General features: G+C 45.0%; 47 protein-coding genes and 3 tRNA genes. 19 read left to right on the forward strand and 31 right to left on the reverse strand.

Annotation, left to right across the window (positions count from 1 at the left end; all coding sequences use genetic code 11):
- Nucleotides 1–507 precede the first annotated feature (507 nt).
- The 14 genes from R7Q41_RS15490 to R7Q41_RS15555 all read right to left on the reverse strand — a co-directional run bounded on the left by R7Q41_RS15490 (nt 508) and on the right by R7Q41_RS15555 (nt 15,129).
- The gene (locus tag R7Q41_RS15490) at nt 508–1,662 is read right to left on the reverse strand and encodes a flagellin (RefSeq protein WP_005382038.1); all 1,155 of its coding nucleotides are present in this window, start codon (nt 1,660–1,662) and stop codon (nt 508–510) included.
- Between the two features lie 427 nt (nt 1,663–2,089).
- Nucleotides 2,090–3,283 carry a flagellar hook-associated protein FlgL gene (gene flgL, locus R7Q41_RS15495; RefSeq protein WP_005382037.1) on the reverse strand — a complete coding sequence of 398 codons (1,194 nt, stop codon included), beginning with the start codon at nt 3,281–3,283 and terminating at the stop codon, nt 2,090–2,092.
- Between the two features lie 13 nt (nt 3,284–3,296).
- On the reverse strand, nt 3,297–5,237 hold the full coding sequence (gene flgK / locus R7Q41_RS15500; protein ID WP_250654269.1) for a flagellar hook-associated protein FlgK: 1,941 nt from the start codon (nt 5,235–5,237) through the stop codon (nt 3,297–3,299).
- Between the two features lie 160 nt (nt 5,238–5,397).
- Nucleotides 5,398–6,324 carry a flagellar assembly peptidoglycan hydrolase FlgJ gene (gene flgJ / locus R7Q41_RS15505; RefSeq protein WP_115385802.1) on the reverse strand — a complete coding sequence of 309 codons (927 nt, stop codon included), beginning with the start codon at nt 6,322–6,324 and terminating at the stop codon, nt 5,398–5,400.
- A 16-nt stretch (nt 6,325–6,340) separates the two neighbouring features.
- Nucleotides 6,341–7,432 (reverse strand): flagellar basal body P-ring protein FlgI, encoded by a 1,092-nt coding sequence (locus R7Q41_RS15510; protein WP_005393118.1) that lies wholly within the window; start codon nt 7,430–7,432, stop codon nt 6,341–6,343.
- Nucleotides 7,433–7,475: 43 nt separating this feature from the next.
- Nucleotides 7,476–8,255 carry a flagellar basal body L-ring protein FlgH gene (gene flgH / locus R7Q41_RS15515; protein ID WP_005382033.1) on the reverse strand — a complete coding sequence of 260 codons (780 nt, stop codon included), beginning with the start codon at nt 8,253–8,255 and terminating at the stop codon, nt 7,476–7,478.
- Nucleotides 8,256–8,285: 30 nt separating this feature from the next.
- Nucleotides 8,286–9,074 carry a flagellar basal-body rod protein FlgG gene (gene flgG / locus R7Q41_RS15520; RefSeq protein ID WP_005382032.1) on the reverse strand — a complete coding sequence of 263 codons (789 nt, stop codon included), beginning with the start codon at nt 9,072–9,074 and terminating at the stop codon, nt 8,286–8,288.
- Nucleotides 9,075–9,092: 18 nt separating this feature from the next.
- Nucleotides 9,093–9,842 carry a flagellar basal-body rod protein FlgF gene (gene flgF / locus R7Q41_RS15525; RefSeq protein ID WP_005382031.1) on the reverse strand — a complete coding sequence of 250 codons (750 nt, stop codon included), beginning with the start codon at nt 9,840–9,842 and terminating at the stop codon, nt 9,093–9,095.
- 331 nt (nt 9,843–10,173) lie between these two features.
- Nucleotides 10,174–11,487, reverse strand: a complete 1,314-nt coding sequence (gene flgE / locus R7Q41_RS15530) for a flagellar hook protein FlgE (RefSeq protein ID WP_005382030.1) — start codon at nt 11,485–11,487, stop codon at nt 10,174–10,176.
- Between the two features lie 30 nt (nt 11,488–11,517).
- Nucleotides 11,518–12,228, reverse strand: a complete 711-nt coding sequence (gene flgD / locus R7Q41_RS15535) for a flagellar hook assembly protein FlgD (protein ID WP_005382029.1) — start codon at nt 12,226–12,228, stop codon at nt 11,518–11,520.
- 17 nt (nt 12,229–12,245) lie between these two features.
- Nucleotides 12,246–12,659: a flagellar basal body rod protein FlgC gene (gene flgC / locus R7Q41_RS15540; RefSeq protein WP_005393132.1), complete on the reverse strand. Its 414-nt coding sequence runs from the start codon at nt 12,657–12,659 to the stop codon at nt 12,246–12,248.
- A gap of 5 nt (nt 12,660–12,664) precedes the next feature.
- A complete protein-coding gene (flgB, locus tag R7Q41_RS15545) occupies nt 12,665–13,060 on the reverse strand; it encodes a flagellar basal body rod protein FlgB (protein ID WP_005382026.1) in 396 nt (131 codons plus the stop codon).
- Nucleotides 13,061–13,363: 303 nt separating this feature from the next.
- On the reverse strand, nt 13,364–14,191 hold the full coding sequence (locus tag R7Q41_RS15550; protein ID WP_005382024.1) for a CheR family methyltransferase: 828 nt from the start codon (nt 14,189–14,191) through the stop codon (nt 13,364–13,366).
- 11 nt (nt 14,192–14,202) lie between these two features.
- A complete protein-coding gene (locus R7Q41_RS15555) occupies nt 14,203–15,129 on the reverse strand; it encodes a chemotaxis protein CheV (RefSeq protein WP_005382022.1) in 927 nt (308 codons plus the stop codon).
- Between the two features lie 76 nt (nt 15,130–15,205).
- Here R7Q41_RS15555 and flgA point away from each other — a divergent pair, with 76 nt between their 5' ends.
- The 3 genes from flgA (at nt 15,206) to R7Q41_RS15570 (ending at nt 16,836) form a co-directional block, all read left to right on the forward strand.
- Nucleotides 15,206–15,952 (forward strand): flagellar basal body P-ring formation chaperone FlgA, encoded by a 747-nt coding sequence (gene flgA / locus R7Q41_RS15560; RefSeq protein ID WP_005382020.1) that lies wholly within the window; start codon nt 15,206–15,208, stop codon nt 15,950–15,952.
- Between the two features lie 116 nt (nt 15,953–16,068).
- Nucleotides 16,069–16,383: a flagellar biosynthesis anti-sigma factor FlgM gene (gene flgM, locus R7Q41_RS15565; RefSeq protein WP_005382018.1), complete on the forward strand. Its 315-nt coding sequence runs from the start codon at nt 16,069–16,071 to the stop codon at nt 16,381–16,383.
- A 27-nt stretch (nt 16,384–16,410) separates the two neighbouring features.
- The gene (locus R7Q41_RS15570; protein WP_005382015.1) at nt 16,411–16,836 is read left to right on the forward strand and encodes a flagella synthesis protein FlgN; all 426 of its coding nucleotides are present in this window, start codon (nt 16,411–16,413) and stop codon (nt 16,834–16,836) included.
- A 101-nt stretch (nt 16,837–16,937) separates the two neighbouring features.
- Here R7Q41_RS15570 and flgP read toward each other — a convergent pair whose 3' ends face one another.
- Together flgP and R7Q41_RS15580 are read right to left on the reverse strand one after the other, a co-directional pair.
- A complete protein-coding gene (gene flgP, locus R7Q41_RS15575; RefSeq protein ID WP_005382014.1) occupies nt 16,938–17,369 on the reverse strand; it encodes a flagellar assembly lipoprotein FlgP in 432 nt (143 codons plus the stop codon).
- Between the two features lie 9 nt (nt 17,370–17,378).
- On the reverse strand, nt 17,379–18,017 hold the full coding sequence (locus tag R7Q41_RS15580; RefSeq protein WP_005382013.1) for a FlgO family outer membrane protein: 639 nt from the start codon (nt 18,015–18,017) through the stop codon (nt 17,379–17,381).
- 169 nt (nt 18,018–18,186) lie between these two features.
- On the opposite strand from R7Q41_RS15580, the gene R7Q41_RS15585 reads away from it, so the two are divergent.
- From R7Q41_RS15585 to R7Q41_RS15595, 3 genes are all read left to right on the forward strand, one after another.
- Complete coding sequence (locus R7Q41_RS15585; RefSeq protein ID WP_005382012.1) at nt 18,187–19,320, forward strand: flagellar assembly protein FlgT; 1,134 nt, start codon at nt 18,187–18,189, stop codon at nt 19,318–19,320.
- A 175-nt stretch (nt 19,321–19,495) separates the two neighbouring features.
- Nucleotides 19,496–19,572, forward strand: a tRNA-Arg gene (locus R7Q41_RS15590).
- A 279-nt stretch (nt 19,573–19,851) separates the two neighbouring features.
- Nucleotides 19,852–20,358, forward strand: coding sequence for a hypothetical protein (locus R7Q41_RS15595; protein ID WP_005382011.1), 507 nt, complete (start codon nt 19,852–19,854; stop codon nt 20,356–20,358).
- A gap of 115 nt (nt 20,359–20,473) precedes the next feature.
- Here the strand turns inward: R7Q41_RS15595 and R7Q41_RS15600 are convergent, their stop codons facing one another.
- From R7Q41_RS15600 to chiP, 4 genes are all read right to left on the reverse strand, one after another.
- The gene (locus R7Q41_RS15600) at nt 20,474–21,436 is read right to left on the reverse strand and encodes an OmpA family protein (RefSeq protein WP_005382010.1); all 963 of its coding nucleotides are present in this window, start codon (nt 21,434–21,436) and stop codon (nt 20,474–20,476) included.
- A gap of 640 nt (nt 21,437–22,076) precedes the next feature.
- On the reverse strand, nt 22,077–23,504 hold the full coding sequence (gltX, locus tag R7Q41_RS15605) for a glutamate--tRNA ligase (RefSeq protein WP_005384075.1): 1,428 nt from the start codon (nt 23,502–23,504) through the stop codon (nt 22,077–22,079).
- A 177-nt stretch (nt 23,505–23,681) separates the two neighbouring features.
- Nucleotides 23,682–24,278, reverse strand: coding sequence for a DUF2057 domain-containing protein (locus tag R7Q41_RS15610; protein ID WP_005382008.1), 597 nt, complete (start codon nt 24,276–24,278; stop codon nt 23,682–23,684).
- Between the two features lie 123 nt (nt 24,279–24,401).
- Nucleotides 24,402–25,523 carry a chitoporin gene (gene chiP / locus R7Q41_RS15615; RefSeq protein WP_005382007.1) on the reverse strand — a complete coding sequence of 374 codons (1,122 nt, stop codon included), beginning with the start codon at nt 25,521–25,523 and terminating at the stop codon, nt 24,402–24,404.
- Between the two features lie 478 nt (nt 25,524–26,001).
- Between chiP and R7Q41_RS15620 the strand changes: the two genes are divergently transcribed.
- Both R7Q41_RS15620 and R7Q41_RS15625 read left to right on the forward strand, forming a co-directional pair.
- Nucleotides 26,002–28,698 carry a copper-translocating P-type ATPase gene (locus R7Q41_RS15620; RefSeq protein ID WP_318144568.1) on the forward strand — a complete coding sequence of 899 codons (2,697 nt, stop codon included), beginning with the start codon at nt 26,002–26,004 and terminating at the stop codon, nt 28,696–28,698.
- A 21-nt stretch (nt 28,699–28,719) separates the two neighbouring features.
- Nucleotides 28,720–29,169, forward strand: a complete 450-nt coding sequence (locus R7Q41_RS15625; protein ID WP_318144569.1) for a DUF411 domain-containing protein — start codon at nt 28,720–28,722, stop codon at nt 29,167–29,169.
- 65 nt (nt 29,170–29,234) lie between these two features.
- Here the strand turns inward: R7Q41_RS15625 and R7Q41_RS15630 are convergent, their stop codons facing one another.
- Nucleotides 29,235–29,927: an oligogalacturonate-specific porin KdgM family protein gene (locus R7Q41_RS15630; protein ID WP_318144570.1), complete on the reverse strand. Its 693-nt coding sequence runs from the start codon at nt 29,925–29,927 to the stop codon at nt 29,235–29,237.
- A 439-nt stretch (nt 29,928–30,366) separates the two neighbouring features.
- The gene (locus R7Q41_RS15635) at nt 30,367–33,018 is read right to left on the reverse strand and encodes a beta-N-acetylhexosaminidase (protein ID WP_054575473.1); all 2,652 of its coding nucleotides are present in this window, start codon (nt 33,016–33,018) and stop codon (nt 30,367–30,369) included.
- A 494-nt stretch (nt 33,019–33,512) separates the two neighbouring features.
- Here R7Q41_RS15635 and R7Q41_RS15640 point away from each other — a divergent pair, with 494 nt between their 5' ends.
- Entirely contained in the window at nt 33,513–34,385 is an 873-nt protein-coding gene (locus R7Q41_RS15640) for a TraB/GumN family protein (protein ID WP_054576682.1), read from the forward strand.
- 151 nt (nt 34,386–34,536) lie between these two features.
- Nucleotides 34,537–34,920, forward strand: a complete 384-nt coding sequence (locus R7Q41_RS15645) for a hypothetical protein (RefSeq protein WP_005384085.1) — start codon at nt 34,537–34,539, stop codon at nt 34,918–34,920.
- Nucleotides 34,921–35,106: 186 nt separating this feature from the next.
- Here the strand turns inward: R7Q41_RS15645 and R7Q41_RS15650 are convergent.
- Nucleotides 35,107–35,183: transfer RNA gene (locus R7Q41_RS15650), tRNA-Pro, on the reverse strand.
- Between the two features lie 259 nt (nt 35,184–35,442).
- Here R7Q41_RS15650 and R7Q41_RS15655 point away from each other — a divergent pair.
- From R7Q41_RS15655 to rluF, 3 genes are all read left to right on the forward strand, one after another.
- Entirely contained in the window at nt 35,443–35,583 is a 141-nt protein-coding gene (locus R7Q41_RS15655) for a DUF3149 domain-containing protein (RefSeq protein WP_005382236.1), read from the forward strand.
- A 132-nt stretch (nt 35,584–35,715) separates the two neighbouring features.
- Complete coding sequence (smrA, locus tag R7Q41_RS15660) at nt 35,716–36,297, forward strand: DNA endonuclease SmrA (RefSeq protein WP_318144571.1); 582 nt, start codon at nt 35,716–35,718, stop codon at nt 36,295–36,297.
- Between the two features lie 94 nt (nt 36,298–36,391).
- The gene (gene rluF, locus R7Q41_RS15665) at nt 36,392–37,549 is read left to right on the forward strand and encodes a 23S rRNA pseudouridine(2604) synthase RluF (protein ID WP_318144572.1); all 1,158 of its coding nucleotides are present in this window, start codon (nt 36,392–36,394) and stop codon (nt 37,547–37,549) included.
- 64 nt (nt 37,550–37,613) lie between these two features.
- On the opposite strand, the gene ybaK is transcribed toward rluF, so the two are convergent.
- The 8 genes from ybaK to hemA form a co-directional block, all read right to left on the reverse strand.
- Nucleotides 37,614–38,087, reverse strand: coding sequence for a Cys-tRNA(Pro) deacylase (gene ybaK / locus R7Q41_RS15670; protein WP_005382231.1), 474 nt, complete (start codon nt 38,085–38,087; stop codon nt 37,614–37,616).
- A 102-nt stretch (nt 38,088–38,189) separates the two neighbouring features.
- Nucleotides 38,190–39,872, reverse strand: coding sequence for a bifunctional UDP-sugar hydrolase/5'-nucleotidase UshA (gene ushA, locus R7Q41_RS15675; protein WP_318132288.1), 1,683 nt, complete (start codon nt 39,870–39,872; stop codon nt 38,190–38,192).
- Between the two features lie 220 nt (nt 39,873–40,092).
- Nucleotides 40,093–40,944 (reverse strand): 3-deoxy-8-phosphooctulonate synthase, encoded by an 852-nt coding sequence (gene kdsA / locus R7Q41_RS15680; RefSeq protein WP_005384095.1) that lies wholly within the window; start codon nt 40,942–40,944, stop codon nt 40,093–40,095.
- Nucleotides 40,945–40,997: 53 nt separating this feature from the next.
- Nucleotides 40,998–41,807 (reverse strand): SirB1 family protein, encoded by an 810-nt coding sequence (locus R7Q41_RS15685; protein WP_238970210.1) that lies wholly within the window; start codon nt 41,805–41,807, stop codon nt 40,998–41,000.
- A 6-nt stretch (nt 41,808–41,813) separates the two neighbouring features.
- On the reverse strand, nt 41,814–42,197 hold the full coding sequence (locus R7Q41_RS15690) for a SirB2 family protein (protein ID WP_318132289.1): 384 nt from the start codon (nt 42,195–42,197) through the stop codon (nt 41,814–41,816).
- Nucleotides 42,198–42,237: 40 nt separating this feature from the next.
- Nucleotides 42,238–43,092, reverse strand: coding sequence for a peptide chain release factor N(5)-glutamine methyltransferase (gene prmC, locus R7Q41_RS15695; RefSeq protein ID WP_318144573.1), 855 nt, complete (start codon nt 43,090–43,092; stop codon nt 42,238–42,240).
- 3 nt (nt 43,093–43,095) lie between these two features.
- Entirely contained in the window at nt 43,096–44,184 is a 1,089-nt protein-coding gene (gene prfA, locus R7Q41_RS15700; RefSeq protein WP_005382222.1) for a peptide chain release factor 1, read from the reverse strand.
- 29 nt (nt 44,185–44,213) lie between these two features.
- Nucleotides 44,214–45,470, reverse strand: coding sequence for a glutamyl-tRNA reductase (gene hemA, locus R7Q41_RS15705; protein WP_005384104.1), 1,257 nt, complete (start codon nt 45,468–45,470; stop codon nt 44,214–44,216).
- Between the two features lie 134 nt (nt 45,471–45,604).
- Between hemA and lolB the strand changes: the two genes are divergently transcribed.
- The 6 genes from lolB to R7Q41_RS15735 all read left to right on the forward strand — a co-directional run bounded on the left by lolB (nt 45,605) and on the right by R7Q41_RS15735 (nt 50,289).
- Complete coding sequence (gene lolB, locus R7Q41_RS15710) at nt 45,605–46,243, forward strand: lipoprotein insertase outer membrane protein LolB (protein ID WP_017634843.1); 639 nt, start codon at nt 45,605–45,607, stop codon at nt 46,241–46,243.
- Nucleotides 46,225–47,112: a 4-(cytidine 5'-diphospho)-2-C-methyl-D-erythritol kinase gene (gene ispE, locus R7Q41_RS15715; RefSeq protein ID WP_374041272.1), complete on the forward strand. Its 888-nt coding sequence runs from the start codon at nt 46,225–46,227 to the stop codon at nt 47,110–47,112. The genes lolB and ispE overlap by 19 nt, the downstream gene beginning before the upstream one ends.
- Before the next feature lie 27 nt (nt 47,113–47,139).
- Entirely contained in the window at nt 47,140–48,084 is a 945-nt protein-coding gene (locus R7Q41_RS15720) for a ribose-phosphate pyrophosphokinase (RefSeq protein WP_005393176.1), read from the forward strand.
- Nucleotides 48,085–48,235: 151 nt separating this feature from the next.
- Complete coding sequence (pth, locus tag R7Q41_RS15725; RefSeq protein WP_005384112.1) at nt 48,236–48,826, forward strand: aminoacyl-tRNA hydrolase; 591 nt, start codon at nt 48,236–48,238, stop codon at nt 48,824–48,826.
- Nucleotides 48,827–48,836: 10 nt separating this feature from the next.
- On the forward strand, nt 48,837–49,928 hold the full coding sequence (ychF, locus tag R7Q41_RS15730) for a redox-regulated ATPase YchF (protein ID WP_005393178.1): 1,092 nt from the start codon (nt 48,837–48,839) through the stop codon (nt 49,926–49,928).
- Nucleotides 49,929–50,212: 284 nt separating this feature from the next.
- Nucleotides 50,213–50,289: transfer RNA gene (locus R7Q41_RS15735), tRNA-Met, on the forward strand.
- Nucleotides 50,290–50,415: the final 126 nt, after the last annotated feature.

The raw sequence follows: 50,415 nt of genomic DNA on the forward strand, positions 1-50,415 counted from the left end.
TGGTGATTTCTCCAATTGATTTTCCGGTGTAGCGGTTTCCGACGTCTCGGAAAACCAAGTAGTTCTCTCAAAGTTACCTCTATTAACGACACCAAATTCAGAAGCTTTAGAAAAAAGTTTAAAAAAATAACATTGCGAGATTTAGCTAATAAAATTGAAGAAAAGTAAGAAAAAGTGCTCAAGTTTCCACAAATCGAGCCGAGAGGGCTAAATTGTATAGAAAACCAGCAAAAGGAAACAATTAAAGGTAAGTTCGCAGACGATAGACGTGAAAACTAGAAAAGAAAAAGCCCCTTTTCCTTTGAGAGAACTGGGGCTAGGTTGGTCGCCAGAGCCTATGTGGAGATCAAGAGAAATGAACACATTTCCGGCATACCGAGTGCAACTTTACATTGAAAATGATTGGCAGGTGAGAGATGAGAGAGCCGCTCATTCTATTGTAAAGTTGCTTGCCAAAAGCCTGCATTCCCATCCACGTCTGAATGTATTGAGTACAGGCTAAGTAAACTACTGCAATAGTGACATTGCAGAGTTTGGCAACTGTTTCGCTTGAGCAAGAATCGATGTACCTGCTTGTTGCAAAATTTGTGCTTTGGTCATTTGCGTGGTTTCTTTCGCAAAATCTGTATCTTTAATTCGGCTGTTCGATGCGTCAACGTTTTCTTGGATATTCGCCAAGTTGTTGATGCTGTGACTCAAACGGTTTTGCTTCGCACCTAAGTCTGCACGTTGCGAGTCCACGTATTTCAGTGCCGAATCCAGCACAGAAATCGCGTTTTGAGAACCTTGTACCGTGGTCATATCAATATCTTGTACTGACGTTCTGATAGGTTCATCACTCAGGCCAAGCTCAGATGCTAATCCACCAGAAATGGAAATCTCGCCCTGAACGTTTGGATGCGCGACAAAAACTTGCAACTTGCCATCTTCACTTACAGACGCATTAATCATATCAGACTGACCATTAATGTAAGTGGCAAGCTCTTCGATGTCGTCGCCCGCTTTGGCATTAATGTTGATTTCTAGATCATCAACATTGCCGTCTTCGTCTTCACCCATACCTGGTAGCGTGATCTTCAAGTCAGATTTAGCTGGGTCAACGCTCCAGTTTTTATCTTTACCATTTTCAGATAAGAAGGTCACACCGCCCATGCGAGTATCGTCCGCACGAATGCTGGTGAGTCCCATGATCATGGCTTCTCCTGAGCTCGCACCAATCTGGAATGCTGCTTCACCGAATGAGCCGTTCAATAGCCGACGACCACCAAATGAAGTGGTTTCTGCAATACGGTTTAGCTCGTCAATCAATGCCATTGACTCTTCGTTGATCGCCTGACGCTCAGCCGGAGAGTTAGTACCGTTCGATGATTGAATCGCAAGGTCACGCATTCGTTGCATGACAGAGGTTGCCTCATTCATCGCACCTTCAGCGGTTTGTGCAATCGAGATACCATCGTTCGCGTTACGCATTGCGACATCTAGGCCACGAGACTGTGCAGTTAAGCGGTTGGAGATCTGTAGACCTGCCGCATCATCTTTTGCACTGTTAATCTTATGTCCTGAAGATAAGCGCTCCATCGACGTGTTTAATTCATCAGTCGCTTTGTTTAGGTAACGCTGCGCGGTCATCGCGGAGACGTTAGTACTAACTGTTACAGCCATTTTGCTCTCCTGTTGAGTTCGCAAGCTTTTGCGAAGCGGCCAGCTTTACTCTCATTTGGATAAGCACTGACCGTAAAAGTTACTTGCTAAATCTGCCTTAAACGCAGGGTTTAGAATCTCTAAATCTGTTCTGATATTTTCAATACAATTTGTGTGCCAACTTTCGTAAATTATTTAACCACTTATAAAAGAATCAAATAAACAATAAGTTAGCTTTATCATTAAGCTATTTCCGGTTTGTCAGACTCATCTTAGCCCAAGGGTATTGAACGCTGCCCTGTTGCCGCCCGACTTGCCTCCCGCATCATTGCCGCTTTGGGTAAAATCGTGCCGCATGACATCTCAGACTCTCAGGTTACGTCGACTTATCGCGCTTAAGGCTTTGCACATAAGGCATCAAAATCAGACAATGTGTATGAGTGCCATACTAGATGTAGTTAAACAACGTTAGATCTTTGGTCTTACCGAATGCTTGTTGCGATGCCTGTAACGCTCGCGAGTTTTCACTGAACTCGATCACGGCTTTGGAGTAATCCAAATCCTCAAAGTTGCTCTTCGCTTTTGCCAGAGACAAATTAAAGTCTTCATGATTTTGCTCTTGGATATCCAGCGTACTCAATCGAGCACCGGCATCTGTACGCGCTTTATTCAAATGGATAAAAGCAGCGTGGAATTCTTCTGTCATTTGGTGCAATTTGGCGGTCGCCGACGTATCCGAAACCGATTTGTCTGACCATGCCATTGCATCCTTGAAGGTATCGAAAATGCTGAACTCTGCCCGCTTTTCGATCTCAATGCTGTCACCAGGCGTAATTTGGCCTTTTACGTGCACTTTCAGGCCTTTGTATTCAATCCCTTTCTCTGGAGAAAACTCATCGGCATCCACTACTTTGCCGTTACGCTCTAATTGGTAACCAAATTTGCCGTTATTCATATCGACAAATGTCACGCGATACGCCGCATCATCCTTAGCGTCAACGTTAGTAGCTTTGTTTAGCAACAGCTCAGAGCCATTTTGTAGATCGTAATTCGGCTGATAGTCGCCAAATGGGTTTGGTATCTCCATAAACAGCTTGCTGCCAGGATCGTTCATTGGCATCTCAAGCATGCTGGAGACTTTCATTTTGCGCTGATAATCGTCCCCAGCGTATTGCACGCTACCGTCTTTATCGCGATAAAATGGTTGGCTTTTTGGCTTAGTGCCAGCAAACACGTAGTTACCAGATTCATCTTGCGAGTTCACCAAGTTAAGGAAGTTGTTCGCAATCTCTTCTAGCTCACGCTTCTTTGCTTGTCGGTCTTCCGCAGAAAACGCACCGTTAATCATCTCCATCGTTAAGCGCTTCGACTCGTCGGCAAAATTCTCCGCATTGGCGATATTAACTTCGTGGTTTTCTAGACGATTACGCACCAACACTATCGAGCTAAGATATTGTTGTAGCTGTTCTTGTTGCTGACTAATGTTTTGGATGTAATGCGCAGCGAGGGGGTCGTCACTAGGTTTCAGTAACTTTTTCCCTGAAGCAAGCTGCTCTTGGTTGTGGTGAACCTTATTCTCTTGACGACGCAGATCATTTTGTACGGACTGATAGTTATGGAAACTAGAAATTCGGGTTAGCACTTATCTCTTCTCCTTACCTCAGTTGTAAAATGGTATTGAAGGTATCATTCGCCGCTTGCATCACACGTGATGAAGCCATGTACGCTTGTTGAAACTTCATCATGTTGGCCGCTTCTTCATCGAGGTTAACACCAGAAATAGAAGCAACGCGCTCTTGCGCCGCTTCATGCTCTAAACGAGCGACAGAGGCTAAACGGTTTGCTGTAGAAGATTTCAGTCCAACTTCAGTATTGAGGTTATGATAAACATCGATCAAGGTACTGGATTTTCCATCCATCATCTTGTCTGTTTGGATCTTCTGCATTTTTCTCAAGTTGCCGTTACCACCTTCAGAAGGCACCAAGTTTGCGGTGAATTTATCATTCATCAGAGCGCCTTCGCTCAACTCAAACACGGTTGCATCGCCGTTTTTATACAGCGGATGGCTTTTCGGCACTGAGATTTCAATCATCGGGTTATCTTTATCTAACGGGTATGAGTATTTGTCCGATAGTAAATTACCCTTGTTATCCGTGATCTTTAACCACGGCTTATCATGCTTCTCGTCGGCTGGTTGTACGGTAACCTCAAACTCTTTAACATCCCCCGCCTCACGAATTTTAAACTTGGCGTTACCTTGTGCAAAAGTGGTTGAGGCTTCATAACTTTGTGCGGCAATAGCTTTTGCGTCATTGGTTTCCATCTTTATGATGGCTGCACCACTTCTCGTTGGGCGGAGCAATACGCGCTCACCGGCGGCAAGGCCTTCACCAATTTGCACTTTCATACCATCCAGAACAAATGACGAATCCGAACGGTCGATGTTCAACGACATTTGCTCACCTTTCGGTGTTGTCACGCTGTATTGATCGCCATCATAACGCAGCGAATATTCACCACCTTTGATCTCGGAAATATCCTCAATGTAAACCGCAACATCAGCTTGGGAGTCAGGCGCAGCAAAAACTCGAGATTTTGCTACCAGCTCAGAGTTCGCGTCGGTAAATACGTCTTTACCTATCTTACCGTTGAGATCCAGACCTTGAGATTGCAGCTGATTAATTTTGTAGGAAAAACCCGTCGCTAAACGGCCCATTTCATCTTGCAGTTGTGGGATGTGTTTGTCGCGCATTTCAAGTAAAGCGCCGATTTTGCCATCCATATCATCAGACTTGATCGCTTTAATGCCATTCCCTTCCACCATTGCTAATCGTCTTTGATGAACATCCGGATAGCCATCGATCATTTTGAGCTGGCTTGCTTCCGTGCCAGAAACAAGAGTGTGTCCATTGCCGATATGAACATTAAACCCTTCCGCATTTTTGCGTGGGGTTACGGTAACTTTGGTGTACTCTGACAGCTCAGTAACCAGCTTTTCATGCTGATCCATCAGGTCATTATGTGGGCCAGGGGTGCGCATCATCAGTCGATGAATATCGCGAATTTCCAACGCAAGTTGGTTAACGCGCTCAATGCCCATATCCAATTTTTTATTGGTGACATCAGATTGCAGTCGAACGGTTTCGTGGAAATCATTTAATGTATCAGAGAAGATTTTCGCCTTTTCCAATACCACTTTTCGTGCCCCTAAATCGTTCGGGGTATCTGCCATGGTTTTTACCGCATCGAACCACTCATTCAGGTTCTCGGGAATTTTCTTCGATGCCACTGAACTCAACATGCTAGAGAGCATATCAAGATTGTCTTGGGTATCCGTTTTGTTGGCATTGTTGGTCGACGACAGGTTCAGTTCATTCACGGCAAACTGATCCCACGAGCGGCGAACATTTTCCACATGCACACCCATGCCGTAGGTAGAACCACCAAACATGCGCGGATCATTCGTGCCTTGGATAACAGACTGACGGCTATAACCCTCTGTATTAACATTAGAAATGTTATGACCAGTGGTGTTTAATTGTCTCTGAGCAGTAAGCACACTTTGAGTACCTACATTCAGAAGATCTGACGCCATACATGCCCCCGAAAACGAAATATAAATCGGCAAAACCGATCACCTAGACACATTAAAAGCAAAAGATGTGCCAAGTGATAGAAAGGCGTAGATGTTCAGATAAAGTGAAGGCTTGCACTATGGCAAGCCTTCGAGAACGTCATAAATTGTCGCAGAGACATTACATACTTTCGATTTTATCCTTCACCTGCAGGACTTTATCTGCGTAATTCGGATCGGTCGCGTAACCCGCACTGTGGATACCGCGAATAAACAACTCTGAATTCCCGCGTTTCTGCAATGCTGTCTCGTAACGTGGGTTGTCATTCAAAAATCGTACAAAGTCATTAAAGCTGTCTTCGTAACTTGAGTAGGAGCGAAACGCTGCCGTCTCTTTCACTGGCGTGTTATCGTGGAACTCTAAAGTTTGAGTCGTCACTTTGTCACCCTGCCAGCTTCGATCTGCTTTGATATTAAATAAGTTGTTGCTGCTGCCACGCGCGTTCTTCACGACCTTTTGTCCCCACCCCGTTTCCAAAGCGGCTTGCGCAAGTAGCAGAGATGGCTCGACACCTAAGGCTTTCGCAGCTTTCTCCGCGTATGGCTTCATCGAGTTAACAAAGGATTCTGGTGAATCGAATCGAGTGGGTTCATTGCTTGGTCGAGATAGCTGACCAGACTCAATCAAGCGCTGTTCAATCTCGCGCGCTTTTTTCGGGTCAACACGACGATATTCCGCAGCATTGTTTGCCGCATCACGCATAGCCGTTTCTTTTTTGTCGTTCCCTTGCCCAGCCGTTAATTGCTTAACAATCATATCGGCCAGTCCCATTGAACCAGACGAACTCAATTCACTCGCCATCTGTTCATCCAACATTTGTCGATAGAACTTCTCGTTTTGGCTGTTCATCATGTTGGACTCAAAGCCCTCATTGGCTTCTCGCATGGATTTCAACATCATGGAGGTGAAAATAGATTCGAACTGACGAGCTGCTGCACGCAGTGCTTCTTGCTCGCCATCTTTACCTTCCTTCACTGCTTTTTGACGCAAGGTATCCAGCGAACTGATGTCATGAATAAAACCAATGTCGTTAGGATTGTTCATTATACCTACCTCCTAACCATTAAATGATGATCAACTGGCCTTCAATGGCACCAGCTTGTTTCAATGCTTGCAAGATAGCCATCAAATCCGACGGCGCTGCGCCGACTTGATTCACTGCACGGACCAAATCATCCAACGTTAAGCCTGGCTCAAACTTAAACATCTTGCCCTGCTCTTCGCTGACTTCGATATCCGAGTCTGGTACGACAACGGTTTGCCCACCAGAAAAGCCGTTAGGTTGGCTAACATTCAGGTTTTCTTTGATCGCAACCGTCATGCCGCCATGCGTTACTGCTGCAGGTTTAAGACGCACATGCTTACCAACTACGATGGTGCCCGTTCGTGAGTTAACGATGATTTTGGCTGCACCATCTGCTGGGTCGAACTCTAGGTTTTCGATTGCCGATAAGAACGCAACACGCTGGCTGACGTCACGAGGAGCACGCACGCGCACTGATGTCGCGTCAACAGCGCTCGCCATTTGTGGGCCAAGGAAGTTGTTTACCGCATCCGCCATACGTTGAGCCGTTGTGAAGTCTGACTCAAGCAAGTTGAACGTGATGTAATCGCCACGACCAAATGGGTTTGGAATTTCGCGCTCTACTGTCGCACCACTAGAGATAAGACCAACGGTTGGATTGTTACCTACGATTTTTGAACCGTCAGCACCTTCAGCACTGAAGCCGCTCACTACTAAGTTACCTTGAGCAACCGCGTAAACTTGACCGTCGAGACCTTTGAGGAACGTTTGCAGCAAGGTGCCACCACGCAAACTTTTAGCACTTCCGATGGAAGAGACAGTCACGTCCACTTGCTGACCCGGTTTAGAGAAAGGCGGCAATTCGGCCGTAACCATGACTGCGGCAACGTTTTTAATTTTTGGCTTTGTGCCCGGCGGCATCTGAATGCCGAAGTTTTGCAGCATGGCGGCGAAACTTTGCTCTGTAAACGGGTTCGCTTCACCCGTACCAGGTAAGCCTGAAACCAAACCATAACCCACGAGTTGGTTGCTTCGTACACCTGCCACTTGCGCGACGTCTTTGATACGTGCGGCTTGGGCTACGGTAGAAAACAGAGCAACGCTCATCAGTACTAAAAGGAGTTTTTTCATGCTTACTTATCTCTTGCAGTCAAATTGCCGTCAGCACGGCGTGTTATAGCGCTACATTAAAGAATCGTGCCAAGAAGCCTGGCTCTTGCATATCTTGTTGCAAACCAGTGCCAGAGTACTGAATTCTTGCGTTAGAAACGCGATTTGATGCAATGGTGTTGTCGAAATTAATATCATCCGGACGAATAGTGCCACTTAAACGTATGTACTCATCACCCGTATTTAGCGTCATCCACTTCTCACCGCGGATCACGAGGTTGCCGTTTGCCAGTACTTCGATCACCTCAACAGTGATGTAACCACTGATGCTGTTGCTCTGCTTTGCAGAAGAGTCACCTGCAAATGAGTTGGAGTTGTTTAAGTCATAAGAGAAATTATATTTTCCGCCAATTTGCAGCTCTTCTCCGCCCACTTGAAGCGGGTCCATTTGCGCTTCATTGGTTTTCGATAAATCGGCATTTGCGCTTTTCGTCGCACTGGTTGTCTCATCCAGTGTTACGGTAATAATGTCGCCAATACCACGTGGTTTAGAATCGTCGTATAGGTCGGTAATGTGCTCGGCGCTAAACAACGAACCTGTTGCAGCAGCGTAATGCTCAGGCTTGTTTTTCGGATGAATTGGAGCCCAAGCAGGGTCGCCAGCAACCGGATCACTTCTACCACGTAAAGTATCTACAATACCGCTGCTCTCTTCTTTCGATTTATCGCCTTCTACTGCGTCGACCACAGTGGTTGCTTGTGTCACTTCATCCGTTTCAATCGGTTCCAACATGGCACAGCCCGACATCGTAGCAATCAAAGCGAGTAGGCAAATACGTTTCATCGTGAGCTCCTCAAATCTTGCTCTTAATCGTTACAATTGCTGGTTAACGAAGCTCATCATTTTATCGACTGACGAGATCACTTTTGAGTTCATTTCGTAAACGCGCTGGGCTTCGATCATGTTGACCAACTCTTCCGTTACATTCACGTTGGACGCTTCCAGCATGGATTGACGAATTTCACCCAAACCGTCCAAACCTGGAACACCCTCTTGTGGATCGCCACTGGCACCCGTTGGTAAGTAAAGGTTCTGACCAATTGGCTCTAGGCCACCCGGGTTAACAAAATCTGTAATGGTTAACTGACCAACGACTTGGTTGTCTTGCTGCCCTCGGACGCGAACCGACACTTCACCATCCGTACCGACAGTAATAGAAATCGCATCTTCTGGAATCACAATTTCAGGCTCTACAGGGTAGCCAGAACCCGACGTGACTAACGTGCCTTCACCATTTAGCGTGAACTGACCGTTACGGGTATAACCGATGTTGCCGTCCGGCAATGTCACTTGAAAAAAGCCGTCGCCTTCCACCATCATGTCCAGTGCGTTGGTCGTTGTCTGTGCATTGCCGTGCGTGTGCACTTTTTGCGTCGCAACCACTTTAGAACCCGCACCTAGCATCAAGCCACTTGGCAGTTCCGTGTTCTGAGATGACTGGCCGCCAGGCTGGTTGATGTTCTGATAGAACAGATCTTCGAATACTGCACGGCTCTTTTTGTAGCCGACAGTAGAGGCGTTCGCCAAGTTGTTCGAAATCGTGGCAATGTTGGTTTGTTGGGCGTCTAGACCTGTTTTACTTACCCATAGTGCTGGATGCATAGTGAACCTCTAACTCTGTTAACTCATACGAAGCAGTGAATCTGAAGATTTATCCATTTCTTCAGCTGTGCTCATCATCTTGACTTGCATTTCAAACTGACGTTGTAAGTCAATCAATGCGGTCATTTCACCTACGGCATTCACGTTACTGCCTTCTATCGCTCCCGTCTGGAGGCTAACAGTCGCGTCTGCTTCGTAAGGTTGGTTTGGAGTTTTATGGCGAAATAAGCCATTGGTGTCTTTAAACAAGCTTTGATCATTAGGCTTAACAAGCTTAATGCGATCAACCGCTTGGAATTCTTCTGCCGGGGCACCTTGAGGAAGTACAGAGATGGTGCCATCCCGACCGATTTCAATTTTGGAGAGAGGGATAGGCAAAGTAATCGGCGCGTCGTTTTCACCCAGCACCAAATGACCACTTGCGTTGGTAAGCATGCCATTTTGATCGACTTTTAGGTTGCCGTTACGGGTCAACCCTTCTTTCCCTGTATGATCGAGTACCGATATCCAACCGCTGCCTTCAATCGTCACATCCAGATCACGCCCTGTTGTAATCACGCTACCTTGAGCAAAGTTATGCCCTGGACGCTCTGTCATGCTGAATACACGTGAAGGATGGCCTTCACCATAAGCCTGCATTGAGCGAGCCTGTGCTAAATCAGCCCGAAATCCGGTCGTGCTTACGTTAGCCAAGTTATTAGCGCGCAATTGTAGTGCCTGCATATTTTGCTTGGCGCCACTCATTGCGAGAAACAGTGCGCGATCCATAAATTACTCCAAAAAATCTCTCTGTACACGGAGTAAAAAGCAATAGTTATGCCAAAACAAAAATAGACTTATTAATCAATACTTTGAATTAAAAATCAACAATGAAAAGAGGTCAATAGAGGCAGAAAACTGTAACGAGAGGCAAGGTTTTGATCCATACGGCGGCAACAGCGGCAAATCGTAGATCAAAGCATGCTTAGCCTGAGTGAGGTGTATTCAGGCTAAGCATCAGATGAATGTCATGATGAAAATGAACAAAGCGGCAATTACTAAGAAGCAATCACACGCCATTGCTTACTCAAGCAGAGTATCGAATGACCCAGCTAGTGCTCTAGCGGATCTGTAAGATATTCTGTTGTAGTTGGTTGTGTACTTCTAGCGAACGTGAGTTTGCTTGGAAGTTACGCTGAGCAGAGATCAGGTCCACCAACTCCTGCGTCATATCAATGTTTGACTGTTCCAGCATACCGTTATTGATGGTGCCGAAAGAGCCTTTATTTGATTCACCCCAGATCTTGTCACCAGAGAACTGCGTTGAATCCCATTGAGTGCCGCCTTTCTTATCCAGACCTTGCTCGTTTGGAACACGTACGAGAGCAACACGACCCAATGTAACGTTTTCACCGTTTGAGTAAGTTCCCAATACGCTGCCGTTTTCATCGAAGTCAACTTTGGTTAGGAAGCCCGTCGTTGCACCGTCTTCGTCAAACTTAGTCAGTTCGAACGGAGCCGCAAACTGTGTTGCTGAGCCTAAGCCGAAGTTAAGCGTCTGCGCAGGATCGGCACCATTCATATCGACTGGTGTCGTGTTCGTCGCCGGATCGCCCAGAGCCACAGAAGTGATTGGCTGACCATTGTTCAAGCTCGCCAACGTACCATCGTTGTTGAACTTCATGGTATGCCCCACATGACCTGTTGGCGTTTGCGCATCACCAGCCGCAACATTTAAAGGCTTTTCACCTTCTTTATCTGTCACGGTGTAGTAAGTGTTCCATGTATTTGGCTGAGTCTGATCTTTCAAGTAATACGTCGTTAGCTTGTAAGACTGACCCATCGAGTCATAAATTGTCGAAGAGGTTGAACGGTTGTATGTATCTGGGTCTGAAAAATCAAACTGCGTTGGATCTTTCAAATCGCCGTTCGCTGGCAAGTTCACACCCACTTCAATGTTTGCTGTTTGTTTTGGCTTACCAAATTCAGCAGGAATATTGATGGGTTGTGGCTCGTATGAAGAAACCTCACCAGAGCTTGGGTCCACTTGGTAACCTAATAAGAACTCATCGTTCGCGGTCACCATGTAGTTTTCTTTATTTAAGTGAAATGCACCATTACGTGTCAGTTCATTCTGTTGTGGAGTTAGACGCTCTTTCGCTACAGCGAAAAAACCTGTCCCCGAAACACGCAAATCCATTGGGTTGTTGGTGTAAATGCTAGAGCCTTCATGGAACTGCTGTGCCACTTGGCTTGCTTGCGCACCACCACCCGGTGTGGTTTTTGCGTTAGTAAATAAAGAGTTAGAGTAGACATCAGCAAACTCAGCACGGGACTCTTTAAAGCCGTAAGTGTTGGCGTTCGCAATGTTGTTACTGGTGGTGTTCAAATCCAGTTGGGCGGCGGACAAACCGCTTAAAGATACATATGACATTCCAAAATCTCCTAATCTAGCGAGCTATGACTACGCTTTGCCGACTTCCAATACTTCTGCAAGTCGAACTGGCGATTCAAAACCAGCCAGATTGAGTAATACGTTTCCGTCACCTTTGCCAAGCAATACGCTGTTTACGTTGGCGTATGTCGATACTGGGAACTCTTGCGACTCCCCTTCAACTAAGCCAGACGCTTTCACTTTGTATTTGCCAGCTGGCAGTGGATTTCCGCTTTCATCTTTACCGTCCCAAAGCACACGCGTGTCGCCGGCTGGTTTCGCCCCTACCTCAAAGGTACGAACCAGTTGGCCAGCTTCATCCTCTACACGAACAAACAGATTATCGATAGATTGTGAAAGCTTAACCATTGCCGCCATTGGTGCGTCGTCCTGCTTCACACCTGCTGCTCCTGGGACCAATACGTCACGCCCTACCAAAGAGGAAGCTTGTAACGCTTGATTTGATGTCATTGACGAATTCAAACTCTCAAACTGAGTGTTCATCTTGCCAATGCCATCAACGGTCGCAAATGAAGCCATTTGCGCAATCATCTGGTCATTACTTACCGGCTTAAAAGGGTCTTGCTGAGACAGTTGCTTCGTGAGCAATGATAAGAAGTCTTCCTGTTTTAGGTCCTGCTTACCCGTGCTCTCTTCCGCTTTCTTGTTACTCTCTTGTAGACTTTTAAGCTGGTCGATATAGGACAAGCCGCTTTGACCAACGTTGTTAATTCCGGCCATACGCTACCCCCTTATCCTTATTGACCCATCTGCAGCGTACGCAGCAGCATTTGTTTACTAGAATCAGCGACCTGTACATTAGTTTGGTATGCACGAGAAGCTGAGATCATGTTTGCCATTTCTTCCATTACATTGACGTTAGGCTTGTAAATGTAGCCTTCTTCGTTTGCAAGGGGATGGTCTGGGTTGTACTCCGCACTCAGCGGTTTATCACTTTCTACAATACCCATCACTTTCACTGGCACCGTATCACCGCCACGCATGGCGTTACTTAACTCAGCACCAAACACGGCATGACGCGCTTTGTAAGTGTCTTTCGCAGAGCTGCTGACACTGTCGGCGTTCGCCAAGTTGCTTGAGGTAGTATTCAGACGAACGGATTCAGCGCTCATTGCGGAACCTGTCACATTGAAAACGTTAAATAAGCTCATCTAAATTATTCCCCTTTGATTGCTTTGGTTAAGTTCTTGAATTTGCTGCCTAGAAAGTCGAGTGATGCTTGGTGTCTGATTTGGTTTTGCATAAACAAGTTACGCTCTAAATCCAAGTCTACCGTGTTGCCATCTCCCGTATCTGGTTGCGTAGGAAGACGATATAACTTGTCCCCAACCAACGTTGTAGTGGCAGGAATATGCCGACCATCTGTGCGACTAAGACCAATGCTTGCCCCAGATGTTGCCGCTTGCAATTCCTTCGCAAAGTCTAAACCTCTTGCTTTGTAACCAGGCGTGTTTGCTTGTGCGATGTTGGTGGAAATCACCTCTGCATTGCGCTCACGTACGCCCACCGTGTGCTGGTGGATGCCTAGTGCATTGTCAAAAGATATAGCCATGTTTGCCTCTACAATTAAGAACTGACCGTGATTGATAACCAAAAAGCAATTAGCATGCCAAAACCTAAAGCATTACACCAACCTAGTGGTTACCGTGAATTGAAATAGCAATAAGTGAGCCAAAGTAACTGGAATGTCATGTCGTATCACTTTGCTCACTTAATAAAGATACACCGTGTTGAGGGCACAAGGCAAAAACGCGCTTCAACTAATTGAGTGATACATGAAGCGCTCGGCGCAGAAAGGTAACAAACAAAAAAGCCTGACACGAAGTCAGGCTTTTCTATCAATGAAGAGATACCGCTATTTAAGCTTGTAAATGATGCCCGGATTACAGCGCACCATTTCAAATTTATCAGTCAGACCAGTTAGCGACTCTGATGCCCCTAACAGCAAGTAGCCACCAGGGTTTAAACTGCTCGCCATTTGGTTAAGCACTTTAGATTTCATTTCTGGAGAAAAGTAAATCAATACGTTACGACAGAAAATGATGTCGAACTTACCCATCAGTGCGTAACTGTCCATCAAGTTTTGTGGACGAAAGTTCACCAAACGCTTGACGTTATCTTTGACTTTCATGCGACCACCGTCCGCATTTTCAAAGAAGGTGCGACGACGTTCTGGTGAAAGCCCGCGACCCAAAGCCAAGTTGTCGTACACCCCTGCACGACACATCTCGAGCATACTTGCCGAAATATCTGTGGCTGTAATGGACACGTTTGGTAACAAGCCCGGCTTGCGCTGTTGCGTTTCCAGGATCGTCATTGCAATAGAATACGGTTCTTGGCCCGATGAACTGGCAGCAGACCAGATCTTAATTGGGCGCTTACTTGCCGCTACTTCTGGCAATAATTTGTCAGCTAAAACCGTGAACGGATAAGTATCTCGAAACCACAAGGTTTCGTTAGTCGTCATCGCATCCACAGCGGCGACTCGTAATTCTCGATTACGCCCTGTAACAACATCACGTAGCAAATCTGATAACGATGCGAGCTTAAACTTCGTCACTAAAGGACTCAGTCGGCTACGCACGAGGTATTGCTTGCTATCACCTAACACGATGCCACATTGCGATTCTAGAAAACGGCTAAAGTCACGATACTCTTGATCACTGATTGTAATAGCAGTCATTAATGTCTCTTTTATTGTGTTAATGCAGATTTAACCGCGTTACCCAACTCATCTGGGTTAAATTTCGCAATGAAGGTGTTGGCACCTACACGCTCAACCATAGCTTGGTTGAATACACCACTTAATGAAGAATGGAGGATAACATAAAGGTCTTTCAAATCGGCATGTCTGCGAATTTCAGCCGTTAAGGTATAGCCGTCCATTTCTGGCATTTCAATATCGGAAATAACCAACGAAATTTGATCGTAGATATTGCCTTCTTGAGCCATTTCAATCAACTTATTGTACGCTTCTTTGCCGTCTTTGACAGATACGACCTCAAAACCGATGGATGTAATCGCACGCTCTACCTGTTTACGCGCGACCGTCGAGTCATCAGCAATCAGTATGCGGCGTACAATAGGCTTTTCTTGCTCTGCTTGTGCGATTTCTTCGCCAATAGCGGAATCCATCGTTTCATCAACTGGCGCAATTTCTGCCAGGATTTTTTCAACGTCAAGGATTTCAACCAGCTCATTGTCAATGTTTGTCACGGCAGTCAAGTAGTGCGCTTTACCTGCGCCGTCTGGCGGTGGCAAAATCGCTTCCCAATGCATATTGATAATACGCTCAACCGATGATACCAAAAATGCTTGGATCGTACGGTTAAATTCTGCAATAACAACAAAACATTTATCTAAATCAGTGGTTGGGCGGCCACCAATTGCCAGGCTCAAATCAATAACGGACACGGTATGGCCGCGGATATGAGCGATACCTTTAACCAGAGGGTGTAGATTTGGCATTGAAGTCAGCTTAGGGCACTGTAGTACTTCTTTCACTTTGAATACGTTAATGCCGTAGCGCTGTCGGCCCATCAGTCGAAAGGTCAATAATTCCAATCGGTTCTGACCGACGAGTTGCGTACGCTGATTCACCGAGTCAAGAATCCCCGTCATATGCTCATCTCCATCTCAAACTTTTTGTTTTTAAATGATACTCTACCACTGGCAAGCACGATACCAGGGAGACAGTATGGCGTATTTCACTTTCACTTCGACACCATTGACTATGACAATATGTAGAGCGCTAATTACAAAGTACGCTAAGTCTATCGGCATTTTGCTCAGTATGTTTAGCTTTTTTGTTCATTCAGCTTCAGATAATCAGATCGAGCAAATAAAAACAGCAGCAGAACAACATATTCTTGCTACGGTTGATCAGCCTGATGGTGGCGAGCTATCTGTTAATGCGGCAGAGATCGACTCGAGAATAAAAGCAACGGATTGCCCTGTTCCGTTAGATACATCTGCCTCTTCCACCAGCAGCACGAGAAGTAACATCAATGTGTTAGTGGAATGCCAACCGGATGACTGGAAAGTCTATGTCCCTGTGAGGATCTCGGTATCAGTACCAATGATCGTCGCGACACGAACATTAGGGAGAGGAGAAATCGTCAGCGCATCGGATGTTACCACTTCCATGATCGAGCTACAGCGCTTTCGTAAAGATGGATTTTCTAGCTACGATCAAGTGGTTGGGGCAAAGCTAAAGCGTAACGTTCGTTTAGGCGATGTCGTAGAGAGAAATGATGTTTGTGTGGTATGCCGAAATGAAAAGGTCATTATCAAAGCGGTGAATTCTGGCATGACGATCACAACGCAAGGCACAGCATTGCAGGATGGTTCAGCTGGCGATCAAGTAAGAGTGAAAAATGATAAGTCACAACGTATAATAGAAGGCATAGTGACTGACATTGCGGAAATCACTGTTAATTTTTAATACCCACTGGTAGCGTGTTTAAACTGATCAATAAAAATGCAAAAAATGACTAAAGTTATTTTTGCGCTGGTCGATAGTCTGGATACCAGTATTACGATACAAGGCAAAGGTTAAACATGGCAGGTATAGATAATATACGTTCAGGGCAAATGATGACGACAACAAGTCGCGCACCTGCACGTAACGATTCCAATGCTACCAGCACGACAGAATCAAAAAAGGCGCCAGCGCAACAAGACGCAGTATCACTCAGCCAGCAAAGTAAAGCCGTCAGTAAACTCCAGAAGGATATGGCAGCTTCTCCGGCATATGACAGCGCCAAAGTTGCAGCAATCAAAGAAGCTATCACAAACGGTTCATACAAAGTCGATCCTGAAAAATTGGCTGACAACATGATTAAGTTTGAAAACGAATTGCAAGGCAAAAGCTAACTGACTTAGGCCGAAGGTAAGTATTTTATGGCAGCATTAGTCGATCTCGTTAATTTCCAGCTAGAAAATGCTAAGGCACTTTCCGCTGTTTTACGCCAAGAAACACAAGCAATCACGGCGCGTGTCTCTACCGAGATTGAGAACATTGCCAAACAGAAGATGACGCTCATTGATCAGCTCAGAACAACTGATCAGCGAATCGCCTCTCACCCGCACGTCAATCAACTTACTGAAGATGAGCACCTAAGTCAGGTTGTTGCTCAGATCCAATCGATCGTCCTCGACTGTCAACAAGTTAACCAAGTAAATGGCGAATCGCTTAGTCGCGCACAGCTGAGCTTCAATAAACTCAACAACATGCTTCAGCGAACTCATGGCAAAGTTGGCATGACCTACAATGCGGGCGGAAAAACCCACACCATCTCGACGCTTGGCACCAATATAAAAGCTTAAACGTCACTCTTACCCTCAATTCCCGCGCTCACGTAGATATAAAAAGCGACTCATTGTTACCAATCAGCCGCTCAAAAAGATTATCTGTCTAGTGAAATGGTTTAAAACAAGGTTTGCTGACGCTTCTCAGGCACCTGCTGAACTTCTCCATAATCACGTAGCTTATCCATCTTACGGATATCCAGGCGCAGCTCAGTCACATAACTGTCTTCAACAAGATAACTACGCACAACTTCTGCACCACGAATTACACCATCGACGGCACCAGTGGTGCTTTCAATACCCAAACGCTGGTCTTGCAGCTCTGCACGTCCACTAACACGCATGCCATAAACTTGCTCTGCTAGCTCACGATAAGCATCAATTTTTGATGCGCGCATTGCTCGTACACGCTTTTCTTCAACTGTGCGGCCTGTTTGCTCACTGACGCTGGCATAACCCACCGCCACTAAGATTTCATCTTGACGCATCTGTTGTAATGGCTGACACCCAACCAATATCAGTGTGGCAACAATAAATAATAACTTCTTCATGCTTCTATCCTATGGACGGAGAATCACAGTGTACGGCTGACGAATAGTAGGGTCAGAACGAATCAACACACCATCTTGTGTGCGGATGCTATTTAACGTATCTAAGTCACGCCCAATACGGTCAGCCGGAAGGAAACCTTGCGCTGTCGCTACAACTACACGGCTTTGCATGCCAACCACGCGTGCATTGACAAGCACTCCGCCCTCTTGGCGCAGCATTGTTCCGGTCAGTACATACTGAATTTGCTGCTCTTGAGCTAAATCTTGCCAATCACGACTTAAAGCAAAATCGCCCTGCTGCGTCACTTGAATAGAGCCCGTAGTTTTGAAATCAACCACTTTAAACCCTCGGCGCTGAAACTGATGGATAAAACCTTCAGAGACCGAGTTACCTAACCAGTTTGTTGCATCCATATTTTGTAGATCAACAAACGAGGTAATCGCAATCGGTGTCCGCGCTGATACTGCCACATTAGAAACCATCAGGTCTTCTGTCATGCTCTCAATGAAAAAGTCCATCGTATGACGCGGACTATCCATCAGCATGAACTGGCTTCCCGAGTACGGTTCTTTACCATTGTAAATCGGTGAGTACGCGCACGATGTCAGAAGCGTCATCATCGATGCGGCGACAAGCCACTTTTTCATGGTTTGATTCTCCAGATAATCTTAGGTGATACCGTTCTTTATTAATTCCTTTCCAAGAAAGTGAATATTGGAACAGTCTTTGCTTTTCTTTGTTTGCCTAACGAAGAAAAACCCACCAAACTTCACTGAATTTGTTAAAGCAATATTTATACCCGAACGGTTGTAACCAATGAAAAAAATATTAAACAGTCTGTTTTCAATCACTTTAGTGATGCTTGTGCCTTTTAAGGTAATGGCATCTTGGTATGAAGTCACAGGCGTTGCCACCATCGTTTCTTCAGAAGAGACGGCAAGGCTCCATGCGTTGGAAGACGCGCTGTTCAAAGCCGTCAATTTTTCGGGCGCAGATATTGGCAGTATTAGCAACTTGATGCCGCTATTAGAAGAAAGCCGCAACGAATACCAGTTTACCAATCATGAAGTCCGTTACATTTTGGTCGAGTCTGAACGCAAACGTCGCGGTAAAGTCGAGGTAAAAATCCGCGTTGATATTTATCCATCGGCAACGGGTTGCCACACCGATCAATACAAAAAGACAATGCTGGTCGGCAATATTGAGGTCGCATCACCACAACAAGCAGTGATGGGACAAATTTATCAAGTTGGTGACGATTTTAGCCACGTAGTGAACCGTCAACTTGATCAAACCTCACGCAGCTTTGTGTCTGTTGGTACAACGGACTACTCAATAAGCAGCAACTATCCTGCTCGCACTCAAATGATCGCGCAAGACAATGGCGCACAATACATCATTGGAGGGGTCATCACCGATCTCACTGCAACGGTCGAATCTCAACTATTGCAAGATGACATCATCAATCGTCAGTTTGCGTTAGAAATGAAAGTATTTGATGGTAAAACTGGCCATGAAATCTTCAACAAAGCCTACCGTGAGGTCGCGCGTTGGCCATTTGCTAAGACGAGTCAAGTGGACACTCGTAGTGCACGTTTTTGGGCATCGACCTATGGCGAGATGATGCTTCGCGTTAGTCGCAATATTATGTTGGATCTGGAGTCGGAGCTATCTTGCAAAATTACACTGCCAGAGGTTGTGGCAGTCTTCGGTAATACCGTAACGATGGATCTCGGCCGTATGCACGGCGTAAAAGAGGGAGACAAATTGCAGCTTTGGCACACCGCGTCGTTTATCGACCAAAATGGATTGCCAAGAAACAAAGTCTCGCAAAGCGAAATTACATTAACGGTATCACGCATATACGAACACGAAGCGGAACTGACGATTGATCAGCCAAATTTAGCATCTAGCGTTCAAATTGGCGACGTAATGAACAAGATCCTATAAAAGCAAACATTAAGTCTTGAGATATGCTCACTTTTGAATATCATAGGCAGCGCATCTTATTTGATTATACCAATGACCGTAGCGAATCGTTCAACGTGATGCTGATACAGATCTGGTAGATTGCTAGATTTGAACTCAGTAAAACAGTGCAATGAACTGCAACTATTGGTATTACGCCCCCATGGCACAGCTGGATAGCGCAGTCCCCTCCTAAGGGACAGGTCGTAGGTTCGAATCCTACTGGGGGCGCCATATCATAGCCTTAGCTCCCACTTGAGCTAAGGCTTTTTTGTATCTTCAATTTCAAGCCTCGCACTGCTCCCCCTAGTACACCGTGTTAGATAATCTTCCCAGTAATCAATATGATCGGATCGGGTGTTTCGGTTACGGGATAAACCCTTCTACTGATCTGACTTCTTCCCCTTGAAATCATTTCAACAAGCCCTATTTACAGTTTTGTATTTTATTACTTTAATTATCTATGAGTTTTGCTTACCCTTTTAGCTATTAATAAAATTATTAGTTAGCACTATGTCTAAGAGCAATTTAATAACTAACACTGGACACCGCTTTATTTCTAAAGGCAAGACAGCCTTTAAGATACATATCCATACCCCCGAGGATACGGTACTACACCGCTCGGTAGGATTTGTTCGTATTGGAGAAAAGAAAGGCTTACAAAAAGCCATTAAGCTGAGAAACGAGTTAGGCCGGCAAATGTGGGGCAAATTCTGGCGACGTCTTTTGAAAGACCCTTACCTAATGACTAGGCTTCCACATAGCGTTGAGCCTAAAATCGTTCACAAGCCTAACCCTACTCTTGAAAACCCTGACAACCGAGATACGTGTTACATCGCCAAGTGGCGAGAGTTCAATGATGACGGTGAGTATAAATATAAAACGGTGGTTCGCTCTATTAGTAAGTACGGCAAACTTGCCGCCTACATGCAAACCAAAAAAGCGTTGTTAGAAGCACATAAAGATAACTTGGAGATCCTGACATTTATGGGGCGTTTAAACAGCATTGATCTTAAGTAATACCTGGCCACTTTGAACATTTCAGTCAGTTTTTTGAAGAGAAATAAAAAGCCCCAAAGAGCGAACTCTTTGGGGCTTTCAGCTTCAGTCTTCTATACTACGGTCGAATAGGAGCTTATTGCTGAACTTGGTATTCAAATTCTGGAACAACGACTTCTACGCGACGGTTTTGTTGACGACCTTCACGAGTGTCGTTTGAAGCGATTGGGTTGTTTTCACCTTCGCCACGAGCTTGGATACGTGATGAATCAATACCTTTTTCAACGAGTGCGTTAGCAACAGACTCAGCACGTTTTTCAGAAACTTTTAGGTTGTAAGCTGCTGGACCAGACGTATCTGTGTAACCTACAACTTCAACGTTCGCTTGTGGGTGCTCGTTTAGGAAAGCAACTAGGTTATCAAGTTTTGCAGCGCTCTCTGGTTTTAGAGTTGTGCTGTTTAGATCGAAGCTACCAGTGCCGATTGTTTGAGTTTCGAATGTTTTCGTTACAACTACTGGCTCTTCTACCACTTCTTCTACAACCACTTCTTCAACAACAACTGGCTCTTCTACGATTACTGGCTCATCGTTGCCGCCGAATTTGAAAGAAACACCTAGTGTTGCAGTGTTACCTGTCGCACGAGTTACATCGTTGCTGATGTCAGTCAGTGTTTGGTATTCCGCACGAGCTGTTACGTTTTGGCTTAGGTTGAATTCAAGACCAGCCGCGCCTAGGTAAGAGTAATCATCTTTGCCATCAAACATTACGTAAGCGCCACCCACTTTACCGTAAAGTGCGATGTCTTCAGTGATTGGTAGGCTAAATTTAGGAGCAAGAGTGATTGCTTCTACGTGGCCACCGAAAGAAGTTTGGTTAAAATCACCGATGTTGTCGAAACCCGCTTCTACTGCGAAGTATTTATTCATTTCGTAACCAACAAAAGCGCCAAGAGTAGAATCGTCTTTGTCACAAGCCTGGCCCGCTACACACGCGTCTTCCATCCATGACTTACCCATCTTACCACCAACGTATACTTCTGCTTGTGCTGCTGAAGCCATAAGTAGAGACGCTGAAATTACCGCTGCTAATTTTTTCATTATTGATTCCTCTAAAGAAGTTCTTTTGTTAGATGCCGAAATGCGCCGTCTGACTGACGTTGTATTTCAATTCTTTTTATTCATTCCTTGAGTGAGATACTTAGTCAGCTTCTTTTTATGCACATGCATTTTTTTTATGGAAGCAACTTACGTACATTTCCTGTTCAGTGATACATATCGCCATCTCGGTATCGCTGACGGGATGAACTATAACGCTAAGAAATCGCGAGAAAAATCCCAATTCTGTCAATTTATTGTCATCAAAAATCTCGACAACATGTGATCTTAAGCAAAAAAATCCCCACGCAATCACGACGCAAACGTTTGCTTTATTTTTTGAAACAACATAGCTAAAGCAAAGGTTTTTCTTAAAAATGAGACAAACAAAATGGAACTTTAAGGAACATGGATAAAAATCAATCAGATACTTGATATATAATCGCTCGTTTTTTATTCATGCCAACGATATTTGGATTAAAAAATCTTATCCATATTGAGGTAAATTACAGGTGAAACCATCTCTTCATTCACCAATATGAGAGAAAGTTTCTCGTTATCTAAATTGAAGATACAAAAAAGCCGCGGTTGCTCACCGCGGCTTTGTGACTATTTATTCAAAAGAACGTTCAGTTCAAAGCAATTATGCGTTTGCTTCACGCTCAGCAATGAACTCAAGCGCCATCTTAATGCGAGCAATACAACGCTCTTTTCCAACCAGCTCCATTACTGCATCGACAGAAGGAGACTGACCGCCTCCTGTTACAGCAACACGTAATGGCATACCGATTTTGCCCATGCCGATTTCCAACTCTTCACATACTGCTGCGATAACGCCATCTTTGATGTTCGCTGTCGTCCACTCAGTTAGTGCTTCCACTTTCGCTAATGCAAGTTCTAGAGGCTCTTTAGCCACGCCACGTAGGTGTTTCTTCGCTGCGCCCGCTTCAAACTCAGAGAAATCTTCATAGAAGTAACGGATTTGCTCAGCTAGCTCAACTAGTGTGTTGCAACGCTCACCCACCAGCTTGATCACGTCAGTAATAGCAGGACCATTCGTTACGTCTAGTTTTTGTTGGTCTAGATGCCATTGTAGATGCTCAGCAACGTACGCAGGATCTGAGTTCTTGATGTAGTGGTTGTTCAACCATTGCAGTTTGTCAGTGTTAAAAGCAGACGCTGACTTAGATACTGCGTTTAGGCTAAATAGATTGATCATCTCTTCTTGAGAGAAGATTTCTTGGTCACCATGAGACCAACCAAGGCGCACTAGGTAGTTGTTTAGTGCCGCAGGCAGGTAGCCCATATCGCGGTATTGCATGACTGATACAGCGCCGTGACGTTTAGACAGTTTCGCGCCGTCATCACCCAGGATCATTGCACAGTGTGCAAATGTAGGTACTGGCGCACCTAGTGCTTCGTAGATGTTGATTTGACGAGGGGTGTTGTTGATGTGGTCTTCGCCACGAACAACGTGAGTGATACCCATGTCCCAGTCATCCACTACTACACAGAAGTTGTAAGTAGGTGAACCGTCTGTACGACGAATGATTAGGTCATCCATTTGATCGTTGCGGATTTCAATGCGACCACGGATTTGATCATCAAATACTACGCTGCCTTCTTTCGGGTTACGGAAACGGATAACACATGGATCACCATCTTTTGCCGCTTCGTTTGCTGCTTTGATTTTTGGATGGTTAGCATCGTAGCGAGGCATTTCTTTATTTGCTTCTTGCTCTGCACGGATTTCATCTAGCAGCTCTTTAGACGCGTAACATTTGTAAGCTTTGTCTTCAGCAAGAAGCTTATCAACCATTTCGTTGTAACGGTCAAAACGTTGAGTTTGGTAGTAAGGACCTTCATCCCACTCCAAGCCTAGCCATTCCATGCCTTCAAGAATTGCATCAACCGCTTCCTGAGAGTTACGCTCAAGGTCTGTATCTTCGATACGTAGAACGAATTCACCACCTTGGTTTTTAGCGTATAGCCAAGAGTAAAGTGCAGTACGCGCACCACCAACGTGTAGATAGCCAGTTGGGCTAGGAGCAAAACGAGTTTTAACCGTCATTTGAGTTCCTTAGGGGTAATGAGCAACGAGAGATCTCTCGTTGTAATGTCAAGGATAAAAGTGGCGACATTTTACCACCGTAAGTCAATTCTACAATCGGTTTGACAACAGAAATAAAAACAGGGCAGAACCAAAAAGGCACAGCCCTGCTATTTACTGTTAAAGCACGAGACGAAATTACTTCAGGTTACGCATTGCCCATTGCATAAATTCTTGCTGCTCTTCACGGCTCAATTCATTAAACGATGCTTTGATTGTTTTGGTTTCCGCTGGAGAAGACGCAATGCTTGCCTTAGTCGATTCTTTATTCATTGCGTTATTATAGTCGGCAACTTCTCGTTCGTAATCACGAAAACCTTGCAAACCACCTTTACGAAGTTGAACCATAGAGAATGCCACTTCTTTTCCGTTTTTGTCTTTCAATACCACTTTAGGATCGAGTTCGAAGGCTCTCGCCTCTTCAATAGTACGGAATGTTTGATAAGTCAGAGAAAGCTCGGTGTCTTTTTCTGCATCAAACTCTAATACCAGCGGCTGCGAATCGAATTTACGGCGCTTTCCATCTTCAAATACGATTTGTCCAACCGTTACCGCTAATTGGTTTTCCCCATCTTTTAACTCGATGCTGTTGTTCTTGGATATCCACTCAGGGTAGACGAACTCGCCGTTGAGAACGCGAGGAACTAATTCAGATTGCAGAGTGAGTTGAGCAGCAAAAGCTGGCGCCGAAAGCATTGCGCAAAGTCCGAGAAGTGTCGTTGTTTTTTTCATCATGGTTTCTCACTTTATACCAATTTAGATAAGCCTCTAAAATTTACAGGCCAGTCATTTCAAAGGCTTATTTGAATAAGTATCAAGATAAAAAGGGCGTTTCCGCCCTTTTAGCTGCTTCTTTAATTAGAAGTAGTATTCAACACCTACAGAGAACTCGTCGTAGTCAGCAGACTTCCAACGTGCTTCTGTTGGTTTATCTAATTGAGACGCACCGTCGCCAAAGTCTAGAGTACGAGCACGTACGTACAGCACTGCCGATGGGTCTACGAAATACATAACTTGTGCTGATAACACATCGTCCGCTGTATCGTTAATTTTCTTACCATCACGCTCTAGATCAAAGTTAGCGGCGTAAGCCAGTTTGTATTGCCAATCACCCGTGGTGTACATGATAGCGGCAGACATTGCATCTTGCTTTTCACTCACACCATTGCTTGCGTCCGCTTCCATGTATTTGTATTGCGCAAAGAAAGAGATCCCGTTATCAAACCAGCCTTGTGCCCCTACCAAGTACGTGTTGTTTTCCCACGTTTGGCTTTCCATCTTGATATTACGGTTACCTTCATATGCCGCATCTAACTGGATAGGACCAATTTTGTAGTGTGCTGCGATACCACCCCAGTAGTCATCCCCTTCACCTAGACCTGCTTTATCACCTGCACCAGCTGCGATATCTAGGGAGAATTTGTCAGCAAACATTGGAGAGTCCCAGCGGATAGTGTTTGATTGACGGTCTTGGTACTTGGCGCCACCAATAGCACCACCCCAGTCGTATACATCGCCGAGGCCAGGGTTAGATGCTGGCCAGTCAACCAATTCGTACATAGGTGTCAAAACGCGACCCAGGCGAATTTGCCCCCAAGATGCACTTTCAAAACCGACGAATGTGTCACGTTCACCAAGACCTGCGCCCTCGCCACCAAAGCTAGGGTCTACATAACCGCCTTCGATTTGCCAAATAAAAGTAGGGTCGAAGTTAGCAAATTGTTTTTTACCACGGAAACCAATACGAGACTCGTTGTTTAGCTGCATGCCACCCAAATCATCGTCCGTTGCTTTGCTGCCAGAATCGTAATCGCGGTACGCGGCCTGCATCGCGATGATTCCGTAAACTTCATAAGAAAATGAATCTTTGGTTAGAAACTCTTTTGCTGCGTCACTGTTTGCACCATCAGCAAATGCAGCACCACTGAACATCATGCCGGTAATTGCCGTGGCAAGTAGGCTTTTCTTTAGGTAAGACATTATAAACCCCTATATTTTTAGTTTTTTCCATTTTCAAATTCACTAACTAGGACATGGCAGGAACTTGAAACAGTGTTTGGACGGGGCAAATATGACAAACTTTTTTCGCACTAAAAAACTTTCCCTACAGCAATCTGAGCGACTTCAAAATGAGAAGATCAAAAATAAAATAAATCAATAAAAAACAATTAGTTAAAATCAAATATAAAAAATAAAAAACGTTAAAAGTACGTTTTGACACTGAACTGACATTGAGAGCATCTAAAAAACGTGAGCGACTTCATTCATCTTTTAGGTGTTTTAACGGAACTTTATATTCAAAGAGAAAAAACCTTGAGATCACTCGCAAGTAAAATGACCGTGCACTTGTGGGATTCGAGAGATTTTGACGAAATTGTTGTGAGTAGCAAATGGGTATTGACCTTACCCTTGCAGGAAGGTTTAAGCTCATAGCATCACTACTATTGAGGTGCAGATTATGTATCAGTTAGTTATACCTTTATCAGGGCTCAACTGCATGGGCTGTGCGAGAAAAGTTGAGAATGCTTTACATGCGAATCACGATGTGGAGATCCTCAATTTGTCCCCGACGCAAGTAGAGGTCAAAACCGAGTCTTCTCTTAAAGAGCTCGTCTCGTCGATTGAATCTCTTGGTTACCAAGCAGGAAATCACTACGAACTAAACCTTTCAGGCTTAAGCTGTGGCGGTTGCGTCAAAAAACTTTCATCTTTATTAGAATCTAATCAAGACGTTATTTCTTTTGAGGCTTCAACAACGCACTTAGAGATTCGTACCCTCCTCTCCGAGCAACAAGTGATCGACTTAATAGCAACACTCGGCTATACCGCCAACCTTGATTCTGTTGAAGTAGAGAACGAAAGCTCACCAGAGACCGAACAGGTAGAACAGCAAAGCAATATTAAAGATACGCAGGTGCCACCAGCGAGTATTCAATTGCAAATGCTGATTCAAGGCATGACGTGTGCGAGTTGCGTATCTTCAGTAGAGAAAGCACTTACTAACGTGGAAGGTGTTGAGAAAGCACAGGTCAACCTTGCAGAACAAAGCGCACTAGTATTCGCAAGCCAAGACTCTGATGACCTCCTTAACGCAATTGTTGAATCGGTAAAACAAGCCGGTTACCAAGCAGAGATCCTACAAGACGCCGCAACCCAGCAAGAAAAGCAAGCACAGCAACAACGTCAGCAACAAAAACGCTTTAAACTGGATGCTATTGCTGGCCTTGTCGTCGGAGCCCCTTTAATGATTTGGGGCGTTGCTGGCGGCAATATGATGATTCGCAACACCAACGACCAATTAGCTTGGGGAGTGATCGGTATCGTATGTTTACTCCTTCTTGCCACAGCAGGGAAACACTTCTTCAGTAACGCTTGGTTAGCTGCTACTCACAAGCGCGCCACCATGGACACGTTAGTCGCGCTCGGTACTGGCGCAGCGTGGTTCTATTCGATGCTTGTGGTGATTTTCCCAGGCTGGTTCCCTCTTGCTTCACGCCACGTGTACTTTGAAGCGAGTGCAATGATCATCGGCTTAATTTCTCTTGGTCACTATATAGAAGCAAAAGCCAAAGCAAACACAACACGCTCATTGCAAGCTCTGATTAACCTGCAACCTCAGCAAGCTACGGTAATCACGGAACAAGGCGATCAACAAATAACGGTTGAGCAAATCACGCTAGGCATGAAACTGCGTATCAAACCAGGCGAGAAAGTGCCTGTTGATGGTGTTGTGATTCAAGGTGAATCATACATTGATGAGTCGATGCTCACTGGTGAACCAGTACCAGTGTTAAAAGCGCAAGAGGCTCAAGTGTCTGCTGGGACATTAAATACCGATGGTGGATTAGTCATTGAGGCAACGGGCATTGGCGCAAATACCATGCTGGCTCGTATCATCCGCATGGTGCGCACAGCGCAAAGCAGTAAGCCAGCCATCGCGAAACTGGCAGACCAGATTTCATCGGTGTTTGTCCCTGTCGTTGTTGGCATAGCAATACTGGCCGCGCTCGTTTGGTTTGCCGTTGGCCCAGAGCCAAAAGCGAGTTATATGCTGGTGGTCACCACAACCGTCCTGATCATCGCCTGCCCTTGCGCTCTAGGCTTAGCAACCCCACTTTCTGTCACGGTGGGAGTGGGTAAAGCCGCAGAGCTCGGCATTCTGATCAAAGACGCCGACGCCCTGCAATTGGCAAGCAAAGTCGACACGGTTGTGTTCGACAAAACTGGCACGCTTACCCAAGGTAAACCTAGCGTTCAGAAAGTGTTTACTCACGCCACCAGCCAAGAAGATCTATTGGCTTTAGCGTATGCGGCAGAGCGTCAGTCTGAGCACCCACTGGCAAAAGCGGTATGTGATTACGCCAAACGACACGACGCAAAGGATGTCTCATTAGACAAGTTTGAGAACGTTCGCGGGCGCGGCATTTGGGCGACGTATCAAGATAAACCGCTACTCATTGGTTCGCTTCAATTTATGCAAGCAGAGAACGTCGAGACTAGCGCACTAAAATCTGCCATCGATGAATGCGCAAAAAATGCGTGGACTCCGGTAGCTGTGGCATTGAACGGCGAACTGATCGGTCTGATCGCCATTGCCGACCCGATCAAATCAGATGCGAAACAAGCGCTCTCTGCATTAAAATCGCAAGGCATCAAAACGGTAATGCTGACGGGCGATAACCAACACGTTGCCAATGCTATCGGCCAAGAACTTGGTATTGATGAAGTGATTGCCCAAGTAATGCCAGATGATAAAGCTCAGCACATTGAGCAACTTCAATCTCAAGGACATGTCGTGGCAATGGTGGGGGATGGCATTAACGACGCCCCTGCTCTCGCGTTATCCAACCTAGGTATTGCCATGGGTAGCGGCAGTGATGTCGCCATTGAAAGTTCGCAAATGACCATCCTGAACACGTCACCAATGGCGGTAGTACATGCGATTGAACTCTCTCGCGCTACACTTAAGAACATGAAGCAAAACCTATTTGGTGCCTTTGTTTACAACTCGTTGGGTATTCCAGTTGCCGCTGGTGTGCTTTACCCAGCGTTTGGATTTTTGCTCAGTCCTGTTGTCGCAGGAGCGGCAATGGCACTGTCTTCAATTACTGTCGTTAGTAATGCAAATCGACTACGACTGTTTTCAGTAAAGTAACCACTTCTTTTTGAGGGTATTATGAAGTTGAAACTATTGACCTTTGCAATGCTTGCGACCGTGTCCGCCAACGTATTGGCAGCCGATGTCATTAACCATAAATCGCCATACTGTGGCTGTTGTGGAGAATGGACAAAACACATGGAAGAGAACGGCTTTACGGTCGAAGAAAAATTGCACGATGACATGAACGCCATCAAACGCGATCTAGGCATCAAGAATGAACAGCTTTACTCTTGCCACACGGCAGAGATCAACGGCTATCTGTTTGAAGGTCACATTCCAGCCGAAGACATTAAAGCGTTTTTGAAAAATCCACTACGTAACGCAAAAGGCCTATCAGTACCGGGCATGCCAATGGGCTCCCCTGGTATGGAATATGGCGACAAAAAAGACAGCTACACCGTTTACGCCTTTAACGAAAAAGGCCAAGTGTTCGAATATAGCCACCACGAAGGCAACGACCAATAAAAACAAAGCCCAGCGAGATAAACCGCTGGGCTTTTTCTTAATGGACAGTTAAGACAAATATAAAATTAGAAGCCGTAAGAGGCACCAAATACAAAAGCGTTATTCACTAGGCTGTCACCACTCGCGTTTTCTGCACCGTGTGCTTGACTACGGAACTCAAAGTAAGGTTGAACACCTTTACGAGTCCACGTTGCACGAAGCTCGTGGTCCATGGTTTCCGCTTCAATCATGTAGACGTTGTTGTAGCTTAGCGTCACATCCTCATTCATCACGTAACCGATGCGGTTGTCCATGCGGTAATCTGTATCCGCATCTGCGTCTGTCGCATCAATGTGCGCACGAGTACGGTTACTTAAGGAGATGCCGTTATCGAAGTTGTAACCGATCTTAACCAATGGACGGTACTGTACATTCTCGCCAGCAGAGAACAGGTGTTGGTAACCCGCGGCAACCCATAAATGATCGGTAATATTAAATGAATGCTCACCACCCACAGTGATTGCTGGTGTTGTGTTACCTGCGCCACCGTTTTCTGTTTCCAGTTTACCCAACTGAATACCATCAAATTCGGTGTAAACCGTAAAGCCGCCGAATTGGTTATCAAAAGTATGGCCAGCTTCCAGTGTAGACGTAACGTCCGAACCATGAATTCGACCATCATCGTGGAATTGAACATTACCTGTTACGTAAGAAGAACCAGCAAAAGCGCTAGAAGCGAAAGCGAGAGAAAGAGCACTCAGTGCAAAAATGTTTTTCATAATTACTGCCTTTATTTATTCACGTTATGCGATAGTTTTAGAGGGCATCTCTTCCCTTTTATCGCAAACTTTGGAATGTGCCTCCTTGGCGTTCGCAATATTGTTTCAATTAATTCGCGATGAAAAATAAAACATTTTAAAAAGTGATCTTGTTCAAACCGAAGCTCAACAACCCTGATAAAAACATGGGAAATACAGGCACTTATCGTATTTTTATAAAATTATTCAAAAAATAGAAGTGTGATCGTAAACAGATAATTTATTGATATTTAGCAGATTAAGTCGATCCAGTTCACAATAACCTTGACCATTACAACCAAAAACTTATTTATCAATGAAAAATAATTAGACATCGATCACGCTTAATTTCCTCAAAAAATAAAGAAAGCCCCAACATGAGGTTGAGGCTTTGCCAAAAAATTAACTTACAAGAATTGAGTTATTTCACGCTGGTCACTCGACTTGCTTTCTCACCGGTTGCTGACACAGAACGGATAAACACTTCACCTTTCACATTTGGACGAGCATTATCTGCGTAAGTTAGCCAGTTCTTGCCGTCTAGAGAGTATTGAAGCTTCACCCCTGGGAACTGAACGTTCATTGCTAGCTTGCCATCTTCTACTTTCGCACCTGGTACAGGCAGGCGGTAGTCGATACCTGATTTTTCTAGCTTAGCCAGTTCACGTTGGCCAAGTACGTTCGCAAAGCGGTTGTAGTCTTGGTTTAGCGCAGCTTTGTCTACTAGGTTAGAGTTTTGCGAGTATTCAACACCCACTTTGTAGTCGTTTTCCCAATCAGCACGGTGCCATGCACGCTCAGCGGCTGCTAGTACGCGAGGGAATACCATGTACTCATATTGCTCGTCGTTACGTACTGTCTCAGACCACAGCTGTGCTGATAGACCATAGAAAGGTTTCGCTTCGATTTCACCTTTACCAGTGAAGCCGTTACCATCGCGGTCTACAGAGGTTTCTGCGTTCTGAGGCATGTTCTCTGGTGCAAAACCAAACATCTTACGAGTATCTGTTGCACGCGTCGCCCAGTAGTAACCACGCTCTTTCGGGTCAACTTCGTACGGCATGTCCATGTATACGTAGTCTGGGTTAGAAACGATAACGTCGTAACCTTTCTTAGACCATTCGTACACTGATGATGTGCCACCCCAGTAAAGAACGTCCCAGAAGTTAACACGTGTGTTTTCTGTTGCGAACGCTTTCTCACCTTCACTGTGCTTAAGGCCATCTTGCCAAGCTTGGAAGTTTGGAATGCCTTTCTCTGCCACCATCTTCGACACTTCTTCTGCAAAGTGGCTTGGTAGATGAGCAAAATCGCTTACCGTACCGTCTGCAATTAGCGTCTGACATTGTGGTGACTGTGCGAATGGCTTGTCTTGCTTAGACAAATCAATGTTACCCTTCCAGCTTACTTTGTCTTCTGCGTTGATGTCTTGCAGACCAGCGCCTAGCTTGATGTTCTTCGCTTCGTCACCACCAAAGTGCCATGTTGTTAGCGGCGTGCCCGCTTCTTGGTGCATTGCTGCTACTTCTGAAATCACTTTATCAACAAAGCGAGTTGAAGATTCCATACATGGGTTGATGAAGCTTTGCTTGTTGTAGAACTGAACCGTCGTTACGTTCGATGTATCTTGAGGGTCCATCAGGCGGTACTCGTTCGCTTCGGCTTCTTTGCCTTCTTCCATCAGACGGTCGTAACGTGCTTCCATTGATATCACTGCTGCACGTGCGTGCGCTGGCATATCGATTTCAGGAATCACTTCGATGTTACGCGCTTTCGCGTACTTCAAGATGTCCACGTAGTCTGCTTTGCTGAAGAAGCCAGAGCCAAAGTTGTCTGTCGTTGCGCCTGAGCCAAGCTGAGGCAGTAAACAGCTTTTCTCTTCCAAATCGAAACAACGGTTAGCACCCACTTCAGTCAGCTCAGGCAGACCCGGGATTTCTAAACGCCAGCCTTCATCATCCGTTAGGTGAAGGTGTAGTTTGTTCATCTTGTACGCGGCCATTTGGTCAAGCGTTGCAAGAATTGCGTCTTTAGAGTGGAAGTTACGAGCCACGTCCACCATCACACCACGGTAATCAAAACGCGGCGCATCTTTAATAGACAGTTGTGGTAGAGAATCAGCATTTTGGCTATCTACCAGGCCAAAGATAGATTGTACTGCGTAGAAAGCACCTGCTTGGTCAAACGCTTTAATCGCAATACCGTCGCCTTTGATGCTCATTTCGTAAGCACCAGATTTTGCCAATTCACCGGTGAAGTCTGCAGGAACAACAGTGATGCTTACAGGAAGATCACCACGAACATCCACACCTACCACTTCTGCACGACCTTGAATTGCTGCGTATTGAGCCGCATCGAATGCGTCTTTAGGCAGCGCAATACCCGCCGCGATATCTACCGTACCTTTACCTGCTTCAACAGACATTGGCGTTGGTAGTAACGTGGTTGATACGTCTTGTTTTGCTAGATCTTCGTTCTTCTCGAAACGAGACACAGCGCTCGCAAATACGTTGTTGTCATCTGGCGTACGTTTTAGGTTGTTACCCTCAAGGCCAGTCACGAAAGATGCAACGTCTTCTGTGTTAAGAGAAGCGATCATCTTAGGCTCTGCATTTGGTGCAGCAACGAAAGCGCCTGGCATGAAGTCAGTTTCAAATAGCTGCCAGTATTCAGCAACAAGAGGAAGCACAACCTCTTCACCCGCAGCAAAACCATCAAACTTATCTGTTGGTTCTAGTTTGTGTAGATCACCCGTTACGCGAGAGATTTTAAACTGTTCGTTTTCAACATCCAGAATCAGACGAATGCTATGGAAGTAAATAGCCCAATCTTTTGAGTCAACCGCTTCACCTTGGTTAACCAGCGTCATGTTTACCTTGTTACAAGACGCCCACTCAGCCCCTAAGTCCTGACAAGCAAGACCTTCGTTTGCACCGTGGTTAGTCAACACTTGGTATTGAATATCAAGATTATTAGCCAACGAATTTACAACTTGTTGTTCAGAGCTTTGCAGCGCAGAGCAACCTGCTAATGTAGTGATAACAGAAACAGCAATCAGACTAGGTTTAAACATCTTACTTCCCCAAAAAAGTCAGTGGTTCAAAACGACAATGATAAAAATCTCGGCCCCTCAAATGCGAGGTGCCTAACCGTTACATTCAACATACAACCTGTTATTTCTAAGCGTAAAATAAATAGAAATAGGAAGTGATCCAGTTCAAAAAATGACACTCAGAAAAAATAATAAAAACCTAATTTTCATGGAGTTACAATACACGTCAAAATCGAACAACTTGTTTTGACGAGTTTGCTGCGATCTAGGTCACTTATATTCATGAGTTACGACTGATTTTGTAAGATTTGGATCACGCCTAATTATTTTGTGAGCCATTAGTAAGCGAATTACCTATTTACCTTTCGTGAAGTGACTCTCATTTATTCGTCGTCAAAACTCGTCAATATTTTTAGAAATGACGATTTTGTCGAATACCCCACTGGAGAAATTGCACTTAACCTCACGCTATTTTGCGTATAAAGTTTAAAGGTATCTTATCTGAGGACCATTCTATGTTTCGTCTCTTGACGCTCATATCATCTCTACTTGTTACTTTGACTCCTTTTTCATCTTATGCAGAGCCACAGCATTGGTTAGCAAAAAAAGGGGAAACCGAACTTATGATTATTGGCTCGGTACATGTGGGGGATAAAACGATGTACCCACTCCCTAGAACGGTCATCCAGCATTTAAGCCAAAGCACAGGGTTGATTATTGAAGCAGACGTCAGGAATTCTGAAGGCTTGGTTTACCCACAAACAACCATTCTTTCTAAAGATGTTTTAGACAGAGCTCAACGTCGCCACTTAATTGAAATTGCCCAAGATTTAGGTTTGCCAGAAACTCAACTCCTAAATTCCCCACCTTGGATGGCCGCATTCACCATCCAACTCGCTTTAGTCAACAAACTGGGGTATGTCTCTGATAAAGGGGTCGACATGCACTTAATAGGACTCGCTGATAAAAAGCAAATCCCGGTCATTCCACTAGAGTCCGTGCAATTCCAAATCGATTTAATCGCAGGTCAATCAGAAGGCGGTAAAGAGATACTTCTCTCATCAATTGAAGAATATGATGGCGGAGAAGAGTTGGTTCAATGCTTGATAGAGAGTTGGAAGAGTGGTGATGGTAGCATGTTGGTCGAAGCCTCTTTGACCGATCATACAACAGAAGAGTTTAACCAAGCCTTTTTATACGAGCGTAATCGAGATTGGGCTAAAAAACTCGACACTGGCAGTGTTCTACCTCAGCAATCGGGTCGTTACACCGTTGTTGTTGGTGGCTTGCATTTAGTAGGTAAAGATAACCTGATTGAACTGCTTAAAAATCGGGGATTTAACATCAAACCACTGGGTAAGACGCGCCAAGCAAATTGTGATATCTAGTGATTGTTTGAAAAATGCCATTTAAATACAATTATTTAAATACAACCATTTAAAATTCATTCAAACTTTCTTATAAAACGCCGTTAAGCTAAGTGGATACAAAACAACTCATATGAAATTTAAATATTTATTCCTATACACGATTGGAATTATGCTCACTTCTTCGCTGTCTTATGCTAAACCGCCATGCAACGTAGAAGCTTTTCAAGCTATTGATATAACTCCGGAAGTAAAAGGCGGTGTTTTAGATAAAGAGAGTGGTCAATTTCTTATTACCGAAAAACCAATGATGCGTTGCGCGAACATCACGTTTTCAACAGCCCACACTCGAAATCGCGTTGCACATATGATGAACCAAGGCTTTGAAGCGGTTTACTATGATGGAAATACAAGCAAATCTCACTCAGTAACGTTTGATGAAGACGATTTAAAAGCGGGTTACGTCAAGATTGGGCCAAATCACCCAAAGACCGCTTATGTCTGTTTCACTACTTCTGAAACTCCTATCAATACTATCTCGTGTGACATCAAGTAATAAATTTACTCGCTCTTAAAAAATGAAAAGGCCCTACATTTCTGTAGAGCCTTCCTCTCAATACGTGTCGGTGAAGAGCCATGTTCTAACTTCAAGCGAACCCCATTTGGTTCGATACTATTGAAGTCTAAAATTACTAGCACTAAAAACGACGAAAGCCTGCTCATTGAGCAGGCTTTCTGAAAGTGGTCGGTGAAGAGGGATTCGAACCCCCGACCCTCTGGTCCCAAACCAGATGCGCTACCAAGCTGCGCTATTCACCGAGATGTTTAACTGAGGAATTGTCTCCGTCAACGAATGCGTATATTACGGATTCTGAACTGTGGCGCAAGTGCTTTTTACAAAAAAACCTTAGGTCTTAATTCGTTTGATGAATAACTGAACACTAGCACGTAAAATGTGACTGATAACTCACAACAAAATACAGTTTATTAACCTTAGCAACATAATTGATCCAGATCAGTGTGCAACAAGACACCGCCATTTAGTTTATTCCTGTCGGGAACATCTTGGAGGAAACGTATGGACTTTTGGCTTGATCTCCTATTTGGTAATGCAGTGGGTCTATCGTCAATGATAGTAATTTTTGGGGCAATTGGTCTGATGTTATTTTACGGCGGTTTCTTCATATACAAGATCATGAACGACAAATCTCCTCACTAGATCTCGCTTAGCTCTAGAAACGCTTTGCACCGGAGTCGGTTACTTGCCTACTCCGGTTTTTTATTTGATCTCAATGCACCACTCATTGATATAATCCTATTATTCTTCCCTGTTCTTAATGAGATTACTGCTATGTCTCACGACGACGATTTTGATCTATTTCAACAGATGATGGGCGATGTAAAGCCAATCACTCAAGACACCACCGAACACAAAAAAGTACACCAAGTAACAGAAGCACAGCTCGCAAAACGCGAAGCAGCAATCTGGTTAACGGAAGATGACCCAGAATACCTATCACTTGATCACGCTGAAATGCTCAAGCCAGAGGACTTTGTTGAGTTCAAACGTGATGGTGTACAGGACGGGGTTTACCGCAAACTTCGCCTTGGTAAGTATCCAATCCAAGCTCGCTTGGATTTGCACCGTAAAACATTGAAAGAAGCACGCGATGAAGCCGTGACGTTTTTAAAGCAATGCCTATCAATGGACATTAGAACGGTCGTTATCGTCCATGGTCGAGGAGAACGCTCAAATCCACCTGCAATGATGAAAAGCTTTGTTAGCAGTTGGCTACGACAAATTAAGGAAGTCCAATGCGTCCATAGTGCGCAACGCTTTCACGGTGGAACTGGAGCCGTTTACGTCCTACTTAGAAAAAGTGCGGAAAAGAAATTAGAAACCCGCGAACGTCACCAAAAACGGTTAGGCTAAATTTCACCCTAATGCTAGAATGCCCGCCCTTATTCTTCCTTCCCCTTAAAGGAAGGGAGCTTCATTCGCCGTTGTGAAACGTTAGGAGACAAAAATGTCACAAGACAACGCTAAACGATTAAATAAATTCATCAGTGAAACGGGGTTTTGCTCACGCCGTGAAGCAGACAGACTGATTGAGCAAGGCCGTGTCACCATTAATGGCAACAAACCTGAAATGGGGACAAAAGTGCTACCTGGTGATGATGTTTGTGTGGATGGTAAGCCAGTGGCAGCAAAAGAGAAGCCGATTTATATCGCTCTCAATAAACCAACAGGCATCACCTGTACAACTGAGAGAGACGTCCCTGGAAACATCGTTGATTTCATCGGCCACCAAAAACGTATCTTTCCGATCGGCCGCTTAGACAAACCCTCTGATGGTCTGATCTTTTTGACCAACGATGGCGACATCGTGAATAAAATCCTTCGCGCAGGCAACAGCCACGAAAAAGAGTACGTCGTACGCGTGGACAAGCCAATTACAGGCGAGTTTCTCAAACAGATGTCGAGTGGCGTTAAGATTCTCGACACAGTCACCCTACCTTGTAAGGTAACGAAAGAAACTAAATTCTCTTTCCGTATTGTGCTCACTCAAGGACTTAACCGTCAGATCCGTCGCATGTGTGAAGCGCTGGGCTATGAAGTATTCAAGCTGCGCCGCGTACGCATCATGAATATCTCTCTTGATGGTATTCCCAATGGGAAATGGCGTTATCTAAGTGACGAAGAAGTGGCAGAGATCCTAGCAATGTGTGAAGGCTCGGTAGGTACAGAAGAAGCATCAAAAACAGACTCTAGAGGTCGCAACATTCGTAAAGCGACCGACGCGAAGCTGTTTGATAGCCGTGAAGAAAACCAAGATTCTACTGCTCGTCGTAACCAGAAGACACGAACTTTCCGTGGTAACAATGCTGATGAATTCCGTCATGCACCAAACTCGAAAAAAGGTCAACAAAAGCGTCGTCAGTGTGATGATGAAGGCGGACGTCCAGCTAAAGAACATTACAAAGCGAAACCACAAGGTGAACGCAGCAGACCGCAAGGCGAGCATGGTAAATCACACCGTAAACCAGATGCATCAAGCAATACGCATTCAGTAAACAAGCCTCAATCACCGAGTAAGCCCAAGCAGCATTACATGAACCCAAATGCCGCGAAACCAAGTAAACCAGCTAAACGCATTGGTGGTACATTGAGTCTGAAGAAGTAACGCTTCACTGACAGGCAAGATCAAAAAAGGACGCTCATGAGCGTCCTTTTTATTTGTCATGAGTTTACAAACAAAGAGGTGCAAACTGACCGCGAGTTAAGCTCAGCAAATCTCTCGGGGCTAACTCAATTTCTAAACCACGTTTACCAGCACTCACACAGATTGTGTCTTGCTCTGCTGCGCTTTCGTGCAAAAAAGTAGGTAAGGCTTTCTTCTGCCCTAGTGGGCTAATTCCACCAACGACATAACCTGTGGTCTTTTGGGCGATTTCCGGATCAGCCATATCGGCCTTTTTGCCCTTCGCTGCTTTCGCCGCCAGTTTTAGGTTCAGCTTTTGATCAACAGGGATAATCGCAACCGCAAGGTTCTTTGGCTCCCCGTTCAAGCAGAACAGCAAGGTTTTAAATACTGTTTTCGGATCCTGCCCCAGTACTTCAGCAGCCTCCAAGCCATAACTATCGGCTCTAGGGTCATGCTCATACTGATGAATCGTGTGTGGAATTTTTTTCTTTTTCGCAAGATTAATGGCCGGAGTCATCAAGATTCTCCTCATAAAAACAAAAAGCGCAGATTGAATTGGATCTGCGCTTTTAGTTAATGATATCAGCGAGTTTGAGTCAATCGCTTTTTATCTGTTGGGTTACTGATCAATCGCCGTATCAACTAAATACGTGATTTCACCTGAAGGGGCATACTCATTAACATCAATAGGGCTATGTGTTTCTAAATAATCCTTCAAAACCTCAGCATCGGTAAAACCTGTATTTACATACCCTGGATGATCGTCGATTTTAGGGTAACCATCTCCACCAGCAGCATTATAGCTTGGTACGGTAAAGCGGTAATTACCATCTAAGCGAAGTTGCTTATTACCAATGAACACATTGGTTACCTCACCATTATTGATACTCATCGCAATGCCGGCAAACTGCGCGTAAGCTCCAGAGTCGACAGGTTTAGTTGCAACGACATTTAGGTAATCCAATACTTCTTTGCCCGTCATATCAACGTAAGAGACCATATTGCCAAATGGCTGAACAGTCAGCACGTCTTTATAAGTAATATCACCCGCAGCAATCGAATCTCGAACACCACCAGAATTCATTACGGCGAAATCTGCTTTCGCACGTTCCATGTGAGCCGTTGCAATTAATCGGCCTAAGTTTGTTTGCTGGTAACGAACCACATTGCGGTCACCCTCAAGCTTACCGTTAGATTCTGCAATCTTCACGTTTAGTTTGCCCTGACCTTTTTCTTGATAAGGACGAAGAAACTCAAGCATCATTTCGTCTTGTTTAATCTCTTCTTGGATCAAGACTCGTTGCGACTGACCATCAACTTTAACTTTCTTTTTCAAGTTTACAGGGATTAGATCGTAGCTCACCATCGAGAGTTCGCCATTACGAAACTCGTAATCGGCGCGTCCCACATATTTCCCCCACTCATGTGCCTGAACAATAAAGGTACCATTTTGTTTATCGGGCTGACATTCATCACCTGGTTTAAAGCTCTTTTTGATAACGTTTGGACCTTCCATGCACACAGGTTCTTGTGAGTGTCCTCCAACGATCATGTCGAGATCGCCGTCATTCAAATAACGAGCTAACGCCACATCGCCAGGAGCATTGATGCCTCTATTACCATTTTCATAGTGTCCCATATGCGTGACAGCAAAAATCAGATCTGGATACTCTGTTTCTTTCAGTTCTGCAATCAGCTTCTTGGCTTCTTCTTTTGGGTCACGGAAGTCAATTTGTTCAATGAATTCAGGGTTGCCAAGTTTCGCTGTGTCTTCGGTTGTAAGACCAATGACCGCAATTTTAATGCCCTGCTTGTTAAACATCGCGTATGGTTGGAATAAACGCTTGCCAGTATTTTTATCGTAAATATTGGCAGACAACATCGGAAAGTTTGCCCACTCTTGCTGCTTGAATAGCACGTCCAATGGATTATCAAACTCATGATTACCTAGAGCCATCGCATCGTAACCAATTTTGCTCATGCCTTTAAAATCCGGCTCGGCATCTTGTAAATCAGACTCAGGTACTCCTGTGTTGATGTCACCACCAGAAAGCAATAACACGCTCCCCCCCTCAGCCTGTATTTCTTCGCGCAAATCATCGATTAACGTTTTACGCGCCGCCATGCCATATTCACCGTATCGATTTTGCCAAAAGCGACCATGATGATCGTTAGTGTGCAACACGGTCAATTTATAGGTTGTATCGGCATTCCATTCTGGTGCAGGTTGCGTAGCACACCCAGCTAACGAGGCCAAGATAGCGGCACTCAAAACAGTTTTGATCATCAGACGCTGATTCATTTATTTACCTTTTTCTTATTGGGATTACTGACGCACATTTTAAGCATTCGATCTATTTGAAAACCACGTGCACCCTAACACATTGATTTAATAATTATGATGCATTGTTTAGCAATAACAAATTCATCAGTAACAAGTTTGAGAATTTACAGTTTTTCAGATAAAAAAATAGCCAACACTCGGTTGGCTATAGTATTTGTTACCACCAGTCATCTGGCGTTTACTTGATATCTATATCTGCAAAGCTCTTGATTAGATCATCAAGCGATTTCATTTGTGCTAAGAATGGCTCTAACTTGTCTAGAGGCAGTGCAGATGGGCCATCACAACGCGCTTGGTCTGGGTTTGGGTGCGCTTCGATAAATAGACCTGCGATGCCTGTCGCTAGACCCGCTTTTGCAAGCTCAACTGTCTGCTCACGACGGCCGCCAGATGCTGCGCCTGATGGGTCACGCATTTGTAGTGAGTGCGTTACGTCAAAGATGATTGGGCTACCTTTTGAAGCATTTTTCATCACACCAAAACCAAGCATATCAACCACTAAGTTGTCGTAGCCGTGGCAAGAACCGCGCTCACATAGGATGATCTTGTCGTTACCGCATTCTGCGAACTTCTCAACGATGTTACCCACTTGACCTGGGCTCATAAATTGAGGTTTCTTCACGTTGATAACCGCACCTGTTTTGGCCATAGCTTCAACAAGGTCAGTTTGACGAGCTAGGAATGCAGGAAGCTGAATAACGTCTACCACGTCAGCAACAGGTTGAGCTTGTGCTTCAGTGTGAACGTCCGTGATGATCTTTACACCAAAAGTGTCTTTCAGCTCCTGAAAGATTTTCATACCTTCTTCCAGACCTGGACCACGGTATGAATGAACAGAACTGCGGTTTGCTTTGTCAAACGACGCCTTAAATACGTAAGGAATACCAAGTTTTTCCGTTACTTTTACGTAGTGCTCACAGATCTGCATCGCAAGATCACGAGACTCAAGAACGTTCATACCTGCAAATAGGGTGAATGGCTTGTCGTTAGCAACCTGAATGTCGCCGATATTAACGATTTTCTGTTCCATTTTGATTCTCTTTTTCTGTCCACGATACGCCACAGTTCGGCACATCGATAAAATTAGTGAAGTGTGACGTGCGTTTCACTCATCACATTAACTTGTGATTTTAGTAGCTCAGAAGCCGGATCGTCAGGGCATTGGTCAATAAAGTACTGAAAATCTGATACCGCTACTTGAGGGCACTCTAGCTGTTGGAAAATAAAACCACGGTCACGAATTTCGTATGGATCATCTGGCACAAACGTTAGAGCAAGATTCGTACAACGTAATGCCAGCGTATAATGCTCTTCGCGCAACATCGCACTTTTAATCAATGCCAACCAGCGACCAATAATTGTTGGGTTGTCAGCTTCCTCAAAATGTTCAGGCTTTAGCTGAGCTAGCGGTCCTTCCTGGCCAATAAGCCAAGCTTGAAGAATCCTTTCACCTACATACTCACCATTAAATGGGTTGACGTAGTCTGGCTTCTTATGCATCCAGTCGACTTTTAACAGGAACTGAGTAGGGAAAGTAACTCCCTTCAATGGGAACCCCAGCTTTTTGCCTAGGTATAACAAAATCGAACCTAAGCTCACAGGAATACCTTTTCTGCGCTCCAACACTTTATCGATGAAGCTGTTGTCCGAAATAAAGTATTCCTGCTCGTCGCCTTTGAACCCCCACTCGTGGAAAAACAGTCGTAGGAATGCATCAAATCGTTGCTCTTCATCGGTTTCATGAACAAGCGTGGCTTCTGCATCTTTGTAAAGACGCTCTAACTCTTGTTTCGCCCAATGTACTTTGGTTTCTGGGTTAATCGCTTTGTTTAGCTCAAGCGCACCTTCCACCAACGGTATATTGTCAAAATCTTCGTCAAAAAACTCTAACATGACGTCTTATCCAAATAACGTAGGGCTCTTAGACACAGCAATGTTTGCAGCCATGACCAACCAACCTAATGCGCCGAAAAAGCCAAATATCTTCAGTAGGTTGTTTTTCGCAAGTTTCAATGAGAAGAATCCAAGCGCAATGTACGCCAGTACGCAGGTGATTTTGTTTGTTAACCACGGTGCGGCATCGGTAAACGGGATGAAACCAGTAATGAAAATAAGCGCGATACCTGACACTAGCAATGCAGTATCAACGATGTGGGGAAACCCTTTCAAAAAGCGATTATTTCGCTTCGGTGAGTTCATCATCATTAACACGAATCGGATCGATAGTAGCGTCGCGCTGAGAGCGATCGTCACTAAGTGTATGTGTTTTAGAGCTACGTACATTTTTCTTCTCTTTTTAGTTAGTGTTTGCTGACTTCCATGATTAACTGGCGAGACAACCAAGCGTTACTCGATCGTTACCGCCATAATCTTTTTCCGTAGCGACCTGTTGGTAACCAAAGCCACGCATTATCTCACGCACCGCCTCACCTTGATCATAACCATGTTCAAATGCCAGCCAACCGCCCACTTCAAGGTACTGACGAGCAAGATCCGAGATATGACGAATATCAGCTAAGCCATTCTCTTTAGCAACTAATGCAGATTTTGGCTCAAAGCGCACATCACCTTGGGATAAATGTGGATCTTTTTCATCAATATATGGCGGGTTGGAGACAATTAAAGCAAACTTCGTACCTTCTGTAATAGGCTCAAACCAACTGCCTTGAGCAAAGGTCACATTTTTGATGTTTAGCTGCTTAGCATTGTACTCTGCAAGTGCTTTCGCTTCTTGTTTGAGATCTACGCCCATCACTTGACGTTTTGGCATTTCAGATGCGAGTGCGATAGCAATTGCCCCCGTCCCCGTTCCAAGATCTAAAATAGGTCCTGTTTGCTCATAGGTCTTATCGAGTGCAACCTCGACCAAACGTTCTGTATCCGGTCTTGGGATCAAGGTAGAGGGAGAAACTTTGAACGGTAAAGACCAAAACTCTCGCTCACCAATAATATAAGCGACGGGTTCACCAGTTAAACGTCGTTCAAGTAGAGCGTCGAATTTCGCTTGTTGCTCTGCTTCTAATGCTTTTTCTGGCCAGGTCAGCAGGTAAGTTCGTGGTTTGCCAAGGACATGGCAAAGGAGTACAGCTGCATCGAGAGAAGGCGACTCTTTGCCGCCTTCTGCCAGTTTCGCCGTCGCACTTTTCAGTGCTTGCTCAATCGATTGAACTTGGCTCATCGATTAGCCGTTCTCTGCGAGCGCCGCAAGTTGGTCTGCTTGGTGCTCTTGAATCACAGGATCAATCAAGCTCTGCAGGTCACCTTCCATCACTTCGTTCAAACGATAGATGGTCAGGTTGATACGGTGATCAGACACACGACCTTGTGGGTAGTTGTATGTACGAATACGGTCACTACGGTCACCAGAACCTAGAAGGTTACGACGTGTATCAGACACTTCTGCGGCACGACGCTCTTCTTCCGCTTGAACGATACGAGCAGCAAGAACCGCCATTGCTTTCGCTTTGTTCTTGTGCTGTGAACGCTCATCCTGACACTCTACTACCGTACCCGTTGGTAAGTGGGTAATACGGATTGCAGAATCCGTGGTGTTAACGTGCTGACCACCCGCGCCAGATGCACGGAACGTATCGATTTTCAGGTCTGCTGCTTTGATTTCTGGCAGATCCGCTTCAGGGATTTCCGCCATTACTGCTACTGTACAAGCAGAAGTATGCACACGACCTTGAGACTCTGTTGCTGGAACACGCTGTACACGGTGACCGCCTGACTCAAATTTCAACACGCCGTACGCACCGTCGCCGCTTACTTTCGCGATCATCTCTTTGTAACCACCGTGCTCTGCCTCGTTTGAAGACATGACTTCGATGCGCCAGCCACGCTTTTCTGCGTACTTGCTGTACATACGGAATAGATCACCCGCGAAGATACCCGCTTCGTCGCCACCCGCACCTGCACGAATTTCTAGGAAACAGTTACGATCATCGTTCGGATCTTTTGGCAGAAGAAGAATCTGTAACTCATCAGTAAGACGCTCAATCGTCGCTTTCGCTTCTTTGATTTCTTCTTGCGCCATTTCACGCATTTCTTCGTCGTCTTCGTTTGCCATCTCTTCAGCGGCGACAAGATCTTCTTGTGCTTGTTGATAAGCTTGGAAGCACTTGGTTACTTCTTCTAGCTGAGAGTACTCTCTTGATAGAGCACGGAATTTGTCCTGATTTCCAATTACATCAGGATCACCAAGAAGATGTTGAACTTCTTCGTAACGTTCTACTAGCGTTTCTAGCTTAGTCAGAATAGAGGCTTTCATAGTGTCGTTTTCTTAATAAAAAGCGTGAGTTATAGATCATCCAAGCCAAGTGTTTGGCGGATAATCGTTAATTTTGCTGGTTCGCCTTGCTCTGCTGCACTTTGCAATGCGCGAGTTGGAGCGTGAATCAGTTTGTTGGTGAGTTTATTACTTAGCTCGCGCAGCACTTTCTCCGGATCTGCGCCTGCCGCTAAAGATTGCAAACTTTTGCTCAGTAACTCTTCACGAATTTCGTTGGCTGATTTGCGATAGTCGCGAATACTATCGACGGCTTGCAGTGAACGCAACCATGTCATAAACGCAGCGCTTTCTTCACTAACAATCGCTTCAGCTTGAATCGCTTCGACTTTACGCTGCTCAATGTTGCTGTCGATGATAGATTGCAAGTCATCAACAGAATACAGATATGCGTCGTTCAGTTCACCGACTTCCGACTCTACATCTCGCGGCACCGCAATATCGACTAACAAGATAGGTTGATGTCGGCGCTGCTTTAGAGCCGTTTCGACCATACCTTTGCCAATAATAGGCAATGGGCTCGCCGTTGAGCTAATCACAATATCCGCTTTCGCCAAATGTTCAGGAATTTCGTTCAAACTGATCACTTCTGCGCCAAATTGGTCCGCTAAGCCTTGCGCGCGCTCTTTAGTGCGGTTCGCGACAATCATTTTTGTGCAACCGTTGGACGCTAAATGCTTCGCGACCAATTCAATCGTCTCACCCGCACCAACTAAAAGCACGGTTGAATCTGATAACGACTCAAAAATATGTTTTGCCAGTGTACATGCCGCATAAGCCACGGACACGGCATTACCACCAATATCTGTCTCTGTTCTCACCCGTTTGGCGACTGAGAACGTCTTTTGAAACAGTTTATCAATCGAGGCATCGACAGCTTGATGATCTCGCGAGTCAGAAAATGCTTGCTTTACCTGCCCCAAAATTTGAGGCTCACCCAACACCAGAGAGTCAAGACCGCACGATACGCGCATCAAATGCTTTATTGCAGCTTGTTCTTCATGAACATACAAACTCGGCATTAAATCTTCGCGGCTCACTTGATGAAATTGAGCAAGCCAATCGATCAACTTGTTTCGCGCTCCTTGCTTAACATCGCAGTACAACTCAGTTCGGTTACAGGTTGAAACAATCACACTGCCGTTAACTGCTTCGTGCTCTCTAAGTTGCTCGAGTGCAGGGCCGAGTTTATCCGGACCAAACGCCACCTTCTCTCGCAAGTCGACAGACGCTGTATTGTGATTAATTCCAATAGCAAGCAAGGACATCTAACGTGGTATCTCTGGGATAGGTTATAAAATAGGTCCAGAATTTTACTGTAAGCACGCATTTATTGAAAGGGTAAGCCGGATTTGTTTTCCTAAGTGCGACTTTTCAATGCTATAGTTGTGAGCGATTCCCGATGAAACTGATTAATAAGCCATCAAACATGACGTTACGCTCCTTTATTCTTTTTTTCTTGTCGAGCTTACTGCTCGCTGGTTGTTCGTCCGTTCCTGAAAGTGTTACCAGCGTTGAATGGCAAGCTCATGAGCAGCGACTCGAAACCATCCAAGATTTTCAAGCAACGGGGAAACTTGGTTATATTGGCCCAGACCAAAGACAAAATTTAAACTTCTACTGGAAACATTCTTCAGCACTAAGCCAGTTGCGTTTAACAACGATTCTCGGACAAACGGCATTAAAGCTCACCATCACCCCACAAGGCGCCACAGTAGAAACTTACGACGATCAGGTCCTTTCTTCTCGCAGTGCTAACCAGCTGATTTACCGTCTTACAGGGTTGATGATGCCCGTCGATCACATGCCTGACTGGCTATTAGGTCTACCGACCGATGCCGACAAATTCCAACTGTCTCCAACCAATACACTGCAAGCGTTAAACAAACAAATTGGTTTAAATGATTGGAGCATTGCATATCAACGATATGGCGACGTTCAATGGCATGAACAGTCTCTCCCTCTGCCAAATAAGCTGAAACTCACCACAGCTGATGTCAAAATAAATCTAGTGATCACAAAATGGAACATCACCCAATGATTGAACTTTCAACACGCTGGCCATCACCAGCGAAATTGAATCTCTTTCTATATATCAACGGCCGTACAGAGAATGGCTACCACGAGTTACAAACCTTATTCCAATTCGTCGATCACGGCGATGAGCTCACTATTCAAGCGAACTATTCTGGTGATATTACAATTTCTCCAGAGATAGAAGGTCTGCCTCTTCAAGACAATTTAATTTGGAAAGCAGCAACCGCGCTTCAAGCTTACTCAAACTGCCCTTTTGGCGCGCATATTGAGCTACAGAAAGTGCTGCCTATGGGTGGAGGCATTGGTGGGGGCTCATCGAATGCAGCTACAGCATTAGTGGCACTGAATTACTTATGGCAACTGAATCTAACTGACGACGAACTGGCTGAAATTGGTTTAAAACTGGGCGCAGACGTGCCCGTATTTGTGCGCGGATTTGCAGCTTTTGCTGAAGGTGTTGGTGAAAGACTCTCTCCTGCTTATCCCGAAGAAAAGTGGTATTTAGTCGTCAGACCGAATGTATCTATCGCAACCGTCGACGTTTTTTGTCATCCAGATCTGACGCGAAACACCCCAAAACGAGATCTAGAAACACTTTTAAATACGCCAAGCGTAAACGATTGCGAAAAAATTGTACGAATGCTCTACCCAGAGGTTGATAAGCAACTTTCTTGGCTGCTACAATACGCGCCGTCAAGATTGACGGGGACAGGATCTTGCGTTTTTGCTGAATTTTCGAGCAAATCTGAAGCAGAAACTATCCTTGCACAACTCTCTGATAAAGTCTCGGCATTTGTCGCTCAAGGGCGCAATATTTCGCCATTAAAAGAGACTTTGGCTGAATACCAATCAGCCTCACACCGACCTATTTAAACTGGACGCAAACCCGAGGTTTCCACCGTGCCTGATATGAAGCTATTTGCTGGTAACGCAACACCTGAACTAGCCCAACGTATTGCTGATCGTCTTTACATCTCTCTTGGTGATGCATCTGTTTCTCGCTTTTCTGATGGCGAAGTTGCAGTTCAAATCAATGAGAATGTTCGTGGTAGCGATGTTTTCATCATTCAATCCACTTGTGCACCGACTAACGACAACCTAATGGAATTGGTTGTTATGATTGATGCAATGCGCCGTGCTTCAGCAGGCCGTATCACTGCAGTTATCCCTTACTTCGGCTACGCTCGCCAAGACCGTCGTGTGCGTTCTGCGCGTGTGCCAATTACTGCAAAAGTTGTTGCTGATTTCCTATCTAACGTTGGTGTTGACCGCGTTCTAACTATCGACCTACACGCAGAGCAAATTCAAGGCTTCTTCGATGTACCTGTAGACAACATCTTCGGCACGCCAGTGCTACTTGAAGATATGCAGGCTCGCGGTCTAGATAACCCTGTAGTGGTATCTCCTGACCTAGGTGGCGTTGTTCGTGCTCGTGCAACAGCAAAAGCACTAGGCGACATCGACATCGCAATCGTAGATAAGCGTCGTCCACGTGCAAACGTTTCTGAAGTAATGAACCTAATCGGTGATGTTGAAGGTCGTGACTGTGTGATCGTTGATGACATGATCGACACAGGTGGCACACTATGTAAAGCAGCTGAAGCACTAAAAGAGCGCGGTGCTAAGCGTGTATTCGCTTACGCTACTCACGCAGTATTCTCAGGCAACGCTGCGGATAACATCAAGAACTCAGTTCTTGACCAAGTTATCGTAACTGACTCTATCTCTCTGTCTAAAGAGATGGCTGCAACAGGTAAAGTGACAACACTAAGCCTATCTCGCATGCTGGCTGAAGCGATTCGTCGTATCAGCAACGAAGAGTCAATCTCTGCAATGTTCAACTAATACGAACATTTCAGTTACACTGATTTCAAAAGCACCCCTCTTTGGGGTGTTTTTTTATTTGTACTGATAACTAGAAAATCCCTTGGTCGCCCACCGCGAGTTTTCTGTGCTATCATACTGCGCTTTTTGAGATTCCAGAGAGATCCTAACCTTGAGTCAACAAATCAAACTTCTTGTTGGTCTTGCTAATCCAGGACCAGAATACGCCAGAACTCGTCACAATGCGGGCGCTTGGGTTGTAGAAGAATTAGCACGCGTTCACAACGTTACACTGAAGAACGAACCAAAGTTTTTTGGTCTAACAGGACGCATTATGGTCAATGGCCAGGATCTCCGTTTGCTTATCCCAACCACCTTCATGAATCTATCAGGTAAATCGATCGCAGCGCTTGCGAAATTTTATCAAATTAAACCTGAAGAGATCATGGTTGCTCATGACGAGCTAGACTTACCGCCAGGTGTCGCTAAGTTTAAAAAAGGTGGGGGTCACGGTGGACACAACGGTCTGCGTGACACCATTAGCAAACTGGGCAATAACAAAGATTTTTATCGTCTTCGTATTGGCATTGGTCATCCGGGACACAAAGATAAAGTGGCGGGTTTTGTATTAGGTAAAGCGCCAGCTAAAGAGCAAGAGCTTTTAGATGCAGCAGCTGATGAGGCTGTTCGTTGTCTAGATATCCTGATTAAGGATGGCCTATCTAAAGCACAAAATCGCCTCCACACGTTCAAAGCTGAATAAGGTTACTATCATGGGTTTTAAATGTGGCATCGTTGGTCTACCTAACGTAGGTAAATCAACTCTGTTCAACGCACTAACTAAAGCGGGTATCGAAGCAGCAAACTTCCCGTTCTGTACCATTGAACCAAACACTGGTGTGGTTCCTGTGCCAGATCTACGTCTAGACGCACTAGCTAAGATCGTTAACCCACAGAGAGTTCTTCCAACGACGATGGAGTTCGTGGACATCGCTGGTCTTGTTGCTGGTGCATCACGTGGTGAAGGTTTAGGTAACAAATTCCTAGCTAACATCCGTGAAACAGACGCGATTGGCCACGTTGTACGCTGTTTTGAAAACGAAAACATTGTTCACGTTTCAGGTAAAGTTTCACCTATCGAAGATATCGAAGTGATCAACCTTGAACTTGCAATGGCTGACCTTGATTCTTGTGAGCGAGCGATTCAACGTAACGCGAAGAAGGCAAAAGGCGGCGATAAAGACGCAAAATTTGAACTAACCGTACTAGAAAAACTGTTACCAGTACTAACTGAAGGCGGCATGGCACGCACAGTTGAGCTATCTAAAGAAGAGTTAGCAGCAATCGGCTACCTAAACTTCCTAACACTGAAGCCAACTATGTACATTGCAAACGTAAACGAAGATGGCTTCGAAAATAACCCATATCTAGATGCGGTTCGTGAGTTCGCAGAAAAAGAAAACAATGTCGTTGTACCTGTATGTGCAGCTATCGAATCTGAACTATCTGAACTAGAAGATGAAGATCGCGAAGAATTCCTAGCAGATATGGGGATCGAAGAGCCGGGCCTGAACCGTGTAATTCGCTCTGGTTACGAACTACTGACTCTACACACCTACTTCACAGCAGGTGTTAAAGAAGTACGTGCTTGGACAATCCCTGTTGGTGCAACTGCGCCTCAGGCGGCAGGTAAGATCCACACTGACTTCGAGAAAGGCTTTATTCGTGCAGAAGTAGTTGGTTACGACGATTTCATCCAATTCAATGGTGAAAATGGCGCAAAAGACGCAGGTAAATGGCGTCTAGAAGGTAAAGACTACATCGTAAAAGATGGCGATGTTGTACACTTCCGCTTCAATGTTTAATTAAATGAATGAATTCTAAACACTTCATTTACACTAAAAGCCAGCTGTTAAGCTGGCTTTTTTAATACCTTAAGTAAATGAACAAAAATAAATTACGCAACTGCAAGCTAATTTATTTCCAGTTTTAGATCATAAACACGCCTCTTTGTTTAAAAAGGAAGCGAACGAGGTTTTTTCCGAAATTTATTAAAAAAAACTGTTGACGGATCTCACTCAACTTCGCATAATGCGCGCCGTTCCCAACGACAAGGCAACAAAGCGTTGAGAACAAAAAATATGGTTTTGGCTACGTAGCTCAGCTGGTTAGAGCACATCACTCATAATGATGGGGTCACAGGTTCGAATCCCGTCGTAGCCACCATGAACAACGTTATTTAGGTTTTTACCAATTACCTTGATAACTACAGAATAAGTTGCGGAAGTGGCGGAATTGGTAGACGCACCAGATTTAGGTTCTGGCGCCGCAAGGTGTGAGAGTTCAAGTCTC

This window comes from Vibrio sp. 2096, assembly GCF_033339595.1.
Taxonomy (GTDB): Bacteria; Pseudomonadota; Gammaproteobacteria; order Enterobacterales; family Vibrionaceae; genus Vibrio; species Vibrio alginolyticus.

Bases quoted from the DNA above. Each gene is read 5' to 3' on its own strand.
- R7Q41_RS15685 (WP_238970210.1), bottom strand. From the start codon at position 41,807: ATGTTAGAGTTTTTTGACGAAGATTTTGACAATATACCGTTGGTGGAA.
- R7Q41_RS15490 (WP_005382038.1), bottom strand. From the start codon at position 1,662: ATGGCTGTAACAGTTAGTACTAACGTCTCCGCGATGACCGCGCAGCGT.
- R7Q41_RS15610 (WP_005382008.1), bottom strand. From the start codon at position 24,278: ATGATGAAAAAAACAACGACACTTCTCGGACTTTGCGCAATGCTTTCG.
- kdsA (WP_005384095.1), bottom strand. From the start codon at position 40,944: ATGGAACAGAAAATCGTTAATATCGGCGACATTCAGGTTGCTAACGAC.
- R7Q41_RS15690 (WP_318132289.1), bottom strand. From the start codon at position 42,197: ATGTACGTAGCTCTAAAACACATACACTTAGTGACGATCGCTCTCAGC.
- R7Q41_RS15550 (WP_005382024.1), bottom strand. From the start codon at position 14,191: ATGACTGCTATTACAATCAGTGATCAAGAGTATCGTGACTTTAGCCGT.
- R7Q41_RS15635 (WP_054575473.1), bottom strand. From the start codon at position 33,018: ATGTTTAAACCTAGTCTGATTGCTGTTTCTGTTATCACTACATTAGCA.
- ychF (WP_005393178.1), top strand. From the start codon at position 48,837: ATGGGTTTTAAATGTGGCATCGTTGGTCTACCTAACGTAGGTAAATCA.
- flgA (WP_005382020.1), top strand. From the start codon at position 15,206: ATGGCGTATTTCACTTTCACTTCGACACCATTGACTATGACAATATGT.
- gltX (WP_005384075.1), bottom strand. From the start codon at position 23,504: ATGACGGTTAAAACTCGTTTTGCTCCTAGCCCAACTGGCTATCTACAC.
- lolB (WP_017634843.1), top strand. From the start codon at position 45,605: ATGAAACTGATTAATAAGCCATCAAACATGACGTTACGCTCCTTTATT.
- R7Q41_RS15645 (WP_005384085.1), top strand. From the start codon at position 34,537: ATGCTCACTTCTTCGCTGTCTTATGCTAAACCGCCATGCAACGTAGAA.
- flgK (WP_250654269.1), bottom strand. From the start codon at position 5,237: ATGGCGTCAGATCTTCTGAATGTAGGTACTCAAAGTGTGCTTACTGCT.
- rluF (WP_318144572.1), top strand. From the start codon at position 36,392: ATGTCACAAGACAACGCTAAACGATTAAATAAATTCATCAGTGAAACG.
- R7Q41_RS15620 (WP_318144568.1), top strand. From the start codon at position 26,002: ATGTATCAGTTAGTTATACCTTTATCAGGGCTCAACTGCATGGGCTGT.
- smrA (WP_318144571.1), top strand. From the start codon at position 35,716: ATGTCTCACGACGACGATTTTGATCTATTTCAACAGATGATGGGCGAT.
- flgC (WP_005393132.1), bottom strand. From the start codon at position 12,659: ATGAGCTTATTTAACGTTTTCAATGTGACAGGTTCCGCAATGAGCGCT.
- R7Q41_RS15580 (WP_005382013.1), bottom strand. From the start codon at position 18,017: ATGAAAAAGTGGCTTGTCGCCGCATCGATGATGACGCTTCTGACATCG.
- hemA (WP_005384104.1), bottom strand. From the start codon at position 45,470: ATGTCCTTGCTTGCTATTGGAATTAATCACAATACAGCGTCTGTCGAC.
- flgB (WP_005382026.1), bottom strand. From the start codon at position 13,060: ATGGCTATATCTTTTGACAATGCACTAGGCATCCACCAGCACACGGTG.
- R7Q41_RS15630 (WP_318144570.1), bottom strand. From the start codon at position 29,927: ATGAAAAACATTTTTGCACTGAGTGCTCTTTCTCTCGCTTTCGCTTCT.
- flgM (WP_005382018.1), top strand. From the start codon at position 16,069: ATGGCAGGTATAGATAATATACGTTCAGGGCAAATGATGACGACAACA.
- flgE (WP_005382030.1), bottom strand. From the start codon at position 11,487: ATGTCATATGTATCTTTAAGCGGTTTGTCCGCCGCCCAACTGGATTTG.
- R7Q41_RS15640 (WP_054576682.1), top strand. From the start codon at position 33,513: ATGTTTCGTCTCTTGACGCTCATATCATCTCTACTTGTTACTTTGACT.
- flgD (WP_005382029.1), bottom strand. From the start codon at position 12,228: ATGGCCGGAATTAACAACGTTGGTCAAAGCGGCTTGTCCTATATCGAC.
- R7Q41_RS15555 (WP_005382022.1), bottom strand. From the start codon at position 15,129: ATGACGGGGATTCTTGACTCGGTGAATCAGCGTACGCAACTCGTCGGT.
- R7Q41_RS15625 (WP_318144569.1), top strand. From the start codon at position 28,720: ATGAAGTTGAAACTATTGACCTTTGCAATGCTTGCGACCGTGTCCGCC.
- prfA (WP_005382222.1), bottom strand. From the start codon at position 44,184: ATGAAAGCCTCTATTCTGACTAAGCTAGAAACGCTAGTAGAACGTTAC.
- flgG (WP_005382032.1), bottom strand. From the start codon at position 9,074: ATGCATCCAGCACTATGGGTAAGTAAAACAGGTCTAGACGCCCAACAA.
- R7Q41_RS15655 (WP_005382236.1), top strand. From the start codon at position 35,443: ATGGACTTTTGGCTTGATCTCCTATTTGGTAATGCAGTGGGTCTATCG.
- R7Q41_RS15585 (WP_005382012.1), top strand. From the start codon at position 18,187: ATGAAAAAAATATTAAACAGTCTGTTTTCAATCACTTTAGTGATGCTT.
- R7Q41_RS15570 (WP_005382015.1), top strand. From the start codon at position 16,411: ATGGCAGCATTAGTCGATCTCGTTAATTTCCAGCTAGAAAATGCTAAG.
- flgP (WP_005382014.1), bottom strand. From the start codon at position 17,369: ATGAAGAAGTTATTATTTATTGTTGCCACACTGATATTGGTTGGGTGT.
- R7Q41_RS15510 (WP_005393118.1), bottom strand. From the start codon at position 7,432: ATGAAAAAACTCCTTTTAGTACTGATGAGCGTTGCTCTGTTTTCTACC.
- chiP (WP_005382007.1), bottom strand. From the start codon at position 25,523: ATGTCTTACCTAAAGAAAAGCCTACTTGCCACGGCAATTACCGGCATG.
- prmC (WP_318144573.1), bottom strand. From the start codon at position 43,092: ATGAGCCAAGTTCAATCGATTGAGCAAGCACTGAAAAGTGCGACGGCG.
- ispE (WP_374041272.1), top strand. From the start codon at position 46,225: ATGGAACATCACCCAATGATTGAACTTTCAACACGCTGGCCATCACCA.
- ybaK (WP_005382231.1), bottom strand. From the start codon at position 38,087: ATGACTCCGGCCATTAATCTTGCGAAAAAGAAAAAAATTCCACACACG.
- ushA (WP_318132288.1), bottom strand. From the start codon at position 39,872: ATGAATCAGCGTCTGATGATCAAAACTGTTTTGAGTGCCGCTATCTTG.
- flgH (WP_005382033.1), bottom strand. From the start codon at position 8,255: ATGAAACGTATTTGCCTACTCGCTTTGATTGCTACGATGTCGGGCTGT.
- flgF (WP_005382031.1), bottom strand. From the start codon at position 9,842: ATGGATCGCGCACTGTTTCTCGCAATGAGTGGCGCCAAGCAAAATATG.
- R7Q41_RS15595 (WP_005382011.1), top strand. From the start codon at position 19,852: ATGTCTAAGAGCAATTTAATAACTAACACTGGACACCGCTTTATTTCT.
- R7Q41_RS15600 (WP_005382010.1), bottom strand. From the start codon at position 21,436: ATGAAAAAATTAGCAGCGGTAATTTCAGCGTCTCTACTTATGGCTTCA.